This is a genomic window from Ornithinibacillus gellani (assembly GCF_003730295.1).
GTDB lineage: Bacteria > Bacillota > Bacilli > Bacillales > Amphibacillaceae > Ornithinibacillus_A > Ornithinibacillus_A gellani.
In genome coordinates this window covers 115343-173013 of record NZ_QTSZ01000029.1, presented here as the reverse complement: position 1 = coordinate 173013, position 57671 = coordinate 115343, and the positions used below count along the sequence as shown (strand labels likewise).

53 protein-coding genes (2 of these 53 running past the window's edge) are annotated in these 57671 nt (G+C 39.5%); 45 read left to right on the top strand and 8 right to left on the bottom strand.

Annotation, left to right across the window (positions count from 1 at the left end; translation table 11 throughout):
• The 6 genes from DX933_RS09020 to DX933_RS08995 form a co-directional block, all read left to right on the top strand.
• On the top strand, nucleotides 1–966 hold the 3' portion of the coding sequence (locus DX933_RS09020) for a dihydrolipoamide acetyltransferase family protein (protein ID WP_123316108.1). The gene continues 261 nt to the left of window position 1, outside the view; only the last 966 of its 1227 coding nucleotides appear in the window; its start codon lies beyond the left edge, outside the window; its stop codon occupies nucleotides 964–966.
• Nucleotides 967–1013: 47 nt separating this feature from the next.
• Complete coding sequence (locus tag DX933_RS09015) at nucleotides 1014–1805, top strand: fumarylacetoacetate hydrolase family protein (protein ID WP_223805929.1); 792 nt, start codon at nucleotides 1014–1016, stop codon at nucleotides 1803–1805.
• Nucleotides 1802–2557 carry a fumarylacetoacetate hydrolase family protein gene (locus DX933_RS09010; protein ID WP_123316107.1) on the top strand — a complete coding sequence of 252 codons (756 nt, stop codon included), beginning with the start codon at nucleotides 1802–1804 and terminating at the stop codon, nucleotides 2555–2557. The genes DX933_RS09015 and DX933_RS09010 overlap by 4 nt, the downstream gene beginning before the upstream one ends.
• Nucleotides 2558–2569: 12 nt before the next feature.
• Complete coding sequence (locus tag DX933_RS09005) at nucleotides 2570–2959, top strand: 5-carboxymethyl-2-hydroxymuconate Delta-isomerase (RefSeq protein WP_123316106.1); 390 nt, start codon at nucleotides 2570–2572, stop codon at nucleotides 2957–2959.
• 87 nt (nucleotides 2960–3046) lie between these two features.
• A complete protein-coding gene (locus tag DX933_RS09000; protein ID WP_123316105.1) occupies nucleotides 3047–3838 on the top strand; it encodes an SDR family oxidoreductase in 792 nt (263 codons plus the stop codon).
• Nucleotides 3839–4037: 199 nt separating this feature from the next.
• The gene (locus DX933_RS08995) at nucleotides 4038–4853 is read left to right on the top strand and encodes a ZIP family metal transporter (RefSeq protein WP_123316317.1); all 816 of its coding nucleotides are present in this window, start codon (nucleotides 4038–4040) and stop codon (nucleotides 4851–4853) included.
• Nucleotides 4854–4903: 50 nt separating this feature from the next.
• On the opposite strand, the gene ytaF is transcribed toward DX933_RS08995, so the two are convergent.
• Nucleotides 4904–5515 (bottom strand): sporulation membrane protein YtaF, encoded by a 612-nt coding sequence (ytaF, locus tag DX933_RS08990; RefSeq protein WP_223805928.1) that lies wholly within the window; start codon nucleotides 5513–5515, stop codon nucleotides 4904–4906.
• A gap of 504 nt (nucleotides 5516–6019) precedes the next feature.
• On the opposite strand from ytaF, the gene DX933_RS08985 reads away from it, so the two are divergent.
• From DX933_RS08985 to DX933_RS08960, 6 genes are all read left to right on the top strand, one after another.
• On the top strand, nucleotides 6020–8215 hold the full coding sequence (locus DX933_RS08985; protein WP_223805927.1) for a DNA topoisomerase III: 2196 nt from the start codon (nucleotides 6020–6022) through the stop codon (nucleotides 8213–8215).
• A 91-nt stretch (nucleotides 8216–8306) separates the two neighbouring features.
• A complete protein-coding gene (locus DX933_RS08980) occupies nucleotides 8307–10214 on the top strand; it encodes a BglG family transcription antiterminator (protein ID WP_123316103.1) in 1908 nt (635 codons plus the stop codon).
• 225 nt (nucleotides 10215–10439) lie between these two features.
• Nucleotides 10440–12407, top strand: coding sequence for a PTS fructose transporter subunit IIABC (locus DX933_RS08975; protein WP_123316102.1), 1968 nt, complete (start codon nucleotides 10440–10442; stop codon nucleotides 12405–12407).
• 90 nt (nucleotides 12408–12497) lie between these two features.
• Nucleotides 12498–13454: a mannose-6-phosphate isomerase, class I gene (gene manA, locus DX933_RS08970; RefSeq protein ID WP_123316101.1), complete on the top strand. Its 957-nt coding sequence runs from the start codon at nucleotides 12498–12500 to the stop codon at nucleotides 13452–13454.
• A 380-nt stretch (nucleotides 13455–13834) separates the two neighbouring features.
• Nucleotides 13835–14074, top strand: a complete 240-nt coding sequence (locus DX933_RS08965) for a DUF362 domain-containing protein (RefSeq protein ID WP_123316100.1) — start codon at nucleotides 13835–13837, stop codon at nucleotides 14072–14074.
• Nucleotides 14075–14247: 173 nt separating this feature from the next.
• The gene (locus DX933_RS08960) at nucleotides 14248–14619 is read left to right on the top strand and encodes a DUF4870 domain-containing protein (protein ID WP_223805926.1); all 372 of its coding nucleotides are present in this window, start codon (nucleotides 14248–14250) and stop codon (nucleotides 14617–14619) included.
• Nucleotides 14620–14658: 39 nt separating this feature from the next.
• Here the strand turns inward: DX933_RS08960 and DX933_RS08955 are convergent, their stop codons facing one another.
• Complete coding sequence (locus DX933_RS08955) at nucleotides 14659–16686, bottom strand: LuxR family transcriptional regulator (protein WP_190279471.1); 2028 nt, start codon at nucleotides 16684–16686, stop codon at nucleotides 14659–14661.
• 138 nt (nucleotides 16687–16824) lie between these two features.
• Entirely contained in the window at nucleotides 16825–16980 is a 156-nt protein-coding gene (locus DX933_RS18435) for a hypothetical protein (protein WP_190279470.1), read from the bottom strand.
• A gap of 312 nt (nucleotides 16981–17292) precedes the next feature.
• Between DX933_RS18435 and rodA the strand changes: the two genes are divergently transcribed.
• On the top strand, nucleotides 17293–18453 hold the full coding sequence (rodA, locus tag DX933_RS08950; protein WP_123316098.1) for a rod shape-determining protein RodA: 1161 nt from the start codon (nucleotides 17293–17295) through the stop codon (nucleotides 18451–18453).
• A gap of 571 nt (nucleotides 18454–19024) precedes the next feature.
• Here the strand turns inward: rodA and DX933_RS08945 are convergent.
• Complete coding sequence (locus DX933_RS08945; RefSeq protein WP_123316314.1) at nucleotides 19025–20713, bottom strand: glycoside hydrolase family 13 protein; 1689 nt, start codon at nucleotides 20711–20713, stop codon at nucleotides 19025–19027.
• A 341-nt stretch (nucleotides 20714–21054) separates the two neighbouring features.
• Between DX933_RS08945 and DX933_RS08940 the strand changes: the two genes are divergently transcribed.
• The 25 genes from DX933_RS08940 to DX933_RS08815 all read left to right on the top strand — a co-directional run bounded on the left by DX933_RS08940 (nucleotide 21055) and on the right by DX933_RS08815 (nucleotide 47602).
• Nucleotides 21055–22341 carry a sugar ABC transporter substrate-binding protein gene (locus DX933_RS08940; RefSeq protein ID WP_123316097.1) on the top strand — a complete coding sequence of 429 codons (1287 nt, stop codon included), beginning with the start codon at nucleotides 21055–21057 and terminating at the stop codon, nucleotides 22339–22341.
• 107 nt (nucleotides 22342–22448) lie between these two features.
• Nucleotides 22449–23747: a sugar ABC transporter permease gene (locus DX933_RS08935; RefSeq protein ID WP_123316096.1), complete on the top strand. Its 1299-nt coding sequence runs from the start codon at nucleotides 22449–22451 to the stop codon at nucleotides 23745–23747.
• Nucleotides 23747–24589, top strand: coding sequence for a sugar ABC transporter permease (locus tag DX933_RS08930; RefSeq protein WP_123316095.1), 843 nt, complete (start codon nucleotides 23747–23749; stop codon nucleotides 24587–24589). Before DX933_RS08935 ends, DX933_RS08930 begins: the two co-directional genes overlap by 1 nt.
• 37 nt (nucleotides 24590–24626) lie before the next feature.
• On the top strand, nucleotides 24627–26978 hold the full coding sequence (locus DX933_RS08925) for a glycoside hydrolase family 31 protein (RefSeq protein ID WP_123316094.1): 2352 nt from the start codon (nucleotides 24627–24629) through the stop codon (nucleotides 26976–26978).
• Nucleotides 26979–27016: 38 nt separating this feature from the next.
• A complete protein-coding gene (locus tag DX933_RS08920) occupies nucleotides 27017–28075 on the top strand; it encodes a LacI family DNA-binding transcriptional regulator (RefSeq protein ID WP_123316093.1) in 1059 nt (352 codons plus the stop codon).
• 868 nt (nucleotides 28076–28943) lie between these two features.
• Nucleotides 28944–29408, top strand: a complete 465-nt coding sequence (locus DX933_RS08910) for a flavodoxin (RefSeq protein WP_123316091.1) — start codon at nucleotides 28944–28946, stop codon at nucleotides 29406–29408.
• Between the two features lie 327 nt (nucleotides 29409–29735).
• Nucleotides 29736–30176: a c-type cytochrome gene (locus tag DX933_RS08905; protein WP_123316090.1), complete on the top strand. Its 441-nt coding sequence runs from the start codon at nucleotides 29736–29738 to the stop codon at nucleotides 30174–30176.
• Between the two features lie 17 nt (nucleotides 30177–30193).
• The gene (nosZ, locus tag DX933_RS08900; RefSeq protein WP_123316089.1) at nucleotides 30194–32059 is read left to right on the top strand and encodes a Sec-dependent nitrous-oxide reductase; all 1866 of its coding nucleotides are present in this window, start codon (nucleotides 30194–30196) and stop codon (nucleotides 32057–32059) included.
• 78 nt (nucleotides 32060–32137) lie between these two features.
• The gene (locus DX933_RS08895) at nucleotides 32138–32704 is read left to right on the top strand and encodes a hypothetical protein (RefSeq protein WP_190279469.1); all 567 of its coding nucleotides are present in this window, start codon (nucleotides 32138–32140) and stop codon (nucleotides 32702–32704) included.
• Nucleotides 32701–34032, top strand: coding sequence for a nitrous oxide reductase family maturation protein NosD (gene nosD, locus DX933_RS08890; RefSeq protein WP_123316088.1), 1332 nt, complete (start codon nucleotides 32701–32703; stop codon nucleotides 34030–34032). Before DX933_RS08895 ends, nosD begins: the two co-directional genes overlap by 4 nt.
• Nucleotides 34005–34805 carry an ABC transporter permease subunit gene (locus tag DX933_RS08885; RefSeq protein ID WP_123316087.1) on the top strand — a complete coding sequence of 267 codons (801 nt, stop codon included), beginning with the start codon at nucleotides 34005–34007 and terminating at the stop codon, nucleotides 34803–34805. Before nosD ends, DX933_RS08885 begins: the two co-directional genes overlap by 28 nt.
• Nucleotides 34798–35460, top strand: a complete 663-nt coding sequence (locus DX933_RS08880) for an ABC transporter ATP-binding protein (RefSeq protein ID WP_123316086.1) — start codon at nucleotides 34798–34800, stop codon at nucleotides 35458–35460. The genes DX933_RS08885 and DX933_RS08880 overlap by 8 nt, the downstream gene beginning before the upstream one ends.
• A 2-nt stretch (nucleotides 35461–35462) precedes the next feature.
• Nucleotides 35463–35816: a FixH family protein gene (locus DX933_RS08875; protein WP_123316085.1), complete on the top strand. Its 354-nt coding sequence runs from the start codon at nucleotides 35463–35465 to the stop codon at nucleotides 35814–35816.
• 5 nt (nucleotides 35817–35821) lie between these two features.
• A complete protein-coding gene (locus DX933_RS08870) occupies nucleotides 35822–36487 on the top strand; it encodes a hypothetical protein (RefSeq protein ID WP_123316084.1) in 666 nt (221 codons plus the stop codon).
• Between the two features lie 267 nt (nucleotides 36488–36754).
• Nucleotides 36755–37747, top strand: a complete 993-nt coding sequence (locus tag DX933_RS08865; RefSeq protein ID WP_123316083.1) for a TAXI family TRAP transporter solute-binding subunit — start codon at nucleotides 36755–36757, stop codon at nucleotides 37745–37747.
• Between the two features lie 78 nt (nucleotides 37748–37825).
• Nucleotides 37826–39799: a TRAP transporter permease gene (locus DX933_RS08860; RefSeq protein WP_123316082.1), complete on the top strand. Its 1974-nt coding sequence runs from the start codon at nucleotides 37826–37828 to the stop codon at nucleotides 39797–39799.
• A gap of 216 nt (nucleotides 39800–40015) precedes the next feature.
• Entirely contained in the window at nucleotides 40016–40111 is a 96-nt protein-coding gene (locus DX933_RS18620) for a putative holin-like toxin (protein ID WP_123316081.1), read from the top strand.
• 712 nt (nucleotides 40112–40823) lie between these two features.
• Nucleotides 40824–42032 carry a CynX/NimT family MFS transporter gene (locus DX933_RS08850; RefSeq protein ID WP_223805925.1) on the top strand — a complete coding sequence of 403 codons (1209 nt, stop codon included), beginning with the start codon at nucleotides 40824–40826 and terminating at the stop codon, nucleotides 42030–42032.
• Nucleotides 42033–42079: 47 nt separating this feature from the next.
• Nucleotides 42080–42685, top strand: a complete 606-nt coding sequence (gene pcp / locus DX933_RS08845) for a pyroglutamyl-peptidase I (protein WP_123316080.1) — start codon at nucleotides 42080–42082, stop codon at nucleotides 42683–42685.
• 6 nt (nucleotides 42686–42691) lie between these two features.
• Nucleotides 42692–43189, top strand: a complete 498-nt coding sequence (locus tag DX933_RS08840) for a DUF1648 domain-containing protein (protein WP_123316079.1) — start codon at nucleotides 42692–42694, stop codon at nucleotides 43187–43189.
• A gap of 124 nt (nucleotides 43190–43313) precedes the next feature.
• Nucleotides 43314–44498, top strand: coding sequence for an MDR family MFS transporter (locus tag DX933_RS08835; RefSeq protein ID WP_123316078.1), 1185 nt, complete (start codon nucleotides 43314–43316; stop codon nucleotides 44496–44498).
• Nucleotides 44499–44528: 30 nt separating this feature from the next.
• Nucleotides 44529–45263 carry a Cof-type HAD-IIB family hydrolase gene (locus tag DX933_RS08830; protein ID WP_123316077.1) on the top strand — a complete coding sequence of 245 codons (735 nt, stop codon included), beginning with the start codon at nucleotides 44529–44531 and terminating at the stop codon, nucleotides 45261–45263.
• Nucleotides 45264–45375: 112 nt separating this feature from the next.
• The gene (locus DX933_RS08825; protein ID WP_123316076.1) at nucleotides 45376–45558 is read left to right on the top strand and encodes a cold-shock protein; all 183 of its coding nucleotides are present in this window, start codon (nucleotides 45376–45378) and stop codon (nucleotides 45556–45558) included.
• A 453-nt stretch (nucleotides 45559–46011) separates the two neighbouring features.
• Nucleotides 46012–47061 carry a hypothetical protein gene (locus DX933_RS08820; protein ID WP_123316075.1) on the top strand — a complete coding sequence of 350 codons (1050 nt, stop codon included), beginning with the start codon at nucleotides 46012–46014 and terminating at the stop codon, nucleotides 47059–47061.
• Nucleotides 47062–47170: 109 nt separating this feature from the next.
• A complete protein-coding gene (locus DX933_RS08815) occupies nucleotides 47171–47602 on the top strand; it encodes an IDEAL domain-containing protein (RefSeq protein WP_123316074.1) in 432 nt (143 codons plus the stop codon).
• A gap of 591 nt (nucleotides 47603–48193) precedes the next feature.
• On the opposite strand, the gene DX933_RS08810 is transcribed toward DX933_RS08815, so the two are convergent.
• Complete coding sequence (locus DX933_RS08810) at nucleotides 48194–50218, bottom strand: penicillin-binding transpeptidase domain-containing protein (RefSeq protein WP_123316073.1); 2025 nt, start codon at nucleotides 50216–50218, stop codon at nucleotides 48194–48196.
• Nucleotides 50219–50411: 193 nt separating this feature from the next.
• Nucleotides 50412–51353 carry an LCP family glycopolymer transferase gene (locus tag DX933_RS08805; protein WP_123316072.1) on the bottom strand — a complete coding sequence of 314 codons (942 nt, stop codon included), beginning with the start codon at nucleotides 51351–51353 and terminating at the stop codon, nucleotides 50412–50414.
• 658 nt (nucleotides 51354–52011) lie between these two features.
• On the opposite strand from DX933_RS08805, the gene DX933_RS08800 reads away from it, so the two are divergent.
• The 6 genes from DX933_RS08800 (at nucleotide 52012) to nagB (ending at nucleotide 56308) form a co-directional block, all read left to right on the top strand.
• The gene (locus tag DX933_RS08800) at nucleotides 52012–52344 is read left to right on the top strand and encodes a helix-turn-helix domain-containing protein (RefSeq protein ID WP_123316071.1); all 333 of its coding nucleotides are present in this window, start codon (nucleotides 52012–52014) and stop codon (nucleotides 52342–52344) included.
• 132 nt (nucleotides 52345–52476) lie between these two features.
• Nucleotides 52477–52977, top strand: coding sequence for a VanZ family protein (locus DX933_RS08795; RefSeq protein WP_123316070.1), 501 nt, complete (start codon nucleotides 52477–52479; stop codon nucleotides 52975–52977).
• A gap of 126 nt (nucleotides 52978–53103) precedes the next feature.
• Nucleotides 53104–53274, top strand: coding sequence for a hypothetical protein (locus DX933_RS18430; protein ID WP_190279468.1), 171 nt, complete (start codon nucleotides 53104–53106; stop codon nucleotides 53272–53274).
• Nucleotides 53275–53443: 169 nt separating this feature from the next.
• The gene (locus DX933_RS08790) at nucleotides 53444–54361 is read left to right on the top strand and encodes a DUF7916 family protein (RefSeq protein WP_123316069.1); all 918 of its coding nucleotides are present in this window, start codon (nucleotides 53444–53446) and stop codon (nucleotides 54359–54361) included.
• Nucleotides 54362–54400: 39 nt separating this feature from the next.
• The gene (nagA, locus tag DX933_RS08785; RefSeq protein ID WP_123316068.1) at nucleotides 54401–55576 is read left to right on the top strand and encodes an N-acetylglucosamine-6-phosphate deacetylase; all 1176 of its coding nucleotides are present in this window, start codon (nucleotides 54401–54403) and stop codon (nucleotides 55574–55576) included.
• Between the two features lie 3 nt (nucleotides 55577–55579).
• Complete coding sequence (nagB, locus tag DX933_RS08780; protein ID WP_123316067.1) at nucleotides 55580–56308, top strand: glucosamine-6-phosphate deaminase; 729 nt, start codon at nucleotides 55580–55582, stop codon at nucleotides 56306–56308.
• 47 nt (nucleotides 56309–56355) lie between these two features.
• Here nagB and DX933_RS18895 read toward each other — a convergent pair whose 3' ends face one another.
• Together DX933_RS18895 and DX933_RS08770 are read right to left on the bottom strand one after the other, a co-directional pair.
• The gene (locus DX933_RS18895) at nucleotides 56356–56514 is read right to left on the bottom strand and encodes a hypothetical protein (RefSeq protein WP_397316330.1); all 159 of its coding nucleotides are present in this window, start codon (nucleotides 56512–56514) and stop codon (nucleotides 56356–56358) included.
• Nucleotides 56515–56742: 228 nt separating this feature from the next.
• The gene (locus DX933_RS08770; RefSeq protein WP_123316065.1) at nucleotides 56743–57390 is read right to left on the bottom strand and encodes a YigZ family protein; all 648 of its coding nucleotides are present in this window, start codon (nucleotides 57388–57390) and stop codon (nucleotides 56743–56745) included.
• 250 nt (nucleotides 57391–57640) lie between these two features.
• Between DX933_RS08770 and DX933_RS08765 the strand changes: the two genes are divergently transcribed.
• Nucleotides 57641–57671, top strand: the 5' portion of a protein-coding gene (locus DX933_RS08765; RefSeq protein ID WP_123316064.1) for a sensor histidine kinase. Its footprint extends 1112 nt past the window's final position; only the first 31 of its 1143 coding nucleotides appear in the window; its start codon is at nucleotides 57641–57643; its stop codon lies beyond the right edge, outside the window.

Below are 57671 nucleotides of genomic sequence, written 5' to 3'. Positions count from 1 at the left end.
CCTGGACAGGAACAGTTGCAGGCTCGTTTCAACAAGCAAGAAGATCATCAGGAGATGGCAGGTCCATTTCGTATGATTGCGACCCCATCTGTTCGGCGGTATGCGTCACAAAAAGGGGTTTCATTACAGCGTATTCCAGGCTCTGGACCAAACAAACGCATATTACGGAAGGATGTGGACATGTATTTACGAGGACATGTCACACCAGAACGAAAATCGATGGAACAACAAGCGGTAGCAACCGAGGATCATATGCTGCCTTTAACCGCGGAAAATAGATTTGAAACAGAGGAATACATTCCGTATTGCAAGGAACAACAACTAAGGGGCAATACAATCTGCCAGGCTGTTTCAACCATTCCACATGTCACCCATTTTGATGAAATTGATGTAACGAATTTGGTTGGTTTGCAAATCGAGCTGGAAAAAGGTGGCCAACATATAGACTTAATCGCATTTTTCATCCGAGCTGTTGCAATCGCTTTACAGGATTACCGGATTTTTCATGCTAGGCTGGACGAGGAAAATGCTGTCATCCAATTATGGAGAAATTACCATATTGGTTTGGTCAATACGAATCATAAGGAAGAAATCATTTCTGTGATTGCAGATGCTGATCAAAAATCCATTACAACCCTTCATAAGGAACAAACACAATCGCTAGATAAGGCTTACTCAGCCAGAAAACAAACCGGAGCAAGTTTGCATGGATGTTTTATCATTCGGATGGATGCCGGCGGGAGTGCAATAACACCAATTATCCCAAAAGGGCAGGCTGCTTATTTGGTTCTTCATCAAAGGAAGAAAAAACCTGTCGTAATGCCGGGTGATAAGCTGGGAATTCGTTATGTGCAACAGCTATCTTTTTCATTTGATCATCGAATAGCGGATGGTGCGCAAGCAATTGGCTTCACGAATCGACTGGCGGAATTACTGCAGAATCCAGCTGCGTTTATCCTGCCTTGATGAAGTAAGGTCATAGAGATATAAAATTGGAAAGGAGAAATCGTATATTGCTAGAAGCACAGGCGAAGTTTAACAGTTCTGAACTGCTGGAGAAGATCCATGTGGGTACATCCAATACGTTCCAATGGCAGGGGAAGGAAATACCAGTGGCAGCTGTACCATGGCAGGCTCCAGTTACTGGTTCTATATATGGTGTCGTATTTAATTTTAAAGCGCAGCGTGACGGGTTTGAAAAATATTTTACACAGAAGCCTTATCTAGCACCACCAAAGCGACCGGTCATGTATATAAAGCCGCGAAATACGGTTAATGCTCACTTACAGCCCATCCCTGTACCAAAGCATGTGGATGCATTAGAAATGAACGGAACGCTTGGTGTCGTTATCGGGCGTGATGCGACAAATGTAATGTATAGTGAGGCAATGGACTATGTAAAAGGCTATACGATAGTTAATGATGTGACGGTTCCGCATGATAGCATGTACCGACCACAAATATACAACAAAGTGCGTGATGGATTTTGTCCAACTGGTCCATGGATCATCGATAAGAACCAAATTTCATCTATTTCATCATTAAAAATAGCTACCTATATCAATGGCAGCATTGTTCATGAAAGCAGGCTTGATTGCCTTATTCGTCCCATTGAACAGCTCATCCAAGACGTTACCAGCTTTATGACGCTATTTGCCGGTGATATGCTTTTGGTTGGCTTGCCACATGCCGCTCCTACAGCTGCAATTGGTGATCGGGTAACGATTACCATCGATCAAATGGGGAGCTTGGAAAATCAATTGGTTGAGGAAGAAGCCTATCAACCTGGAGGTGAGCGGAAATGAGACAGGCACGTGTAGCTTGCTTTGGTGCATTGCATGATGCTTGGGAATTACCGGACCATACGCTAAAGCTTGCCGATGGAAGAATCGTTCCCCAATCGGAAGTAGTGTGGCTGCCACCAGTACAAGCTGGAACAGTCTTTGCCTTGGGCTTAAATTACGCGGATCATGCCAGTGAAATTAGCTTTCAAGCACCAAAAGAACCACTTGTGTTTTTGAAAGGTCCGAATACTTTCATCGGTCACAAATCCCAGTCCCAAAAACCACTGGATGTTACGTATATGCATTATGAATGTGAATTAGCCGTTATTATTGGTAAACAGGCGAAGCATATCGCACGTGAGGATGCATATCAATATATTTCTGGTTATACGATTGCGAATGACTACGCGCTTCGGGACTATTTGGAAAATTACTACCGACCAAATCTATTCGTAAAAAATAGGGATACGCTAACACCGATTGGTCCCTGGTTTGTTCCGGCAAAAGATGTAATTGATCCAATGAATCTTAGGATTCGTACGTATGTAAATGGTGCATTAAAACAAGATGGTAATACAAGTGATATGGTATTCGATATTCCATATCTTATTTCCTATTTAAGTAGCTTTATGACGCTCCGGGAAAACGATATTATTTTAACGGGTACCCCGAAAGGAACAGTACATGTGCACGATGGCGATGTTGTTGTGACAGAAATTGAGGGCTTAGGTGCACTGGAAAATATAGTCATTGATGATGAATTCAATGGATAACGGAGGGAGAGTATGCCACATATTATCGTGGAATATACGAAGAATATACAAGAACAAGCGAATATTCCGCCTCTGCTCCACAAGATAAATGCCCAGTTGATTGCTGAAGGAGATATATTCCCCACCGGAGGCATTCGTTCTCGTGCTGTGATGCTGCAAGATTATGTAATTGCAGATAGTACAGAAGCAGCGGATGCCTTTGTTCATGTTACGCTAAAAATGGGTAGTGGACGTTCAGTTGAAGTGAAAGAGACCGTTTGTAAGCATCTATTTCATGTACTTGAATCTCATTTTCATTCCCTATTACAGACCGATCATTTTGCCTTATCGTTAGAGCTATATGAATTTACAAATCCAACATTCAAAAAAAACACCATACATGCACGATATCAAAAACGGTAAGAAAAGCTCCCGCAATTGTGCGGGTTTTTTTCTGCTTGCTTTGTTTTGTGGTAGGGTATGGTAATAAGTAGAAGGGAGAGGACAGAAATGGATTTACAGTTATCAGAAAAAACGGCAGTTGTATTGGCCGCAAGTAAAGGACTCGGAAAAGCAATTGCAAAAGGGCTCGCTGCAGAGGGGACAAATGTTGTACTTTGTAGTCGGAATGAAGCGGCATTGGAACAAGCAGTGAAAGAAATCAAATCGGAGACAGGGAATCAGGAGGTTCGGTATGTTCTATGTGATGTGAAAAAACCTGAACAAATTAAACAGGTTATCAAGCATACAGTCGAAACATACGGTGGAGTTGACATATTGATTAATAATGCAGGCGGTCCGCCAGCCGGAGATTTTATGTCGATGCGTGATGAGGATTGGTACCATGCCTTTGAATTGAATTTACTTAGTTTTATTCGAGCAATTCGCGAAGTTGTACCATATATGAAAAAGCAAGGTGGTGGAAGAATTGTGAATTTATCTTCCTCATCTATTAAACAGTCGATTGACCATTTGGTGTTGTCCAATACGATGCGACCAGGTATTAATGGTTTAACAAAATCATTGGCACGAGAACTGGGTGAAGCGAATATTTTAATCAATACAATCGGTCCAGGTACGATTGAAACCGATCGCATCTTAGAATTAAATAAAGATCGGGCAAAGCGGGCCAATATTACGCCAGATGCATTTCAGGAACAAGCGGAGCAAGAGATAGCCATGAAGCGCTATGGCCAACCGGAAGAGTTCGCCAATACAGTCGTTTTCTTCGCAAGTTGGGCAAATACGTATATTACAGGCCAATCATTGCTTGTTGACGGTGGACAGATAAAAGCATTATAGCAAAATAAGTCAAAATCAATTGACAATGGCTGCATGACTGGCTATAATTCGCTTCATATGAAGCCAATTTCAATTATTATAATTGGCAAACGGATTAAATCGAAATGATAGGATAGTTTTGCCTGATGCTTCTATATGATCAGGGGGTGACAAGGATAAAACTACTTATACATGTACGATCAAGATGGGATTGGCAGATATGTTAGCGTATTTTTCAACATTGAACCCAGTGATGCAGGCGCTGATAGCATCGCTTTTCACTTATGGGATGACAGCATTAGGTGCTGCCGTCGTATTTGCTAAACGTGACATGGGGCAGCGATTTCTAGATGGGATGCTCGGCTTTGCGGGTGGCGTTATGATTGCTGCAAGCTTTTGGTCTTTGCTGGCACCTGCACTCGAGATGTCCGAGGGAGGCTCCTTACCTACATGGTTTCCAGCAGCATTAGGTTTTATGCTTGGTGGCTTATTTCTGTGGGGTGTCGATAAAATACTTCCCCACCTGCATCCTGGTCTGAATATCTCAGAAGCAGAGGGGATTAAGCCTCGTAAAAAGAAGCGGAGTACCTTGCTCGTATTAGCGATAACGTTGCATAATATTCCTGAGGGGTTGGCTGTCGGTGTAGCCTTTGGGGCTGTTGCCGCTGGTTTGAATTCGACAACGCTCATCAGTGCCATTGCACTAGCAATTGGTATCGGAATTCAAAACCTGCCTGAAGGAGTTGCAGTATCGCTTCCGCTCCGGAGAGAAGGGATGTCCCGAACCAAAAGTTTTATGTATGGTCAATTCTCCGGTATGGTTGAACCCGTTGCAGCGGTCATTGGCGCCTTTGCAGTGCTGTATATTGAACCGCTTCTACCTTATGCATTAAGCTTTGCAGCGGGTGCAATGATATTTGTTGTCGTAGAAGAAGTGATACCAGGGTCACAGGAAGAAGGCAATAAGGACCTGGCATCTATGGCATTAATGATTGGCTTTGTTGTCATGATGATATTAGATGTTGGTCTAGGATAATGATATATGAAACACCTGCAGATAAGGGTTCTCCCCGCTGCAGGTGTTTTTTAAGCGATGATGTTCATGATTCCTAGCGTGATTAATAGAACGGATGGAAGAAAAGTGAGTCTTTGCATTTTTTTATGCTGAGATAGAAAGAATCCTGTGCACATCCCCATGTGAAGAAATATTCCACTCATACAAGCTACGGAAAATGCTGTAATTAATGGTGGATATCCGATGATTGCTGCACCTATGCCGGCACCAAATGCATCAAGTGCCAACGCTGCACCGAGTAATAATGCTTCACCAGCAGTAATAATACCGGAATGGTCCAAATCTGCCTGATCTGGTGCAGTTAGCACCGTTTTAAAATGCTGCATTCCACTTGAATGGCTCTGCTCTTTGGAATTTGTTTTCCGCTGTGAACGCAGACTGTTGACGAAAGAAAACAAACCAATTGCAATAAGGATGAAACCACCAATCCATTTGGTGAATGAAGCAGATATGAACGTATTCAATACGTGGCCTACTGTCATGGAAAGAAACACAATGACTCCTGAGCAGCACATGATAATTCCCATCGCCAACCAAGGTACATGGATTTTTTGCATACCATAAGCAATTCCTACACCAAAGCTATCCAAGCTAACGGCAATGATTAAAAAAATCAACCCCATATAAAAAAGCATCCAACCATATCCTTTGTCTGTATTTCCACTATGACATGTAACCTCATAGTGGAAATCCGTACTCCCCCCCTCGTTATGTGGGGCATATGTATGGTATTGTATGGTTGTTAAAAGGGAATTGACTGGGTAGATACCCATTGATAAGGGCGTTACAACGATAAAAGAAGAATAGGAATAGGTTACAGGAATGAAGAAATTCTATTACGATTTATCACAGATTAACTGGCTGTAAGCCCCCCATCAAGAATTTTTATGGATAACAAGAATGGTAAGTGTGGGGTCAACAGCCAGTAAAGGCCTGATTGGTTCAACTAACAATCAGTGGGGGAAGTACGAAAACCCCCATTGATTGAAGTTTCACTTTAATGATATGCAGCAAGTTTATCTGCAATCTATGTACTGCGTATGTTGGGACAAGCTGGCTTTTCCGAATCATCGTTCAAAATATGATACACTATATCAGAGAATTTTAATCAGTGAGGAGTTATTCATTTGAATCGTAAAATTGTTGTATTAGCTGAAAAACCTTCTGTTGGCCGAGATATTGCACGGGTATTAAAATGTACCCAAAATCGTAATGGCTATATGGAAGGGAATAAATATATTGTTACCTGGGCTCTAGGACACTTGGTTACGTTAGCAGATCCCGAGGCATATGATCAAAAATTTAAAACCTGGCGATTGGAAGACTTGCCAATGCTGCCCAAACAGATGAGGCTGGTTGTGATGAAGAAGACTGGCAAACAGTTTCAAACGGTTAAAACCCTATTGCACCGCAAGGATGTGGGAGAGATTATTATTGCTACAGATGCTGGGCGGGAAGGCGAACTGGTCGCACGTTGGATTATTGATAAAGCAAAAGTAAATAAGCCAATGAAACGGTTATGGATTTCTTCTGTAACCGATAAAGCAATCCAAGCAGGCTTCAAAAACTTGAAGCCAGGTAAAGCATATGAAAATTTATATCAGGCTGCTGTGGCACGGTCGGAGGCGGATTGGTATATCGGATTAAATGCGACACGTGCACTAACGACACGCTTTAATGCACAATTAAATTGCGGGCGCGTGCAAACACCGACGGTAGCTATTGTTGCTGCAAGAGAAGATGAAATTAAAAACTTCAAGCCGAAGCAATATTATGGTGTAGAAGCTATCACGGATACATTAAAATTAACCTGGCAAGATTCGAATCAGCAGAGTCGTAGTTTTAATAAAGAAAAAATAGATGCCATTGTACATGCATTAGATAATCAAGATGCTAAAATTGTGGCGATTGATCGTAAACCAAAAAAATCCTATGCACCAGGACTATTTGATTTAACAGAGCTCCAACGAGAAGCGAATAAAAGCTTTGGTTTTTCGGCAAAAGAAACTTTAAATATTATGCAGAAGTTGTATGAGCAGCATAAAGTGTTAACCTATCCTCGTACAGACTCCCGGTTTATTTCAAGTGATATTGTACCAACAATACCCGAGAGATTGAAGGCTTGTGGTGTTGGGGAGTATCGAACAGCCGCTAATAAAATTGCGGCAAAGCCAATCAAATCTAAGAAATCATTCGTTAATGATGCAAAAGTAAGTGACCACCATGCGATTATCCCAACGGAAGGGTATGTCGATCTGTCTGCATTCACGAGTAAAGAGAGAAAAATATATGATTTGGTCGTCAAACGGTTTTTAGCTGTTTTATCACCGGCACATGAATACGAACAGGTAACCGTTCAGGCGGAAATTGGGGATGAAAAGTTTATCGCCAAAGGTAAAACAGTTATTCATCCTGGTTGGAAAGAAGTTTATGAAAATCGGTTTGAGGATGAAGAATCACCAGATGAAGTGAAAGAACAATTATTGCCAAGCATTCACAAAGGGGACGTATTAAAGACTAAATTAATCAAACAGACATCTGGTCAAACGAAAGCCCCTGCAAGGTTTACCGAAGCTACACTGCTGTCCGCGATGGAAAATCCCGCCAAGTACATGCATACAAACAATAAGCAACTGGCAGAAACACTAAAATCAACTGGTGGCCTGGGTACAGTTGCAACTCGAGCTGACATTATAGATAAGTTATTTAATTCATTCTTAATTGAAAAACGTGGCGGTAAAGATATTTTTATTACCTCGAAAGGTAGACAGCTACTAGATTTGGTGCCAAAGGAATTACGTTCACCGGCCACAACTGCAAAATGGGAGCAAAAGCTGGAGCTAATTGGACAAGGCAAGCTAAAAAAAGATATGTTTATCGAGGAAATGAAAGAACACACAAAGGAAATTGTTGCAGAAATTAAAGCAAGTGAAAAACAATATAAACATGACAATATTTCTCATAAGCATTGTCCAGACTGTGGCAAGCCAATGCTTGAGGTCAATGGCAAAAAAGGAAAAATGTTGGTATGTCAGGATAGAGCATGTGGCCATCGCAAAAATGTATCACGCATTACCAATGCGCGTTGTCCACAATGTAAAAAGAAAATGGAACTGCGCGGGGATGGAAAGGGACAAATCTTCGCCTGTAAATGTGGCTATCGTGAAAAATTATCAGCCTTTGAAGCGCGTAAGAAAAAAGAGAGAGGCAATAAAATGGATAAACGCGGTGTACAGCGCTATTTAAATCAACAGAAAAAAGAGACGGAACCACTTAATAATCCATTTGCTGAATTACTAAAAGGGACGAAATTTGATAAATAAGTGATTATTTCTTTCTTGATCAGCTAGTGTTGAAATATGGTCTGCGTTTGAACTACTCTAGTACATGGGAATGAATAAAAGAGGTGCAGAAATGAACGAAAGACAAAGAAAACTATTACACACTTTGCTTATAAACGATAACCAAGTCTTTCATGTACAAGACCTTTCTATGAAGCTGGACTGTTCAGAAAAGACCGTGCGGAATGATTTAAACAAGTTGGAAGAATATCTAAAAAGGTTTTCCAATGCACAGCTTGTCCGCAAACCAGGGATTGGAACAATGCTTGAAATTAGCGAAGCAGATAAAGGCGTCTTATTTAATCAGTTATTTTCAAACGAACCGTTAACCGAAGAGGATCGATTGATTGAAATTGTTTACCAGCTTCTAATGAAGAATCAGCCTATTACTTTACAGGCACTGGCGGAAAAGTACTTCGTTTCTAAACAAACCATCAAAAAAGATCTAGATACAATAGCCAAATGGTTGGAGCGCTATGGATTAAAGCTACAAACAAAAGAACGGCTAGGTAGTTATCTTGAGGGCAAGGAACTTCATAAGCGTAATGCGCTTGCTCACTTATCAGATCTCGTTCCAACCATTCGGAAAGGAAAAAAATATGTATTGAATTTATTTCTGCCCTATGAGGTTACAATGGTAAGAAAAACTTTACAGGATTTGGTTAAGGAATTTCCCATTGATTTTACCGATGATGCAATGGAAAGCTTGCTGGTCCATGGGCTCATTATGATTAAGCGAACACGCCAAAAGTCACCTGTATCGATCCAAAAAGAAGAAAAAGCAGTAGATCAATATGTGGAATATCACTATGCAACATGGTTTTTTCATAGGCTGGAACAAGCATTTCAAGTCAAGTTCCCAGCAGATGAGCGTATTTATTATACATGGCATTTCATTAGTGCGAAGCGGAACAGTAAAGTAATGGATGAATGGAAAAATAATGAAACAAATGATGTCGTCCATTCATTAATGGATAAATTAGGAACGCTAACACTGGTAGATTTTCATCAGGATGACGTGTTGAGACAAGGACTTGCTGTACACATGCATGCCGTAATTAATCGCATCAAATATGGTTTTCCAATTATGAATCCATTGCTTGCTGAAATCAAAAAATTGTACCCATATTTATTTAGTATGGTCATGCTAGCTGTGGATGAATTGAATAACAAATATCATCTGGATATTCCTGAAGATGAAGCGGCATATCTCGTTTTACATTTCCAAGCATCTATTGAACGGTTTGAAAGTAACAAGCGAACCAAGAAAAAAGCCGTCATTGTTTGTCATATGGGGATTGGAATGTCCAATTTATTAGCTGCAAAAATGGACCAGCATTTTCAGAATATCGATATTGTAGATGCAATTGGAAAAGCAGACCTGCCTGCCTTTTTGCGAAATCATCAAGTTGATTTTGTCGTTTCAACGATTCCACTCGAAAAGTTAGACTTACCATTTGTTGTTGTTTCGCCACTATTAGAAACTAAAGACAAGAAAAAATTAAATCATTTTATTCAAAAGGTGGAACAAACAGCAGTAAAAGAGCATGCTTCCCAGCTTATGAATGTGTTGCCTCGGGATTTGATTTTTATCAATGTAAATCGGGAACATCGATACGAAGTGATTGAAATGCTTGGGCAGGCACTTTATCAAAAGGGCTTGGTTACGGAAGCTTTCACCCATCATGCAATCAAACGAGAGAGAAAATCCTCTACTGCCATCGGTGGATTAATTGCAATCCCGCATGGCAGCCCATCGATGATTAAAAAATCTGCTGTTGCCTTGGCCATTTTAGCGGAACCATTAGAATGGGGAACGGAGAAAGTGTCTGTCGTTTTTATGCTTGCCCTTGCAAATGAACAGGGTCTAGCGCGTGGTGTCGTTAAGGAAATTGCCGCATTGGGAGAACAACCGCTGATTATCCAGCAATTAATCGAAGCTTCGGAAGTAGGACAAATCACCAATATATTAAATAGATAGTATCGAGGAAACTACTTATTTCTTAATCATTATAGCACTTGATTTAAACGGACCAGTTGTCCTGCCATGTTTGCTTGCGAGTGAAAAAGCTTTTATATTTCGTCCATTTATAAATAAATCATTTTTTACCACAGCTTCTGGTAAAAACAAAAAATATTAATATGTCAATCTGGGTGTATATTAAGGGTAACGATTACACATTTAATTTTTCAAGGAGGAATTAAAATGGCTAAAACAAAAGTATTAGCTGTTACTGCTTGCCCAGTCGGGATTGCTCATACGTATATGGCTGCTGAGAACCTGCAAAAAGCAGGGGAAGCATTGGACGTAGATATAAAAGTGGAAACACAAGGATCAATAGGGATAGAAAACCAATTGACAGACCAGGATATTGCTGAGGCAGATGGCATCATTATTGCAGCAGATAAGGAAGTGTCAAAAGAACGTTTTGCTGGGAAAAAATTAATTATTACAGGTGTACAAGATGGAATACGTAAACCAGAAGAATTAATTAATCGAATTAAAAGTGGTGACGCAAAGGTTTATAAAGAAGGTACACATTCTAGTGCAATGACAAAAAATACTGCATCTAAAAAGGAAAATCCTATTTATAAGCACTTGATGAATGGTGTATCTTATATGATTCCATTTATTGTGGTTGGTGGATTGCTGATTGCGATAGCTTTGACGATTGGTGGCGAAAAAACGCCTGAAGGCATTGTTATACCAGAAGGTTCTATCTGGTCACAAATTGAGAGCCTTGGTAGTACAGCATTTATGTTCATGGTGCCGATCTTGGCTGGATTCATTGCTGTTAGTATCGCCGACCGTCCAGGTTTAGTTCCTGGTATGATTGGTGGTTATATTGCAGCTAATGGTAGTTTTTACGGAAGTGAAGCAGGGGCTGGATTTATAGGTGGAATTATTGCTGGTTTCCTTGCAGGTTATGTCGCACTTGCGATTAAGAAAATGAAGGTACCTAAAGCAATGCAACCAGTAATGCCAATTATTTTTATTCCGATATTCGCTTCCTTGATTGTTGGCTTATTATTTATTTTTATAATTGGTGCTCCTGTCGCACAAGTATTTGAATCTTTAACAGCATGGTTAGAAGGTATGCAAGGAGCTAGTTCGATTGTATTGGCACTTATATTAGGTGCTATGATTGCCGTTGACATGGGCGGACCTTTTAATAAAGTGGCATTTCTATTTGGTTCAGCAATGATTTCAGAGGGTAACTACGAGATTATGGGACCTATTGCAGTGGCAATTTGTATTCCACCGCTTGGGCTTGGTCTCGCAACATTTATGAATAAACGTAAATTCTCGCGTGCAGAAAGAGAAGCAGGAAAAGCTTCTTTTACCATGGGGTTATTTGGTATTACAGAAGGAGCCATTCCGTTCGCTGCCCAAGATCCACTGCGCGTTATTCCAAGTATTGTTGTGGGTTCAATGGTCGGCTCTGTTATTGCCATGCTTGGTAATGTTGGGGATCGTGTTGCACACGGTGGACCAATCGTTGCCGTGTTAGGTGCAGTCGATAATGTGCTAATGTTCTTTATTGCTGCGATCATTGGAGTGATTGTGACAGCGCTCCTTGTTAATTTCTTAAAGAAGGATGTTGAAGTAGCCGGAGTTCCTGCCGGAGCAGATATAGGAGAAGATGAATCACAGGCAGATTCTATCGAGGAAGCGGAAGTTGGTACAACGGATGAACCGACAGAAGAAATAGAAATTAATAAACTAACAGATATTTTGAACAAAGATTTGATGGAGACGCATTTATCAGGTTCTACGCGTGATCAAGTTATCGATGAATTAATTGCAAAATTGGATGCAAATGGTATGTTGGAATCGAAAGAACTATTTAAAACAGCCATCTTAAACCGTGAAGGAGAAAGTACGACCGGCTTGGGAATGAATATTGCAATTCCGCATGGTAAGTCTAATGCAGTTAAAAAACCAGCAGTAGCATTTGGAATTCATCGAGATGGTGTGGATTGGAATAGTTTGGATGGGACCAATGCAAAATTAATATTTATGATTGCTGTACCAGAAGAAGCTGCTGGCAATGCACATCTGAAGATTTTACAAATGCTTTCTCGTAAATTGATGGATGAAACATTCCGAAATGCATTATTGGAGACTTCCTCTAAGGACGAAGCACTTCAATTATTGGAGGAAATTCAGTAGGATAAAAGAGGGCATGCTGCTCTCTTTTTTCTTATAAAGCTGTGCATAGGTGAAAATACTTAAATCATCACGAAAGTTGGAGGTATTTACATGTATAACGAACCAATCTTTTTACAGCCTGTATTTCAAGAACGAATTTGGGGAGGCAAAAAATTAAGAACCGCCTATCACTATGATATCCCAAATGATAAAACGGGTGAGGCATGGGTGATTTCAGCACATCCAAACGGACCAAGCATCATTGAAAATGGTCCGTTAGCTGGAAAAACCTTGGCAACTGCATGGAAGGAACATGGTGAACTATTTCATAAATCACAAGAAAATAAGGGGGATTACCCATTACTTGTAAAAATTTTGGATGCAGATGATAACTTATCTGTTCAAGTCCATCCAGACGATACGTATGCGCAAAAAGTAGAAGGCGTTCCTTATGGTAAAACAGAGTGTTGGTATGTTTTAAGTGCAGAAGATGGTGCTGAGTTAATTTTGGGACATCATGCGAATTCCCAGGAAGAGCTTGAGCAAATGATGAAGCAAGGTGAATGGGACAAGCTGTTAAATCGGAAACAGGTTCAAGCTGGTGACTTTGTTTATGTTCCTAGTGGTACCATTCATGCAATTGGCAAGGGAATTGTCATTTTAGAAACACAACAAAGCTCAGATATTACTTATCGTGTGTATGATTATGATCGTACAGATGCTGCTGGTCATAAGCGTGATCTGCATGTGCAGCAGGCTGTAGATGTGACTACGATTCCACATCAATCCATTGAAACAAAGCAAGAATCGGTTATAATTGATGGACTAACAAATAAAAAACTGGTTGAAGAGGAGTACTTTACCGTGTACCATTGGAATTTAGCGGGTAAAGCTACTCAGCATATGGATGCGGATTTTTTACAAGTAAGTGTCATTGAAGGTCGTGGGGAAATAACTGTTGCCGGTAACACTTTCCCGTTTTCAAAAGGAAAACACTTTATTCTTCCTCATGGGATAACGGATTATGAACTCTCCGGAAATGCAGCGTTTATCGTTTCACATTGCTAAGGAAAAAACGATAAGTACGTATGTGATGAGCTGGTCATGATCATAATCATGGCCAGTTCTGTCTTGTTTTCGTTCTATTGTTTGTTTTATCACAGTTTAACTGGCTGTAAGAGCCCCTTTTCAATAATTTTTGTTGATCACGAGAATGGTAAGTGGGGGATCAACAGCCAGTAAAGGCCTGATTGGTTCAACTAACAATCATTGGAGGAAGGTCGAAAACCCCCACGGATTGAAGTTTCACTTTATCTACTAGAATCGCAAAGAATTGTTGTTAATCGGTTTACTTCTGCTGGCACCATCATGTATCATAAATAGATGAATAGTGTTAAAATTTGCTGGAGCAAAGTATATAACTCCAAGATACAAGGAGGTAAGTATAGATGGCATTTGTTATTCTTGACCCATGCCAGCAGGAAAAAGCTGCTGAATGTGTCAGCGTGTGCCCGGTTGATTGCATAGAGGAAGGAACAGATCAATTTTATATTGATCCAGATGTATGCATTGACTGTGGTGCCTGCAAAGCCGTTTGTCCGGTTGACGCGATAGAAGAAGAATACGATCTAACGCCTGAACAAGAAGTATTTTTAGAGCGTGCAGAGGCTTTCTTTGCAGATCGTTAATATAGTTTATAGTTGGATGAAAAAAGACTGTTCCTAGCTGGGAGCAGTCTTTTTTGTTGTCTGGATTCCATGAAAGGGTTAAAAATGTATACCTTCGTATAGCTTACAATGAAGTTGCCTGTTGATAAACTTAGGATGGGGAAAGAAAGGATTGGTTTTAGGGGGTGGATAAATTGACAAATAATTGGGGAAAGGAAGGAGCAATGATGACGGAGACAGAAGCATCCACAATGGTAGAAGATGATGTACAAAAAAACAAAGGAATGGCGATATTGGCATATATTGGACTATTATTTATTGTGCCTTTATTGGCAGCGAAAGAATCCAAATATGCAATGTATCATGTGAATCAAGGCATTATCTTAAGTTTATTTGGAATTGGACTTTATGTTGTTGGGACGATTCTCCCGGTCATAGGCTGGTTGCTCATTTTGCCAGTGGTCTCAATTGCGTGGCTCGTTATGGCGATATTGGGTATTTTGAACGCAGCTAATGGAAAGGAAAAGCCATTACCAATCATTGGAAAGTATAAGATTATCAGTTGATGTGGTGCGGGGTCATGCATAGACCCCGCGCAATGAGAATTAGATTAATTCCATTAATCGTTTGATAAGCTCAGCTCGATTACGTGTATTCGTCTTCTTTAAAATTCTTCCAACATGCTTTTTGACAGTAATTTCCGCAACAAATAATGCTTCCGCGATTTCCAAATTGGATTGATTCTCTAAAATGAGCTGGACGATTTCGCTTTCACGTGTAGTAAAGGAAAAAGTGTCTGCTAAAAAATCCAATTGATTCTCTATGCTTGTATGTCCAATAAATTGTTGCAAATAGACTGCCAGTTTTTCGCCACTTACATCTAATAGATACGTATGGCAAGGGCTATCTTTACCGTAATCAAAATGAGTAGCAGCTTCTATTTGTTGGAAACCAAAGCTTGTTACAAGTGATTGAAAAAATGGAAGCGGCGTTGATACAATAATGCGTCCACCGGAAAGTAGTAAAGGAAAAAGATTATACAGTGAAAAGGATCTCGCTGCCGAATCAGTCGGATCCCAATAGTCCAGGTAACGGATAAAAAGTCCTGCTTGCTCCTCTGTTTGATAGATGCTTCGTTCAGCAGCTGTTAATTGATTAAAATAGGTACGTGATACAGGCTCTTCCATTAAGAAAGGCAAGGTTCGTTTGTTTATCGGAACGATGATGGACAAGCCAGCAGTCTTGCCGTCTGCATGCTTCATTAAATTGGCCGTATGGAATCCCATTTTTTTAATATAGTTCGCATTGATCATGTCTGTCTCGCGTTTATTATGGTCTAATGAGGCATAAAAGTGATACATTTGATTTGCTTCACGATTATAAAACTGTACATTGCTTTCTTCCATCAGATGCTTTTTATTCTCGAAATATGTCAGTACTTCTTCAAAGTTATGCGGGCCAACTGGCTCCATATACATCGTTTGATCGATATGATCCTGATAGAATACAGATTGAATCACTTCATCACCTAAATGATAAAATAGCTGGGCAATATCCTGTATCCTTCTTGTTGCAATGGTTCGTTCATAATAATAACGCGTCGCTTGTTTATTTAATTGGTCAAAGCGATCCGGCTGTCTTTTTTTGAATTCTATATGAATGGCATCACGTATGAGATCATGCATCGTCCAGCCATAACGACAAGGTCGAATAAATGACAGTGAAACAAGTTCAGAAAATATGTTTCGCTCTACATCGTGCTGGAGGCAATGGGATAAAATCTCTTGATTGAAAAACTGTAACAATGCTGCAGCTTCTATCACTTGATGCAGGACGGGATTTGATACTTCCTGCAGCCATCTATTGGTTAACTGCATGAGTACATGTGGTAAAGGCGCTGTGAAGGAATGTTTAGCATTCTCGTCCCCCGTGTTTATCGTCATAGCTGCAAGAGACAGTGTTAAAGGATGCCCTTTAGAAAAATGCCATGCCGCTTTTACTTCTGCTGATTGCTGCATCCCATAATGTTTTAAATAATCCTTTGTTTGTGTAAAATTGAAATCTCTTAATTCAATTTGGGTAACGAAACGTCGCCATGCTGGTGATTCCACCCAAGCACCGGTAAGTTTTTTTCGCCCAGCTAGAATAAATAAAATAGTCGGATTTGTTTTTCGAATAAAAATTTCACGCAGCCAACGGTCTAAATCATCCATTTTTTCATACGTATCAATGGCGATAATTAATTGTCGTTCCATTGCCAATTGATTGATGATTTTGATACACGCTTGAAGTGAGTAATCTGTGGTGGGTGTAATGGATGGAAAGATAGTTGGTAGGTATTGCAGCAAATAATCGACGAAGCCTTTTGGTGTGTGAAGAAAATCTTGACTGTCTAGATGAAGGAAAGGAACATGCGCGTTATTTGCAATTCTTGCGAGTTCAGATAATAAATAGGTTTTGCCGATGCCACCTGAACCATGAAAATATATGAGCCGTGTTTCAGAGGAAGAGTCATTTAATAAATCCTGAAATCGTTTAATTTCCTCTTTTCTACCAATGAAAAAATCTTGCTCCCATTCATGTATCAGATGCTCGGTATTTTGTTCGTGTGCGGTGGTGAATTTGTCCACCATCATTCTTGTCCTCCTTCAAAAGTGTAGTAAAAAAGTCGGAGTATAATCCAACTGTAGGCATTATATTCAGACTTGTCAATCTTTTGTAAAGATAATCCCCAAAAAAATTGCCGCATGCAATATCGCTGCGGCAGTTTTTTATTCTGAATCCGTTTGATTTTTTTCTTCCGCTTTACTGGCTATTTTACTAGCAATCCATCGTTTAGCGATTACTTCATCAATTTCATATACTTTACCAGCTCGTAACAGATCTCCATGATAGGCTGTTTGTACATGCATTAATACCTTTGTCATATCAAGATCCTCCTTGTAAAAGAGTCAGCGATTATATTTATAACTATAGCATATTTTAATATTTGACTAGAAATCTGATATCTTCCATATAAAAAAATTAACACGAATGCAGTTCAACTAACAATCAGTGGGAAGGTCGAAAATACCCACTGATTGAAGTTTCATTATCTATATATGGAAAATCCTTTCGTAGCAAAAGGCTTATGCTGCTAACTCATATATGTAGAAATTTAGAATAGAATAATGATGTTTATCGTGATACAATTAATAATTAGCCGGCTTAACCGGATTACTGCATAGGAGTTCTTGTTTATGAACATCATTCAAAAAATTATCGACAAATTAGATTACGTTCTTCTTTTTAGCTTATTAATGCTATTTATTATAAGCCTAGTTTCTATATATAGTGCCGCTGGACAATATAGCCAGGACCCATCTTATTATTTAATTCGTCAAGCTATTTGGTATGGAATTGGCTTTTTTGCCATGATGATGGTATTGGTTTTGGAATATGAACATTATCGTACCTTGGCGATCCCGCTTTATTCAGTTGGTATCATATCTCTTTTGGCTGTACACTTTTTTGGTAAAGAGAGTAAAGGTGCGCAGCGCTGGATTGAACTTCCTGGTGGAATAGAATTACAGCCATCCGAGTTCATGAAAATCTTACTTATTATTATGCTGGCAACGGCAATCTATAAAATATCAGAGAAGAATTTAACGACGGGACGCAGGGACTTGTATACGTTAGTCAGTGTTGCATTATTAGGAATCGTTCCTTTCTACTTGATATTTGATCAACCGGACCTAGGAACAGCGCTTGTCACTGCCGCAATCACTGGGACCGTTCTATTTATCTCAGGTATTTCCATGAATATCATTTTATTGATTATTGCGGGTGTGCTAGGGATACTTGGCTTGCTTGTGTGGTTATATATATACCAGCCTTCCATTTTTGATTTGTTTTTTAAAGAACACCAAATGGAGCGAATATATGGATGGCTGCAGCCAGACCAGTATGCAAGTTCATTTGGTTATCAACTAAGCGGAGCGCGAATGGGAATAGGCTCGGGTCAATTATTTGGTAGTGGCTTTGAACAAGGTACGATGTCACAAAGTGGCCGGGTTCCGGAAATACACACTGATTTTATTTTTACCATCATTGGTGAGGAATTCGGTTTCATTGGGGCAGCCGTGTTACTAATCGTATATTTTATCTTGATTTATCGGATGATTATTATTGCAATTAATTGTCGTGATAAATTTGGAACTTGCCTTGTAGCTGGTGTGATTGGATTATTTAGCTTTCAAATCTTCCAAAATATTGGGATGACAATTGGCTTGATGCCGATCACTGGTATCACATTACCATTTGTTAGTTATGGGGGAAGCTCGATACTGACGAACATGATAGCTATTGGAATTGTGCTCAATGTCCATGTTCACACGAAGCGGTATATGTTTGATGATTAAGGATCGGACATAACCCAGTAAAATAAAACAAAAGGAGTTTCAGTAAATTATTTTTTTACTGGAACTCCTGTTTCATTATATCACAGATTAACTGTCTGTAAGCCCCCCACATCAAGCATTTTTATTGATAACAAGAATGGTAAGTGGGGGATCAACAGCCAGTAAAGGCCTGGTTCAACTAACAATCAGTGGAGAAAGTGCGAAAACCTACACTGATTGAAGTTCCACTTTATTTGATGCACTTCGTCGCTCCGTCAATCTACTCTGCATTCCATGGGTCAGCCTAACCAACAAAGAATGAAGTCCACAGATTGATTCCGCTTTAGCTTTAGTAATGTAGACATACAAAAAGTGTACGCCGTCATAAATGATAGTATCTAATCCACAGCTTATGTAGGTGCTTCTTATAAAAATGAACTAGGTTGTGCCTTATTGTCAGTAAACTTGAGGAAATATAATGTTAGTTCCTATCATTTCAACAGGTCAACAATACAAACGGTCATGTTTATCTTTTGTGAAAAACATGACCGTTTTTTCATGATGGAGAGAGTAGTTATATCCCGCCACTTTTTTAGCTGATGAAATGATACACAATTGTTTCGTATGGTCGCATGGGGATTTCAGGTGTTATGTCCTTTGACAGGGAGTCTGGATAATTACCAATCAACACTTGTTTAAGCTTCAAATGCTGGAATGATTCCGGTACCTGGAAACTCGCTTTCATTTTTGTGAAATTACTGATGACTAGTAGTTGTTCCCCCTGATAGGAACGCCTGTAAGCAAATATTTCTTCTGATTTCGGTGCAAGTAAGGTAAAGCTACCATGAACGATAATCGCATATTTTTTTCGCAGTTCAATCAACTTGCGATAGTAATGAAATATAGAATTAGGATCGGCTAATGCTGCATCTGCATTAACTGTCTTATAATTCGGATGAACTGCAATCCATGGTTCACCAGTTGTAAACCCTGCTTGTGGATGACTGTTCCATTGCATCGGTGTACGCGCGTTATCACGCGATTTCACATGAATAGCCTCCATAATGTCTTCTGGTTTTCTGCCAGCCGCCATTTGTTCGTTGTACATATTGATTGTTTCGATATCACGGTATTGATCAATGGAATCAAAGTGAGCATTGGTCATGCCCAACTCTTCTCCTTGATAAATATATGGGGTTCCTTTCATCATATGCAGTGTGGTGGCAAGCATCTTTGCGGAAACCACGCGATATGCACCGTCACAGCCAAATCGTGATACGACACGTGGTTGATCATGGTTATTCCAATATAAGCTATTCCAGCCTTCTGTCTCGAGTGCCAGCTGCCATTTGGATAGAATTTGCTTTAATTCCACAAGCGACCAAGGCTTCACGTCCCATTTCCCATGTGGTCCGGAATCGATATCCATATGCTCGAAATGAAATACCATATTCAACTCTTTTCGCTCGCTTGCCGTGTACAGCTTACCTTCCTCAGGAGTGACACCAGGCATTTCTCCTACGGTTAAAATATCATGTCCGGCCAATGCTTCCGTATGCAATTCTTGTAAAAATTCATGGACGCGTGGACCATTCATGAAATAACGATGTCCGGATACATAGGTTTGATTGGCATCAGCATCCCCGTCGGGAAAACGCTGATCCTTGGATATAAAATTGATAACGTCCATTCGAAACCCATCAATCCCTTTATCCAGCCACCAACGAATCATATCATAGAGTTTGCTTCGCAGGGCAGGATTCTCCCAATTCAAATCTGGCTGTTTTTTTGAAAATAAATGCAGATAATATTCGTCCGTTTGTTCGTCATACTGCCATGCTGAACCACCAAAGTTTGCTGCCCAATTATTTGGAGGTTGACCATTTTTACCTGGACGCCAAATGTAAAAATCACGGTAATCATTATCCTTTGATTGTCGTGATTCGATAAACCATGCATGTTCATCAGAAGTATGATTGATTACCAGGTCCATGATAAGTTTGATGCCACGTGCATGCATTTCCTTCAGCATATTCTCCCAATCTTCCATCGTACCAAATGAATCCATGATCTTTTGGTAATGACGAATATCATAGCCGTTGTCGTCATTCGGAGATTCATAAACAGGGGATAGCCAAACGACATCGACCCCTAATTGAACTAAATAATCCAGCTTTTCTGTAATACCATTTAAATCTCCAATGCCATCACCATTGCTGTCTTTAAAGCTTCGGGGATAAATTTGATAAACTACACTATTCTTCCACCATTGATTTGTCATATCATCCAACCTTTCCTTCATGTTTAATCCAGTATTCAACTACATGTACTTCAAGAAATATACATCCATCTTATTATAGCTTGTCTATCCACAATAGTTCAAACGATTGCACAAAGATACATATATACTACTAAATAACTAGAGGGGGCGGTAGTTTCTTCCATTGTCCATTAAGAATATAACAAAAACCTGTAAGCGCTAAACCTATTGATAAATATATATAAAAAGTGTTGCTATAAAATTAAAACGATGTATAATAGGAATTAGTTAAGTTGTGCAAACGATTTCACAAAATGTGCATACACTTTGCTTTTATCATTTTAAAAAAGGGGAGAATGAAAATGAAGAAATGGCTTACAATGTTATTTGCTCTCATGCTTATGGTTGGTTTGCTGGCAGCTTGTGGTCCTGAGGATACGAAGAAGGAAGGTACAAGCGGTGACGATGGAAAGAGTGAAGCAGCTGGCGAAATGCCGGAAAAACCTGAAAAGTTAAAGCTCTGGGTGAACGCAGAAGAAAAACAGGAAGAAGCAGTGAAACAAATAACAGATAAATATACAGAAGATACGGGGATTAAGGTTGAGCTTGTACCAATTGACATGTTGGAACAAGTAGAAAAGCTGGATGTAGAAGGTCCAGCTGGTAATGGACCAGATATTATTTTCCAACCGCATGATCGAATCGGCGACCTTGTATTACGTGGATTAGTAGATCCGGTCGGTGTTGAGGAAATTGCAGATGAATACACAGATACTTCTTTGGAAGCGGTTCAATTTGATGGGGATTATTGGGGATATCCAGCAGTTATTGAAACGTATGCAATGTACTATAATAAGTCACTCGTTGATACAGAACCGGAAACCATGGCTGATATCATGGAAATTGCCGAACAGGATACAGATGCATCAAAGGATGAATTTGGTTTTCTAATGGAAGCAGCTAACTTCTATTTTGTATACCCTTTCTTTTCTGGAAATGGTGCATATGTATTTGAAAATAATGATGGGAATTACGATATCTCAGATATTGGCTTAGCTAACGATGGATCAATTAAGGGTGGCGAATTAGTGAAGACTTGGTTTGATGAAGGATACATTCCGCAGGACTTAACACCAGATATTATGAATGGCTTGTTTAAAGAAGGAAAAGTATCAACCGTATTAAATGGTCCATGGATGGTGCGTGAATATCAGGATGCACTAGGTGATGATCTTGGTGTCGTAACATTACCGATTTTGGATAATGGGGAGCATCCGAAATCTTTTGTCGGTGTGAAATCTTACATGCTTTCCTACTACTCCGATAATAAAGAGTGGGCTGAAGATTTGATGGCTTATCTCACCAATAGTGAAAATTCTTTAATATATTATGATGTGGCTGGAGAAATACCTCCTCGTCCTGATGCAATTGAAAATGATGTCATTGCAAAGGATCCAATTTACTCTGCTTTTGCAGAACAGACGAATTATGGTGAACCAATGCCAAGTGTGCCAGCGATGCAGCAGGTATGGGATCCAATCAATGACGCATTGAGTTTTATTTCAAAGGGAGAACCTGTTGACGAGGTATTGAAAGAAGCGGTTCAAACTATTCATGATCAAATTGAAGCCTCTGGTGCAAATCAGTAACAAGCACGTACCAAGCAATGAATAAGCAGATAAGTGGGAGATGATATGTATCATTTCCCGTCTATCTGTTTGATACAGGCGAAAGTCTGTAGTTAGGAGGAAGACCAATGACGAAGGAAGAATCTCAAAATATTAAAGGCTGGAAACGCCCGAGAAATATAGCCACATTACTATCTGTCATTGTTCCCGGGGCTGGACAGCTATACAATAAACGTTTTCTAAAAGGCGCTCTCATACTTATCGTTGCCATTTCCTTTTTAATCACGACATGGAATTATATTGACATTGGGCTTTGGGGATTATTTACTTTGGGAACAATTCCTCGTGAGCATCATTCTGTCCAATTGCTTATACAGGGGCTTATATCCTTGATAGTGCTAGCATTTGGCATCGCTATTTATATTTATAATATTCGTGATGCACGAGCGGATGCGATAGATGGTGAAAATGGTCAGCGAAAGCCATCTCTACTACATGGTATCAGCGATTTTTACAACCAAGGATTTCCGTACTTTATGATTTTACCTGGTTTGCTCATGCTGCTGTTTATCGTGGTACTTCCGCTATTATTTATGCTTGGGCTTGCTTTTACAGATTACAATCAATATAACGCTCCACCACGTAATCTATTGAATTGGGTTGGATTCGATAACTTTAAAGCTTTGGTCAATGTTGGTATTTGGAAAAATACATTTATGAGCGTGTTTACGTGGACAATTGTCTGGACCGTTGTGGCAACGACCTTACAAATTGTACTAGGATTATTCCTGGCACTACTTGTGAATGATAAGCGAGTTAAATTCAAACGGACCATTCGTACGGTGTTAATTTTGCCATGGGCTGTACCAGCGTTCGTATCAATCTTAATTTTTTCTGCATTATTTAATCCGACCTTCGGGGCTATTAATCGGGATATATTAAGTCAATTTGAAATCATGATTCCGTGGCTGTCTGATCCATTTTGGGCGAAGGTTGCATTAATAATGATTCAAACATGGCTTGGCTTCCCATTTGTATTTGCGCTATTTACCGGTGTACTACAGAGTGTACCGCAGGATATGTATGAAGCTGCAGATGTAGATGGTGGTACGAGATGGCAGAAACTACGGCATATTACGCTGCCACATCTATTATTCGCAACTGCACCACTATTAATCATGCAATATGCAGGGAATTTTAATAACTTTAATATTATTTATCTATTTAATGAAGGTAATCCAGCTGTTCGGGGACAGAATGCTGGTGGAACAGATATCCTTATTTCCTGGGTCTATAAGCTGACCTTTGAAACAAATAACTATAATATGGCTGCGGCGATTACCATCATTATGGGGTTGATTGTATCGATCTTTGCCTTTTTCCAATTTAGGAAAACAGCAGCATTTAAAGAGGAGGGACGTTACTAATGAATCGAAAAACGAAATCAAAAATAGAACTGACGTTTATCTACCTCTTCTTTATTATCATGTTTATTATCATTGGCTACCCATTATTTTGGGCTGTGATGATGAGTATTAACCCCGGCACAAATATGCTTGTCACGGATTTATTTCCTAAGAACCCGACATTGGAGCATTATAAATGGTTGTTTACCAGCCCACGTAGTGATTATCTCGTTTGGTATAAGAATAGTTTATTTGTTGCCGTATTGAATTCATTTGGCTCCGTTCTGATTACGTCCTTAATTGCTTATGCTTTTTCAAGATATCAGTTCTTTGGTCGGAAATATGGACTCTATATGTTTTTATTGCTGCAAATGTTCCCGGCGCTTATGGGAATGGTAGCTTTGTATATTCTATTAAATACGATTGGTTTGACAGACTCCTTATGGGGACTGTTGCTCATTTATCTTGGTGGGCAAATACCATTTAATGCATGGCTCGTAAAAGGTTATTTTGACACGATTCCTAAGGAGCTGGATGAGGCTGCAAAAATAGATGGTGCCGGACATATGAAAATATTTATTTCTATTATGTTGCCGCTTGCGAAGCCAATTTTAGCTGTTGTTGCGCTATTTAACTTCATGGCACCATTCATGGACTTTTTATTGCCGCGAATTGTCTTATCCAGTCCGGAAAATTTCACACTTGCGCTAGGATTATTTAATTTTATCAATGACCAATTTTCTACCAACTTTACCCGCTTTGCAGCTGGGTCGATATTGATAGCCATTCCAATTGCATTGGTTTTCTTATTGCTGCAACGATTCCTCATTTCGGGCTTAACAGCGGGGGGAACGAAAGGGTAAATAGCGAAGACATCATTTATGTAAAGGAGTTAATAGTATGCTTGAAGATACAAGTTTTGCCATCCATCCGGGTAAAGAAAAACAGAAGGATGTGGTGGTTTACCGGGATATTGGTGATGTGACACAATATGAAAAGAAAGATCATGTATATTTTTTCCACTGTGAAAATGGTATGGTAGCAATCCAATTTTATACAGATTCCATTGTAAGGGTAACGATGAATCAGCATGGACGACCTGCATTGGACCAATCCTATGCCGTCGACCCTAAACCTGAGGCTGTGAAGGTGATGGAAAATGCCGAAGCTGCTGGCTATGAATTAAAGTCAAGCGCATTAACGCTGCATATAACCTCCCGTCCTTTTCGACTGACTGTGTTGGACCAGTCCGGTCACACGCTAGTTGCTGAAGGTGAACGTGGGATGGCTTACCGTGAAAATGGTGAAGTGATTGCCTTTAAACAAATGGAAGCAGCAGATTATTTTTATGGATTTGGGGAAAAGTCTGGCCACCTAAACAAACGCGGCGAGAAGCTGGAAATGTGGAACACAGATGTATATGCACCACATAATCCGGAAACAGATCCACTTTATGAATCTATCCCTTATTTTATGACATTGCGAAATGGTAGGGCGCACGGTATCTTTTTCGATAATACCTACCGTACGTTTTTTGATATGAAATCGGAGACAGATCAGTATTCTTTCCAAGCAGAAGGTGGACAACTTGATTATTACGTACTGGCTGGTCCAAAACCGAAAGATGTATTGAAACAGTATACACATTTAACAGGCCGGATGCCTATTCCTCCAAAATGGGCAATTGGTTATCATCAATCCCGTTATAGCTATGAAACGGCTGAAGAGGTGCGGGAGGTTGTACAGCATTTTATAGACAAAGATATCCCGTTAGACGTGATTCATTTAGATATTCATTACATGGATGGATATCGGGTTTTTACTTTTGATAAAGAGCGCTTCCCTGAGCCAGAGAAATTAATTTCAGAGCTGCGTGAGCAAGGGGTTCGTGTCGTAACAATTGTTGATCCAGGTGTGAAACGTGATGCTGAATATGCTACCTATCAAGAAGGGGTCCAATCCGATTATTTCTGTAAATATGTGGAGGGTGATATTTACTTTGGTGAGGTATGGCCAGGTATGAGTGCATTTCCTGATTTTACCGAGGAAAAAGTAAGAGAATGGTGGGGCAAACAGCATTCTTTTTATACAGATAAGGGAATTGAAGGTATCTGGAATGATATGAATGAGCCTGCTGTATTTAACGAAACCAAGACGATGGATGTCGAGGTCATGCACCGAAATGACGGCCGACCGACCACACATCGGGAGCTGCATAATGTATATGGTCTACTCATGGGGAAGGCAACCTATGAAGGGATGAAAAAGCAGCTTCACGGCAAACGTCCCTTTTTGTTGACACGTGCTGGCTATGCTGGTGTACAAAAATACGGCTCTGTTTGGACTGGGGATAACCGCAGCTTTTGGGAGCACTTGCAAATGTCGCTTCCAATGGTGATGAATCTTGGTTTATCCGGTGTACCTTTCACAGGTCCAGATGTTGGAGGGTTTGCCCATGATACCAATCCGGAGCTATTAACGCGCTGGACACAAGTCGGAGCATTTACACCATATTTTCGCAACCACTCTGCCATTGGATTTTTGTATCAGGAGCCATGGCAGTTTGGGGAGAAGTATGAAGCAATTATGAGAAAGTATATTCAAATGCGCTACGTATGGATGCCGCAATTGTATTCCCTTTTCCATAAGGCAAGTAAAACGGGGTTGCCTGTTATGCGTCCATTATTAATGGAATTTCCAGAAGACGAAAAGACATATAATTTAAATGATCAGTTTATGATTGGCGATAATGTTATTATTGCACCGATTTTAACGCCTTCTACAACAGATCGGGCTGTCTATTTGCCAAAGGGGAATTGGGTGTCCTATTCAACTGGTGAGGTGTTGACGGGAGGAAAAGCACATCTGGTCCATGCGGAATTAGCGGATATGCCGATATTCATTAAGCAAGGAACTGCAATCATGCAAGGGAAATGGCAATCCAACCTGGATAAACTGGCTGCTGAACAAACCTTATATGTATATCCTGGTCAGGCTGGCGACAAGTATCGATTCACCTTTTACGAGGATGATGGAGAAACATTTGCATATGAAACAGGTAGCTATTTGGAATTGGAAATAGAGATTGCGTCAATGGAGGATACAATCGATGTGCGGTTAATTGATCAACGAGGGGATTTCAAACCAGCCTATTCGGAAATTAAGGTAGAGGTTATAGGTCAAAAAGCTGAACAGAAAGTGATGATAAATGGTGTGCTAACGGATTCAGTGCATCGTCTGACTATTGCATAAGCAGAAAAGATTGCTTATAATGACAAGGGTCAAAAATATTGGAGCGGAGGGTGAAAAGAATGGTGACAATTAAGGATGTAGCGAGAGCAAGTGGGGTTTCACCCTCTACCGTATCCAGAGTCATTGCAGATAACCCAAGAATAAGTGAAGAAACGAAAAAAAAAGTACGTAAAGCTATGAAGGAAATGGGGTACTATCCGAATATCAGTGCCCGGAATTTAGTCGTGAAATCAACAAAAGCAATTGGTGTGATTATGCCTTCATCTGCTGATAAAGCATTACAAAACCCGTTTTTTCCGGAAATATTGCGCGGAATCGGTTCAATCATACATGATATGCAGTACTCTCTTTCACTCTCGACAGGACAAACAGAAGAAGAAATATTTAATGAAGTGCAGCGGATGGTAAATGGCAGTTATGTGGACGGGGTAATTCTACTGTATTCACGAAAGGATGATCGTGTAGTATCCTTTTTACGTGAGCGGGATTTTCCGTTTGTACTTGTGGGTCGGCCATTTGGTCATCAGCATACCATTACTTACGTTGATACGGATAACTTTCAGGCAGGAAAAGAAATTACCAATCACTTGATTGCACATGGGCATCAAAAAATTGCCTTTGTTGGTGGGTCGCAGGATTTGCATGTAACAATTGCTCGTAAAGCGGGGTATATTGCTGCTTTGGAAGCAGCTGGATTAGATACCCCCGCGGATTACCAGGTGCATGCTGATTTTCTTCGTTCTGGTGGACGGATGGCTGTTGAACATCTTATCTCGCTTGAAACACCACCAACCGGGCTCGTAGTAAGTGATGATCTGATGAGTTTAGGGGTATTGGGAACACTCGAAGATAAAGGATTCCGTGTACCAAAAGATATGTCACTCGTTAGTTTTAACAATGTATATTTATCTGAAATTACAAGTCCTGCTTTAACGACTGTAGACGTACAAATCTATGAGCTTGGTGCCCAATCAGCAAAAGCTTTGATTGAAAAAACACAAAATGAAAACGAACCAACAAAACGTATTATTATTCCCCATCGAATCATCCATCGAGATTCCGTGGAAGAGCAACCAGTTGATGAGGCTGGATCATAACTAGTCCTCATTATGAAAAAAAACGGACCTGTTTATCACGAAAAGATAAATAGGTCCGTTTTTTATGCCAAAAATCTTAGGAAGATGAGTCAGTATAAAATGAGGGAATCGGCAAGTCGATTCCAACTGCATTTTATTTTTAAAAAATCTGTTCAGCTAATTTGGCTGCAAAGTCGCATGGTTTTGGGGTGAAGTCGCATGACTTGGCCCCTAACTCGCATGTCTTTAGAGAAAGGTCGCATACCTTTAATCGAAAGTCGCATGCATCGAGAGGGATGAAATCGGCAGTTGCCGATTCCAACATCTTTAGAAGTCCAAATTTAGAGCCTCTGTACACGCGCGCCCTGATTAGGCAAAGTCGCGTATGCCCAATGAAAGTCGCGCACCAACCGGATAAATTCGAGCACCGACCACCCAACCCGCGCACCGACCGGTGAATGTCGCGCGCCTGATGCCAAAAGTCGAGCACCAATCACCTCAACTCGCACACCAACCGAATAAAGTCTCGCACCACTCACCCAAACTCACACAACAACCACCCCAACTCGCGCATCATCGATAGAGAATATAAATTTATCCTATGTTGGCTGAGGCCGGATCGTGGAATACAGAGTAGATTGATGGGGCACCAAAATAGATCAAATAAAATGAAAAGGCGTTTCACGGAGTTTTGTCTCAGGTGATTTTTTTCACAGATTAATTGGCTGTAAGACCCCACGGATTGAAGTTTCACTTTATTTGCTAGTCCTTAAAGAATGCCGCCAGTTCCTGACACAGTTTATTCAAACTATCCGTTATTATGTCATTGATACTGATAATCATTATCAGTTATAATGAAGATAGAATTTCTGTGATGGAGGGAATTGCTATGGGATCCATATTAATGCTTTATGCAAGCATGACAGGCAATACCGAATTAATGGCAGAGGCAATGGTCGATTATTTGGAAACACTGGGTTATGAGGTAACGACAAAAACATTTGATTTTGATCCAATCACGCCTGAAGAATTACTTGGATACGATGGGATCTTAATTGGTACACATACATGGGATGACGGAGAATTGCCATACGAGGTGGAGGATTTTTACGAGGAATTGGATGACGTAGATTTAACTGGTAAAAAATTTGGCATCTTTGGGTCAGCTGATTCATTTTATGATTCATATGGAGGAGCGGTTGATCTATTATGGGATCGCCTCCATCAGCTTGGCGCTATGCTTGTTCCAAATAAATTAAAAGTTGATTTGGAACCGAATGCCGAAGATATTCAAGATTGTCGACATTTCGCTGAGCAATTAAGCGAGCTTATTGCAGGAGTGATACAGGAATAACAGAACTTAACGGGTCATGCTGTGATGCAGGCCTGTTTTTTTATTACAGATTAACTGGCTGTAAGACCTTCACGGATTGAAGTTTCACTTTATGATTCGATTTACCTCATGGTTTAATAAGCCTATGTTTTTACCTCTTTATCACCTCAACACCCTATTAACAACATGCCAATTGAATTAATGCTCATACCTTCACAAAATGTGTATAAACTCGACATGGAACAGTAACACCTCTCCCTTATAGGTGTGATTTAGATCACACGTGGGTCAAGTTAGAACCCATAAAATTTAGGTGTACGTAACATATTCCAGGGGAGGTAAGTAGAGATGAAAATGAATAGCCTTATTTTTGCAATCGCTTTTATTCTTTCTTTTGCTGGTGGCTATTTTCTATTTTCGGGTGGAGATTCTGCGGGAACGGTTGCTGATTCGCCTGAACAACAGGAAACGTCAGATGCTGAAAAAACGGAAGATGGTAACAAAGAGGAAACAAGTCAGGAAACTGTGTCTAGTGAGGCAGAGGCATTGGAAAGAAATAATTGCTTATCCTGTCATGCAGTTGAATCCATTGGTGTAGAAGGGGGAACCACAGGACCTGATTTGTCAAAAGCCTTTCAAGATGTGGAAGGAAAGCATGGGAAAAGCTTGGATGAATTTTTGCAGGAGCCTACCTCAGCTGTGATGTCTACGGTAATTGGCGATAACCCATTATCAGATGAGGAACGTACAGAAATTATTAAAGTGTTGCAAAAAGCAGCTGAACAATAAAACGGGGGTGAATTGGCATGAATCTAAAACGGATATTGTCTGCAGTATTTGGAATCATAGCTGGTTTATTAGTCGCATTTGTATTTTTTGCTGATTTGAATAAAGATGATAACGCTGCATCTGAGAATAAGAGTAAAGCGGAGAAAGTCTATGTACCGTACGGAGAACTGGACGAGTATTATATGCTCGCTTCTGGTGGCCATTCTGGTCAATTGTTCGTATATGGAATCCCATCGATGAGGAAGATTCGTACGGTACCTGTATTTACACCGGATCCCGCAACCGGCTATGGCTATGATAAAGCCTCAAAAGAAATGCTCGGAGACTATACATGGGGGGACTTCCACCACCCAGCTGTATCAGAGACAGAGGGAGATTATGATGGGGAATTTCTGTTTGCGAATGACGTAGGGAATAATCGGGTAGCAGCAGTTGATTTATCAACCTTCCACACGGTAGATATGATGTCACTTCCGAATATGGGCGGACCACACGCAGGGGTGTTTGTCACAGAAAACACGGAATATATTGCCTTGCCAACTCGATTTGCGCGCCCATTAGCAGGGGAATACGCGTCACTTGATGATTATGAAAAGGAATATAAAGGTGTCGTTTCTATGGCAACATTTGATCGAGAAAATAAGGAATTCGATCTCGCCTATCAAATTATGCTGCCACCATGGTCCTATGACCTTTCTGATGCTGGTAAAAAAATGTCTAGTGACTGGATTGTGATGACAACCTATAATACAGAATTTGCGACAACCAATTTGGAAATTAATGCCTCCCAAAATGACCGTGACTATATTGTGCTTGTCAATTGGAAGGTATTGGAGAAGGAGGTTGCTGAAGGGAATTATAATGAAGTGAATGGCGCAAAGATGATTGATCCTCGTGATCATAAAGGTGCTATCTTCGCTGTACCAGTTGCAAAATCTCCACATGGAGTGGACGTTACGCCAGATGGTACCCGATTTATTGCTTCCGGTAAATTGGCACCTTTAATGACCGTATTTTCATTTGAAAAAGCATTTGCAGCTATAGAAAATGAGAATTTCTCAGATGAAAAATTTGGTATACCAATTTTGCCGTATGAAGAGGTCATGGAGCGTGAGGTGGATCCACCAGGAGCACTTGGACCGCTGCATACCCAATTTGATGATAAGGGTCATGCATATAATACGATGTTTATCTCCTCTGAAATTGTGAAGTGGAAGATAGACACAGGAGAAGTAATTGACCGGATTCCAACCTATTATTCTCCTGGGCATGCTGCAGCAGCAGAAGGCGATACAGTAGATCCTGATGGCAAATGGATTGTGGCATTGAATAAAATTGCCAAGGATAACTTCCTGTCTGTTGGTCCGTCACATCCTGAGTCCATGGATTTGATTGATATTTCAGGAGAAAAGATGGAGCATATTATGGCAGTTCCTGTTGACCCGGAACCACATTATGCACAAATTATTCATCGCGATAAAATCAATCCAGTCAAAATATATGAGAAAGATGAAAAAAGAGAAAACGCTGTTTGGAAACAAGAGGACGCGCATATAGAAAGAAAAGGCGATGAAGTACATGTGTACGGTATTGCGATGCGATCACGTTTTGTTTTTGATGCAAAAGCTGATCGACCGGATGCTGTAACAGTAAAAGAAGGGGATCGTGTATTTTTCCATATAACCAATATTGATTTAGATCAGGATATTACCCATGGATTTGGGATTAACGATTATGATCTAAACTTTGAAGTTCAGCCAGGGCAAACGAGCACACTTGAATTTGTTGCGGATAAAGCGGGCACATATCCAATCTATTGTACAAACTTCTGCTCCGCATTACATCAGGAAATGAGCGGATATTTACTAGTTGAACCGAAATAAGCAGGATTTAATTTGAAAAAGTAAAGGGCCTTTGCGTCCTTTACTTTTTCAAAAGCGTTTATCCAGGAGGCGTACAGATTGAAAAACAAAACACTATCTAAAACTTCTATGATCGTTCTTATTGCTGCAGCCATGATGATTGTTTTGACAATATTTATGCCATGGTGGGGGATGAAATTCTATGCTCCGCAATATCCGGAAGGACTCGATATTATCGTTTATCCGACAACATTAGCTGGTGATATTGATATCGTGAATGGTCTAAATCATTATATTGGCATGTCATTGTTCAGCAATGAATCCTTTCCGGAACTTGCCTATATGCCATATATAATTATCGGGATCGCTATTCTTACATTGGCTGTAGCGTGGTTACGAAGAAAATCTTTTCTCTATGGACTTATTTCTGTTTATGTATTTGCCGGTGCTATCGGAATCTATGATATGTATCGCTGGTTAAGGAAATTTGGTACGGAGTTGGATCCAAAAGCACCTATTGAATTGGAACCCTTTATTCCACCGATTATTGGTGAAAATGTTATTGCCAATTTTGTAACCCATAGTTATTTCACTTATGGCGGTTATATGCTGGGAATTATATTTATTCTTCTTATTTTTCCATTATGGAAGGATCGAGCAAAATGAAAAGATTAAGCGGATTCCTCTTCATTAGCATGTGGATTGTTTGTCTACCTTCTTTTGTATTTGCACAGGAATCGAATACGCTCCAACAATTAATCGATGAAACACCAGAAGCGGGAATACTTCGGCTGGATAACATCACATACGATGGAAATGTCCTGATTGATAAACCAATGACGATTATTGGTAAGGAAAATACAATCATTCGCGGAGATGGTACAGGCAATGTGATTCAAATTGAAAGTGATCAAGTCGTACTTGACGGTTTACAGGTGAAACATAGTGGAATGAGCCGTAGCTCGAAGGAAGAGTATTCTGGTGTACGCGTCATGGCAAATCAGGTTACCTTAAAAAATCTCATCATTTCTGATAGTTTTCATGGCATTTATTTAAATAAAACGAAGGATATCACGATTGAAAATAACCATATTACTGGGCACGGAGCTGCTAGCTTGGGCAATCAGGGAAATGGTATTCACATTGTACGCTCTGGTGATAATATCATTGAAAAAAATACGATTGAGCAAACACGGGACGGTATTTTTGTAGAGTACTCCAATAATAATGAAATAAAAAATAATATGATTAGTGGTACCCGTTATGGCCTTCATTATATGTATTCTAATAATAATTATTTTGAAGCGAATCAATTTACACGTAATGTGGGCGGTGCAGCAATCATGCATTCTGACCACATTTTGTTGGAGGGCAATAGCTTTTCATATAATCAGGGTTCACGTTCATTTGGATTGATTATTCAAGCTAGTCGTGATATTGAGGTAAAACATAATGACTTTCATTTGAACCAGCGTGGCCTTTATCTGGAACAATCAACGAATAATCGCATTGAAGGCAATGATTTTTTTCGCAATCAAATTGGCATTGAATTATGGACCTCCTCTACTGCACATGTTTTTGTGAAAAATAAATTTCACAGGAATAATAGTGATGTGCTGACAGTTGGTGGTGAATCGATTAACGAATGGTATGAAAATGGAGTCGGCAACTATTGGAATAAGCCGATGCTAGATTTGAATCAGGATGGTATTGGGGATGCACCGTTGGAATATACGTCCTCTTTAAATGAATTGATTGAAGAAAATGAACTAGCCTACTTATTTTTAAATAGTCCGGCTATCCAAATATATGAAAAAGCAAATGAATTATTTAGCAACCAAAAAGTGATGGCTATTGATAAATATCCAATGGTAACTGGAAAGAGTCGAATCCCGATTGGATGGCTCATCTCCATCTTCATAGGGGTCTTAGCTGTACTATATTTCTATAAAAGGGGAAGATGCTCATGTCGTATATTTGGAAGGAAGGCTTAGAACAAGCAAGAGGAAAAGGATTATGGCTTGGAATCGGAGTAATCATGCTAACCTCCATTTTTTTAATCGCAGAGGCACGGGCATTTCCAGCAGACTTTGGATTTGAGGCACTTCTCCTATCTTTATTTGATACCAATATGTATATTCTTCCTATATTTGCTATGTTTTTATCATCCTTTTCCATATATCAGGAAAAGGAATTAAAGACAGTGATGATTTTATTAACCAAAAAAGAATCACAGGGAACATTTGTCTTAAAAAAATCATTGGCAATTCAATTTACTATTATTACTGCATTTATTGCCGCTTATTTTATTCTAGCCTTATTCATGAAAGCATTTTTAAGCTTTCATATCGTTAGTTTTTTGCATTTTTTACTGGTGATTTCCCTGTTTTTATGGATATTTAATCAAATTGGTATATTTCTTGGAACGATTTGTAAAACAAAAATGCAACTTGTCGGGGCCAATATTTTAACATGGTTTTTTGTTGTGTTTTTACTGGATCTGATGTTTCTCTATTTTTTACCTGCAGTAACCTTTGATAATTTACGATTGTTTTCCTGGGTATATTTTCTCGATCCGATCCATACGTTGCGACTATATTTGGAATCGAGTCTTGGATTATTTACAACGACCAATATGTCGCGAATGATGGATAAATTTATGTTCATGGACATGTGGATATTCTTGCTGATGAATACGATTCTGTGGCCAAGCTTGTTTTTTATCCTATCTATATCGTTTAGAAATGGGGGGCAAAGCAATGATTGAGATTAAAAATGTATCCCAGTCCTATCAAAAACAACAAGTATTGCATAACGTGAACTTGGTTATTGAACGGAATGAACGCTGTGCACTTGTTGGACGTAATGGGGCTGGAAAGTCAACACTCATTCATACGATGCTGGGTTTACTTCCACTTAAGCAAGGGAGTGTCATGCTCGGAGGACATTGTAATAAAAAGCAGACCTGGAAAAAGCATGTCTCTTATTTACCTGAAAAGTTTCATCTATATCAGCATTTGACAGGTGAAGAGAATATGCGGTTTTTTGCATCATTGGAATCAAAGCAAGTCAATCAAAAAAGAATGGAAGAAAAGCTTCAAGTTGTGTCCTTATGGAATGCAAGACACATGCAGATTCACCAGTATTCAAAAGGCATGCTCCAAAGACTGGGCTTAGCTATCATGCTTTATTATGATTCGGAAATCATTATATTAGATGAACCTACAAGTGGACTCGATCCAATCGGACGTGAGGAGATTTTACAAATCATCCAGTCGTTAACAGATAAGACCATTTTAATGGCATCCCATCATGTGGATGAGATTAAAAAGGTATGTACACATGTGGCTTATCTAGAGGATGGTGCGATTACCAAACATACGATTGAGGATTTCGCTAAAAAATATTTGCAGGAGGCATAGCAATGAAAAAAGTGGTCGCGATTTTATTAATGTTACTGTTATTCGGATGTTCATCTGAAGCAATTGATTTTACCGTTGAACGTGTATCACCATATCAAGCAGCAGAAGCGATTACCATTGTCATCCAAGCAGAAAAAAATGGAACAGCGATAGCTGATCTTGAACTTTCAGGACAATTGGAAATGGCAAAAATGGATCATGGAACAATCGAAGTCGTCTTTACGAATCAAGGCGATGGAATGTATGAAGGTGAGGTAGAACTACCAATGGGTGGGGAATGGATCATTGATTTAACAGCTGAGATGGATGGTAAAACATATGAGGAATTATTAACATTCGACGTAAATGAAGGGTGATTTGTATGCATAAAAAATCTATGTTAATAATGCTAATCATCGTTATCCTATTCATGGCCGGCTGTACAGCAAAGCCTGAAGCGAAAGAATCTACAAATCAGGAGAGCCCAGTGCCAAATGCAGTAGATAAAGTGGTTACCATTAATAAGAAAGACTTTTATCAAACGGATCTTACATTGTATGGTTTAATGGAAAAAATAAAAATAGAATGGAATCGAGCTGCAGATCAAGCCAAACTAACTGGCACTGCTTTAGCTGACAAGGAAAAATATTGGGATGAACAGATCGCATACTATGATAATGAAAATGTACTGCTGCAACAATTAATTGAAATCAATGCCATGGCGTTATTAGGGGAAGAGAAGAACTATTTTATCCCCGATGAAAAGCTGGAACAGGCGATGAAAAAACTGGAGCAAGATATAGCAAACAATCAAGCAGCTATGAAATTGGTCGAGGAATATCGGGAAAGAGATGTGAAAAAAGGCATGCAAGCGTATGTTCAACGATCGTTGCTCCGTGACAGGGTCGCAAAAGACTTGGAAAAGCAGCTCATCGCGGATCAATCAGAAGCATCTGAAGCAGAAATAAACTATGAACTAAACCAAAGCTATGAAGCATTATACCAGGATCAATTGGGTAGCTTAGACATAACCATTTATAGAAAATAAACATGATAACGGTCTAGTATAGTGATTCCTGCTATGTTGGACTGTTTTTTTGATACATAAAGAAGGCTGCGAAAAGTACCATCCATAAACAAAGAATATCTTTCTGCAGCTTTGATTACAGAAATCTGAATATACCAAATTAACAGTTGATAATCAGGCAAATTAACGTATAATTGAACATAAGCTTCTCGAAATTCATTCAGTCAACCATAAATGTAAGCGTTCGCAAAAAGATGAAGCTGAAAAAATATGATAAGGGGGACAAAAATGAAAAAGACATGGATGTTTATGATGGTGTTAATTGGAACGGTATTATTGTTAACTGCATGTGGCGGTGGAAAGAAAAACATTGCAATTGGGCCACCAGCAAGTGCAACAAATACAGTTTCCAAACAGCTTTTCAAAGCATATGACATGGACGAAAGCGATTACAAGGAATATCAAGAAGGCTTTGGAGATGCAGCAGATATGCTGCAAGATGGAAACATTGATGTGTCCGTTGGGATTTTAGGATTACCAGCCTCCAGTATCGAAAATATCCAAGCATCAACTGGAGACGTGGTCATGCTCGAGCTTTCTGATGAAGCAATTGATTATATGGAAGAAAATACAGGATATAAGCGTTATACCATTCCAAAGGAGTCTTATGATTTCTTGGACAAGGATATTGAAACCATAACTGCTTACGCCATTCTTATGGGAAATACTGACACAATCGATGAAGAACTTGGTTATCAACTGGCAAAGGTAATGATTGAAAATGCCAGCGAGAATACCCACGCACAAGCAGTCCAGATGACGATTGAAAATGCTTTGAATGGTGCGGAAGGCTTGCCCATTCACCCAGGTGCAAAACGCTATTATGAAGAACAAGGAGTTCAAGTGGATAATCCTGTAGCTGAGCTTTCTGCAGATGGTAGTAAAGGAGAACTTATTTTAGGTACTGGTAGCTCAGGTGGTACGTACTATCCATTAGGCGGAGAAATGGCAAACGTTTGGAATAACAATATCGATGGAATAAATGTGACGAACACAGAAACGGGTGCGTCGATTGAAAATATGGCTAGTATTCGTGACGGAAATATGGATTTAGGTATGTCTGTGCACGTTCCTGCTCTAGAGGCTATTAACGGCGAGGGAGACTTTGAAGGAAATGAAGTGCCAAACGCTGCCTTTATTGGACATATTTATCCTGAAATCGTACAAATTATTACCCGTGAAAAGGTTGGAATTGAAGCATTTGAAGATCTAAAGAAATAAATGAATTAAGATATCAAGCTGTGGGAGAGATAATGAAGTTTATTATCTCTTCCCAATGATGGAAAGGGCGGTGGTCAGATGAAAGATGTACAACAAGTAGACGCTCAAGAAATACTTGAAAAATTTGATAAGGAAAATCAATTTCGAACAAAAATTGGTAGATGGAAATGGGTTGTTACTTTTCTAGGAGTTTATTTAACGATATTCCATCTCTACACAGGATTTTTCGGGACATTGCAAACCCAAAAGCAGGGAGCCATTCATCTTGGAACCGCCTTGGGTATTATTTTTCTTTTATTCCCGGCAAAATCTGGTCAGCATAAAACCCAAAAAACAGTGCCTTGGTATGATGTGGTACTTGCGTTTACGGCAATGTATGTCACCTATCATAAAGTGTTTTTCTTTGATTCTATTTTACAAAGCCGTATTTCTGGTTATAGTACTGTCGACATGATTATTTCGATATTGGGAATTTTGCTCGTTCTGGAGGCAACCCGCAGAACGGTAGGTATACCAATTGTTATTGTGGCGTCGATTACGATTTTGTATGCGGTATTCGGTAAATACATTCCGACCACCATACTCTCTCACCCAGGTTGGGCATTTGATCGTGTAACAACGAATCTATGGTTCCAAGAGAGCGGGGTATTCGGCACACCGATACAAATATCAGCGAAGTTTATTTTCCTTTTCTTATTTTTCGGCGTCATTTTGGTCCATACCAAAATAGGACAATTTTTTAATGACTTAGCATTCGCATTAACAGGCAGGTATACAGGAGGAACAGCAAAAGCAGCTGTTGCAGCAAGTGCCTTACAAGGAATGGTTTCTGGTAGTTCGGTTGGTAATACCGTTGCATCGGGATCATTTACAATTCCGATGATGAAGAAATCAGGATTTAAACCAGAATTTGCTGCAGCAACAGAGGCATCAGCTTCCACAGGTGGGCAGATTATGCCACCGTTAATGGGAGCGGCAGCATTTATTATGATGGAATATTTAGGGGTACCTTTTTCCACGATTATGCTAACAGCTGCTATTCCTGCTGTATTGTATTTTACAGGTATTTTTATCGGCACACATTTTGAGGCGAAACGACTTGGTATTGTTGGATTACCAAAGTCAGAGCTGCCGAGTTTTCGAAAATTAATTATTAAGAATGGGTATATGCTCATTCCGCTTGTCGTGATAATCGCTACGATATTAGTAGGTTTTACACCACAGCGTGCAGCCCTATTGGGGATATTCTCTGCTTATGGGGTAAGTCTCATCCGTAAAGACACACGATTAAATGTACGCCAAACATTGGAAGTATTGGAGCAAGGCGCACGTGTTGCTTTACCTGTGATTGCGGCAGTTGCAACAGCAGGAATTATTGCTGGAGTCGTTAGTATTACTGGATTAGGGGCTAAATTTGCATCAGGAATTATTGCCTTATCTGGCGGTATTTTACCACTTGCATTAGGGTTTACTATGATTGCTTGTTTGGTGCTCGGAATGGGGCTGCCAACAACCGCAAACTATGTGGTAACAGCGACCGTTGCTGCACCTGCTCTAATCAATACGTTTGGCTTGGAAGCGATTGCGGTTCATATGTTTGTATTTTATTTTGGAATCGTTGCAGATATTACACCTCCAGTCTGTCTGGCAGCATATGCCGGAGCCGGTATTGCGAGGGCCAATCCGTTTAAAACCGGGGTTATTGCCGTCAAGCTAGCAATTGCAGCATTTGTTATACCATATATATTTGTAACCAATCCTATTTTGCTGCTTGTCGATGTCACACCATTACCATTTATTTCAGCAGTAGCAACTGCTCTTCTTGGCATGACTGCGGTAAGTAGTGCCATGATTGGGTTCTTTTTGAAGAATTCAAAGATATGGGAACGCGTTTTATTATTTGCTGGCGGCATTATGATGCTGGATCCGGGCTGGATCACGAATATTATTGGGTTCGTCATAATGGGCGCCATTTGGTTCATCCAAAAACAGCGCAAGGATGATGATGATTCTTTAGGTAAAACACCATCAATGCAAGTACAAGGCTCTTAAATAAAGAACTAATAATTTAAAAAACGCTGAGGCACATGCAATATTCGCTTCAGCGTTTTTTATACGTGGAAAAAAAGTCCAATACAAAAAGTTGTACAAGATATAAAAATAGGAACAATTGTTCTTATATTAATTCAGAAATATGTTAAACTAGTTAATAGATAATGTTCTTTTAGGGAATGGTCGGCTAGCCTGCTTCTTAGGAGGTGATGCCAGTTGAACATTTATGAATCATTTGTTGTCCTCTTCGCTTTCGGAACATTTTTGATTGCGTTGCTCACATTGATTTTGAAAATGAACAATAAAAAATAGACCTCCCTATTAACCTGAATGTCGATTGGGAGAGGTCCAGTTAGATTGTTAGCCGATCCCTAGGGGAACCGATTATCTTAAGGTCACAGTGGCAGCTGTGACCTTATTTATTTGGAATAACAGTAATATGCATCATTCTACCTAAAGTATACCATATTTGGAACAGATGGAAAGGATAACATGTTGGAAAATAAATGAAGTTGGCACATCAAGGATTTTTGTTGACAACAGGAATTGTAAGTGGTGGATCAACAGCCAGTAAAGGCCTGATTGGTTCAACTAACAACCAGTGGAAAAAGCCCCACTGATTGAAGTTTCACTTTATCACAGATTAACTGGCTGTAAGATCCGCACATCAAGAGTTTTCGTTGACAACAGGAATTGTAAGTGGTGGATCAACAGCCAGTAAAAGCCTGATTGGTTCAACTAACAATCAGTGGGTGAAGTGCGAAAATCCCCACTGATTGAAGTTTCACTTTATCACAGATTAACTGGCTGTAAGATCCGCACATCAAGGATTTTCGTTGACAACAAGAATTGTAAGTGGTGGATCAACAGCCAGTAAAGGCCTGATTGGTTCAACTAACAACCAGTGGAAAAAGCCCCACTGATTGAAGTTTCACTTTATGTTATATTAGGGAAGTAGTGATGATATTCACTAAAATACATAATTGTAATATAAAATAACCGAAAATAAGTAAGAGGTGTTTAGGTGAAAGAAAAAGAATTGCAAACAGATGTTAATCGTTTATATCAAGCCATGCTTATTATTGGTATCATTGTGGCTGCATTCAATTTACGCCCTGCAATTACTTCTGTAGGTCCTGTGATGGGAATTATTCGTGATGATATTGGGCTATCAAATTGGAGTGTTGCATTTTTAACCAGTCTACCACTTATTGCCTTTGCAATCATGTCACCTTTAGTTCCGCGTCTCGGTAATTATATTTCCAACGAGCGTAATTTGATTTTGGGCTTATCCCTACTCATTGCTGGAATTTTAGTTCGTTCCATCATTCCTGAAGTTAGCTTTCTATTTATCGGCACTTTATTTGCCGGTTTTGGGATAGCTATTTGTAATGTACTGCTTCCGGGGATCATTAAGGAAAAATTCCCGTTAAAGGTCGGCTTAATGACAAGTATTTACTCTACCGCAATGGGGATTTTCGCTTCACTGGCATCTGGTTTAAGTATACCGATTGCAAGGGGGATGAACCTTGGTTGGCAGGTTGCGTTGCAAATCTGGGTAATCCCAGCGATAGCAGGGATTTTCATATGGATTTATCTCGCTGGTAAGAATAAAAAGTCAGCAAGTACAAATTCCAATGCAGCTTCTACGAGTGGCCGTATTTGGCGATCACCGCTTGCGTGGCAGATAGCTTCCTTCCTTGGACTGCAATCATTCTTATTTTATGTAACCGTATCGTGGTTACCAGAAATTTTACTTGCGAATGGTGTAGATCGGGCTACCGCTGGCTGGATGCTCTCCTTTTTATTACTTGTTGGACTTCCTGCTAGCTTCGTGGTTCCCATGATCGCTGCAAAATATAGCTCCCAACGTCATCTTGTATTTATTCTAGGGTCTTTTTCCATTATAGGTTATGTTGGGTTATTAATAGGTGCAAGTCATACATTGCTCGTATTATGTGTAACATTGGTTGGTCTTGGATTAAATGGAAATTTTTCTTTGGCATTGGTGTTTTTAGCTATTCGTGCCCGCAATGCGCATGAAGCTGCATCATTATCAGGGATGGCACAGTCACCTGGCTATGTATTGGCGGCGATTGGCCCAATTTTCATTGGATATTTATCTGATTTAACAGGTAATTGGAATGTTCCTGTTGTCGTACTTATCATCGTTTCCGCACTTGTCATGATGTTTGGAGTTGCAATAGGAAAAGAACGATATGTATTCGGATAATAGGAAACCTTTTTGGATACACGACGTAGGAAGAAGGAGAGATAATGATGAAAAAATTATTATTGACAGGATTTGAACCATTTTTGGATAACCCAATTAATCCGACAGCAAAGATCATTGAAGCATTAGATGGAAAAACCATAGCTAGCTGGACAGTTGAAGGAAAATTATTGCCTGTTGATTTTCACCAGGCCGGAAAACACGTACTTGAAGCAATCCAAACACATCAACCTGATGCTGTTATATCATTGGGTTTGGCTGCGGGAAGACAAATGATTACACCAGAAAGAATTGCGATTAATTGTCAGGATGGTGCAAAGGATAATGCCGGTTATATACCTTTAGGAGAAAAGATTCAAGAAACAGGTGCTGATGGCTATTTTTCCACTTTACCTATTCAAGCGATGGTAAACAAGTTGCACGCGAATACTTTTCCTGCACAGATTTCCAATACTGCAGGTACGTATGTTTGCAATCATGTCATGTACCAGGTCTTACATGCTTGTAAACAACAGGAAAAGGAGATACCGGCAGGATTCATTCATATTCCAGCATCACATGAATTGGCTTTGAAAAAAACAATGCCAAGCTGGTCTCAGTCGGATTTGACAAAGGCGGTTGAGTTAATCATATCCTGTCTGGAAGAAGGGTGATACATATTGCAAAACAATCCAAAAATAGTATTGCAACCATCACGCGTTTTGACGTGTTTGCATCTATTAGGGGCCGCTTTGCTTGTCGGGACGTTCGTTTATATCATCATCATGTATCAAGATTTACCCAAGCGGGTACCGATTCACTTTAACATGAAAGGGGAAGTGGACGGCTGGGGAAATAAGGCAACATTATTTGCCATTCCATTAACAATTATTCCAGCATTTGCTGTCTTATTTTTTCTTAGTAGAGTACCACATACTTTTAATTATAGTGTTAAGGTCACAGAGGAAAATGCGCCAAGATTATATCATGAAATGCGCTTGTTTGTTGCTTGGTTTAATGTAGAAATTGCAGCTTTAATGGCATTTATTAGCATCGAGTCCATACAGCTTGCAAAGGGAAATCATGTACCTTATAGTGGTTGGGTAATTGGTGGATTTATATTTCTCATGTTGCTGCAAGTGGTGATGCTTATCATTCGAATGAGGCGTTTAAAATAAATATTTTAGACGCTGTCACAGATTGTCGATTTATTTTTTTATTTCGGTTTCTTTCCATTGCCCCCGCTCGACACTTCATATAAAATAGAGAGATGAAAAAACTGGATTGAGAGATGATGAAAAAATGCCGAAATATATTTGGCTGTTGGCCATTGCTACGACGATCAGTGTTACTGGTGGTTCTTTTTTATGGCCAATGAACACAATTTACATGCACAATGAGTTAGGAAAGAGCCTGGCTTTTGCGGGTATGATCCTGATGTTTAATCAAGGGGCAACGATTGCTGGAAATTTAATTGGCGGGGTGTTGTTTGATAAATACAGTGCTTATAAAACAATTCTTTATGGTACGATGCTGTCAATGGGAGCGGCTATTATATTATCTTTTTACCATGGCATCCTACCATATTCAATTTTACTCGTGCTCATTGGGTTTGGTTCCGGGGTCACATGGCCGGTTATGTTTGCCATGGCTGGATCAGTTTGGCCAGAAGGGGGACGTCGAGCCTTTAATGCGATATATGTTGCACAGAATCTAGGTGTGGCAATCGGTGCGACGGCATCTGGCTATGTAGCGAGCATTTCGTTTAACTATATTTTTATTGCAAACGCATCGTTGTTTGTTGTCTTTTTTATCATTGTAATATTTGCTTTCCGTTGGATGGACAAAGAACGGGATCGGCAAATGCATACATCTATTATTGAACAAACAGGAAAAATTAAAGATCGGTCCGCTTTCTATGCACTGCTCATTTTATGTAGTGGATTTTTTGTTGTCTGGCTCGCTTATAGTCAGTGGCAGTCCACGATTGCCTCACATACACAGGATATCGGAATTCCGTTGGAGCAATACAGTACATTATGGGCAATAAATGGTTTTCTTATCGTTTTAGGACAACCTCTGGTAAAATGGATTACGGAGAAGGTTCCGTCCCAAAAAGGGCATATATATATTGGTAATATCATATTAATCGGCTCCTTTGCTGTAGCGATGATGGCAGAACAATTTACGATGTTTGCCATTGCGATGGTAATCTTGACAGTAGGCGAGATGTTAATTTGGCCAGCTATACCTTCGTTGGCAAATGAATTGGCGCCGCCTGGAAGGTCGGGCTTCTATCAGGGCTTTGTGAACAGCGTTGGAGCAGCTGGAAGAATGATAGGTCCAGTCGCTGGTGGACTCATTGTTGACCTATTTCAAATACAGCTATTGTTCTTTATTCTACTATTCCTATTGCTAGTTCCATTTGTTTCCACAAAACTATTTGATCGGAATGTGCAGCTAGGATCGGCAGTAGAGAAAAAATAGACCAAAAGGAAATTGAGGAGTGGAAATGGTATGGAAAATAAAATTCAATTAATTGCTTTAGATATGGATGGTACATTACTTACTGGAAATCATGAGGTGACAGAGCGTACGAAGCAGGCAATTGCACAAGCAAGAGAAAAAGGTGTACAGGTGATGCTGAGTACAGGACGTTGGTTGAATACCTGTTATTCCTATTATGAAGAATTGCAATTGGATTCCTATATTATAACGGTAAACGGTGGTGAAATTTGGTCTCCGGAAAAGGAATTGGTGGAACAGCATTTATTTAGTGCCGAGAAAATGGAGAAGATGTGGCATATTGGTCATGAAGCAGGAGCTCGTATGTGGCTTGTGTCGTCCGGGGATATTTTTATTGATCAAGTGCCAGCTGGATTTTCTGATTATCAATGGTTAAAGATTGGCTATGATATGGAAGATAAGCATAAGCTGGATCATATTGTAAAAGAACTATCTTTTATAGAGGATCTGGAGCTATCGAATTCCTTGCCTACGAACGTAGAAGTGAATCCAATAGGTGTGAATAAAGCAAATGCTTTAAAATCGGTAACAAAGAAAATGGGTATCACGATGGAAAATGTTCTTACTATCGGTGACAGCCTAAATGACATTAAAATGATTCAGGAAGCTGGAATTGGTGTTGCCATGGGTAATGCTCAAGAAGCAATTAAAAAAGTAGCAAATCACGTGACTGATACGAATGAAAATGATGGTGTAGCTAAAGCAATAGAAAAGTTCATACTATAAGATCATTGCCTCTGCTAGGAGATCCGAGCAGAGGCTTTGTCATGGCGCCCCTTCCATTGTCTTTTGAAAAGGAGTATAATATAAATAGAATGATGAAAGGGGATGTACGCTCATGTCTTTTTCACGCGGACCGAAAGAGCCGGTACCAGAGGTAGAAACGAAGATTTGGGTTTGCTCGAGCGAAGACTGTAACGGTTGGATGCGCGAATCTTATAGCTTTGAAACGGAACCAGCTTGTCCGTTTTGTAAGTCCTCCATGCACCAGGAAGTCCGAATGCTTCCGGAGCTGGATTAATTACAATTTCTCCTATCAAAAAATAAAAAACGAATACTTCAGAACGAAAATGTCAGACACGACATTTTTTTTATCGTTTTAGGTACCATGGTGCAGCATAGCAGTCGTTTTATCACAGATTAACTGGCTGTAAGCTCCCCACATCAAGATTTTTTGTTGATAAAAAGAATTTGTAAGTGGGGGATCAACAGCCAGTAAAGGCCTGATTCGTTCAACTAACAATCATTGGGGGAAGAGCGAAAATCCCCACTGATTGAAGTTTCACTTTATTTTTTGCAAAAGGGAAACGCTGTGGTTTTTAAATTGTCTTGCACCATTTGTAAAAAAACAATCCTTGCACAGTATTGCAGTGAGGATTGTTTTTTTTATTTCAAGCTTTGGAATAAGATATGCCCACACAGACATATAAATAGGATGAAATGGGAAGAATGACGTAAGAAGGGATGTGATCACTTGCCAAAAATAACGCCATATTATGTGGCTGGCTATACTGCAGAGGGTGTTGTTAATCATCTCCCATCTAATATTTCGGATGTTAAAAAAATTTATGTTCTCCAGCACGCATCAGAGGTGCTGCTTACATCCGTCTTGCGGCAAATCCGTTTACATTTTATAAAAAAACACAACCTAGAAGTACTGTACAGTGCACTGGGGCGGGATTATTTGGACGGATTGATTATTCGTTCTATAGATGTTGCGATTGTTGTGGAACGAGTTGTGGAGAATATGGATCAGACAGGGATGGAAGTAATCCGTTTGGCTAATGTAGCGCCTTCGACAAATATCACTGCAGATGAGAAAACGCAACAACATATACAGCAGCATGTGACAGATGCGTTCCGATTTTTCAAAAAAGGTTTATCCATTCATGATGATTTAGAACAGCTTTATATTCAACAGATGGATTTTAAAAAAGCCAATGATATAGGGAAGGAATTAATCCAGCAGATTTTTGTGCAGTCCAAACATTATCAAAAACAGTCCCTTATTCGGCAGCGATTATTTGGCACAAACACGCCAGATGGAGCGGTTAATGTTGTGGAGCAATTAATTCAGCCCATCTCTACTGTTTATTATATTAAAGGCAGGGCTGGAACCGGAAAGTCGACATTGATGAGACAGATTATTTCAGCGGCAGAAGCTCGCGGTATTGATTTGGAATTGTATCATTGCAGTTTCGATCCGGGCAGTATTGATATGGTCATTATCCGGGAATTGGATGTTTGCTTATTTGATAGTACTGCACCACATGCGTTTTTTCCCTCTCGTTCAGGTGAAATGATTATTGACATGTATGAAAAAACGGTAAAGCCAGGTACGGATGAACGCTATGCGACGGAAATTGCTGATATATCTACTGCGTATAAGCAGGAAATGAAAAATGGTATTACCGCACTTCAACGTGCCAATCAATATCGCAGTAAATGGGAAGGTCAATTTACTTGGCTGGAAGAAACAGTTGTGGAAATTTGTACTCATATTGTTCAACGGTTTACACCATGATTCCAAAGATAGATGTAAATAATTAATAAGTTTTCCTTGTTTTTTTCTACATTCTAGTGTAAAATTAATTAACTGAAAATTAAGAGTATAAAAACTGGGGGTGGAAATAATGATTACCGTGAAAACACTGAAGCCGTATTATATTATCGCTAATCAAAATCAAATTCAGGTTGTGCTAGCTTACCAATATTTTTCTGTATTTGTGAATAAGCAGGTATATCAATTCATCCCTGTAAAGTCAAATGAGATACGAATTAATCGGACCACAAAACAGATTGAAAATCGGAAAGCGACCTTCGCCTTTCAAAAGGGGAAAGAAATTATTTATATGACAATGACAGAGTTAATTTCTTTACCTGATTTTTTATTCCAGCTCCATGCGATTGCAGCACCCTATTTCCAAACAACGAAGGAATCGGAGTCTGTTGATTCGGTTATAGCAGAATTGGAGCAGCGAAATTTAAAAAGCTTAATTGATCAAGCATTGGATAATCGGGATAAAGAGGCCTTTATGGAATTATCCAAGCAATTTAAAACATAATAGGGCTGGGAAAGAAGCCAGTGAAACACGATAAGAGGAGTTTTAGTAAATCAAATTTACTGGAACTTCTTTTCATTTTAGCTACTCCATAACTTATGGAGGTAGTAGTCCTTATGAAAATAAACAAGGATTTGCTTTATCACAGATTAACTGGCTGTAAGACGCCCAATTCAAGAATATATCCGGATCTCCTAATTTCTTCATTACCGTTTTTATCGCTGCCGATAAATTTGGAATCATTCCGTAATATCCTGGTTATTCTCTACGCTCATCAGCAACTGCAACTTTTTCCTTAGACACGTATAAAACTACGTATTTTGTGTTATCCTTCATATTAATGGCTCCTTTCGTATTGTAGCTCTGATTTGTATTCTTTTTGTAATCTGTATTGCCAAGTCAACCTACGATATTACGATTAAGGAGCCATTTTCGTTCATGATAACTTTATTGGCGGAAAATTTGAGAAGATATAATGCCAGTTCCCATCATTCCAATAAATTCACAGTAAAAACGGTCATGTTTATTAATGCGTGATAAACATGACCGTTTTTTCGTGATGAGAGACGCGCTATGTCCCAGCATCGTTATTTTCTATTTCAGAGCTTTTAGGATATCGGTAACTTTTTTAACCGTATAAGAACTACCGCCACGATCTTCCGTTCCTTCAACCATCATCGCAATGAGAATATCGCGATCCTTTGTTGGATAGCCAACAAACCAGCCATTTTCTTTACCAGATGTATCGGCAGATAGCTTCAATTCAGCAGTTCCGGTTTTTCCTGAGATGGGGAAATCTGCATCCTGTGCTTTTTTGCCTGTTCCCTTTGTTACTACTTCACGTAGTGTGGTTTCGATAAGATCAGCATGCTCCTTGGATACAATGGATTTCTGCCACACTTGACCTTTTTCTTCAGACGCTAGTAATGTCGGCTTTAATAGATTTCCTTCATTTAGAAAGGGGGTGTAGGCGATGGCCATATGCAAGGAGCTAAATTGAATTTGCCCCTGCCCGTAACTGGTATTAGCCAGCATCACTTCTCCATTTAGTTCTCCATTAGCGGAGATTGTTGAGCCTGTAATGGGATAGGAAAATGGAAACTTATCTCCAAGACCAAACGACTCCAACCCCGAAATGTATTTTTTACTACCCATTTCTACCGCTTTCATCGCAAAATAAATATTATCTGATCGGATCAGCGCATCCTTTACATCCACTGGGCCAGATGATTCGGAAACACGCCTTACCTTGTAGTCACCCCAACCTTTTCCGTTGCTCCATGTTAATCCATTGATAGTGACGCCTTCACCGGGTTTAATGGTTCCGTTCTCTAAACCAATTGCTGCAGTAATGGGCTTAATGACCGAACCAGGAGCATAGGTTGCTGCAAAACGATTAATAAGCGGCTGTCGTTCATCCTTTTCATACGCCTCTAATGTCGCTTGGCTAATGCCAAACTGAAACGCGTTTGGATCAAAGGCAGGACTACTGACTAAAGCGAGCGTTTCACCAGTTGTTGGATCAATTGCGGCTGCTGTTCCAGAATCCTTTTCATATGCGTCAAACGTGATTTCTTGGATAGCAGAGTCAATCGTTAGCATGATGTTTTCGCCATCTTTGACTGGTTTTTCTGCAAGGATGACATCATCTTTTTCTTCCTCTTGATATTTGATAATAATTTGAACGCCGCGTTCTCCTTTTAACTGTTCTTCATATAGTTGCTCTATGCCACGTTTTCCAATGACGTCATTGGCTGCGTACTGATCGCGATCTACCTTTTCCAAATCTTCTGCTGTGACAGGAGCAACATATCCAATCAGATGTGCTGCTGCTTTTCCAAGTGGATAAACCCGTCCATTGACTTCTCTTCCCATGATTCCTGGTGTTTCCCATAGCTGGTTTAGCAATTCTTCGTTTGTTTTTGCTACTTTCTTTAGTGGTACAAATAAGTGAGGCTCTACCCAACCTGCACTGAGCTCTTTATCAATTTTATCCACAGATATGTTCAGTAATTGGGCAATCCGTTTTTTTTGCTGTTCAGGCTGATCACCTAGCTTCTCGGGAACGATGCCAATTTCCCATACCAAGTCATTGATAGCCAGTGGCATTTGAAAACGATCTAATATCTCTCCTCTTGTCGGAGAGATGGATTTAATGCTAATTTCTCCACCATCTTTTATTTCCGGAAAAATATAGCCTGGGTTCCAATCAATAAACCAATTTTTTTCTTCTTCATCACCTTGCTGGACAAGTTTTGCTTTATAATCAAATGTAATCTCACCAGCAGTACTAGTCATCTTCGCTTGGAATGGAATCGTTGCTTTTCCATTTTCGAAAGCTTTCTTCACTTCTTCATCCTTTAATGGTTCAAATGTAACTTTTAAATCATCAATTTCCAAGTCTTGATAGATCTTTTCATAGCGATCAATAAATTGTTCTGGTGGATACGTGGATGTAGATGCTGTTGCAAGCATGTCGTACATTTCCTCAAACTCCAGCTTATTCCAATGGGCAGTATAGTTTTTAAATACCTCGTTAGGAGTTGTTTCGTCCTTTTTAGAACAGCCAGCTGCAAGTAATAATGCAAATAACGCAATAAAAATGAAACGCTTTTTCATAAGAACCCCCTCAATGCCTTTTATCTTTTTATTATTATATCATGTGCTAACAAGTTTAACGGTTAGAATAAACTAATAAGCATAACTTTTCATCGGAATGGTTATGCATCCAGTTTTCATCTTTTTGTATTTCACATGTGTGCTTCATGAAAAAAGTCACCTCTACACGTATTCAGAGGTGACTTGTTGTATGTTAGAATCCTTCTTGCATATGATCTTTAATCGTAGATGTTATCCGGTTAAACTCATCCTGAGATACGGCATAGTACCAAATACCATTGATTGTTTGTCCGCTACCTTTAACCTCTAGTGACTTAATGGACTTTCTTGTGTCACGGTAACCTGTAAATAGTTTTTGGATACGTTTCTGGTCTAAGTCCGTTTTAACATTATTGCCAAGTATGCCTAGAATGTCTCCCACTTTTGTAATACTGGAGAAACTTGCTGCTTCGTTCATAGCGGCCCGAATCACGTTTCGTTGTCTTTCGTTACGACCAAGATCCCCTCGAGGGTCACCTTTACGCATTCGGATATAATTCAGTGCCTCATTACCGTTTAAATGGATTTGACCTGGACTAAAGGTAGAGCCGCCTTGTGAGAAGGATTGCTCGTTTTGGATTGTAACACCGCCGATAGCGTCGATACCTTGTTTAAATCCTTCCATATTGACCCGTGCATAGAAGTGAACAGGCACATTAAATGCATTTTCGACTGTTTGCACGGATAGAGCGACATCACCAAATGCATACGCATGATTTATTTTGTCCATGCCGCGACCTGGTATATTGACATACGTATCACGAGGGATGCTTAGCATAATCATAGAATCTGTTTTTGGATTTAATGACATTAGAATCATCGTGTCAGACCGACCCTTATCACCAGGGCGTTCATCGACACCAAGCAACAATACATTAACTGATTTATTATCTTTAAAAATCTTTTTTAATTCTTTTTGACGATCTGGATCATCATCACGAGCCAAGGGATTATGCATTGTTTCCAATGTATCACTCAACTTATCCCACATATAATAGGCATAACCACCTACAGCTAAAATCAAAACGATGATAATTCCAGCAAGCCATTTCGGCCATTTCCGTTTTTTACGTCTTTGCTCTATTCTAGAACTCACTTGTATTCTCCTCTACAAAAAAGAAACCAATTTTATCTATATGGTTAGGCCTCTTATTTAAAATATTCATGTTCTTTAGGAAGCTCTGCTAAATTATATCGAAAATATGACATGAAGTCCATGTTTTTTTCATAAGGTTCAAACTGTATCCGTGGAGATGATGCCTGAAATAAGCATGCTTGGCTTGCTGTGAGGTATAGAAATATTCGTAATGTATTCCATTGTTCTTTATAAAGTAAAAGTCCCATTTTTATGTTTACAGATTAGGGAATATAACCTATAATATATTTAATTCGTTCTTAAAAGTGAACGAATGAATGTTAAAAAGAACAATTGCAGAACAGAAACCTTGGGCCTTTGTTTTTTGTATCGCTGGTATAAATAATGAATGTTAAATAAAGCGAAACTTCAATCCGTGGGAGTTTTCGCATTTCCCCCACTGATTGTTTGTTGAACGAATCAGGCCTTTACTGGCTGTTGATCCCCCCACTTACAATACTTGTTATCTACAAAAACTCTTGATGTGGGGGTCTAACAGCCAGTTAATTTTATTGGTCAAAGGGATGACAATGATTAAAATTTGATTAAATATTGTACTTTATATCGTTCACTTTACCTTTCTTATGGTATAATTCGTTTTGAAAGTAGGTGAGTGGACTTGATCGGTGAAAAAATCAAACGGTTACGAAAAGAAAAGAAGCTTTCCATCTCAGAATTAGCCGAACGGGCAAATGTTGCAAAATCCTATTTGAGTTCGATTGAACGAAATTTACAAGTAAATCCATCGATCCAGTTCATCGAGAAGATCAGTACAGTTCTCGGTGTTTCTGTAAATGAATTAATCCAGGATGACCATAAGAAGCAAATGGAAGAACAGCTTGATGGGGAATGGATGGAAATTGTAAGAGAAGCAATGGAATCTGGTGTATCAAAGGAACAATTTAAAGAATATCTGGAATTTAATAAATGGCGTAATCAACAAGAACATTAGTGTATTAGACCGATGGATGAAGCCATACGGTCTTTTTTCTTGTGGACAAAATATACCATATGGTTTTAAATTACCGAATTTGACAACAAGAAAAAGCAATAATAAAAAGGAAACAACAAAGGAATGGAATGAATGAAAAAGAAACGAAATATTGTATATTGGCTGTTGCCATTAGGGTGGATGGGGATCATTTTTGCTTTTTCCGCACAGCCATATGAAAAGCAGGATATTCGTCCAATCTTGGGAAATACATTGGATTTAACGATGTTGGAACCATATCTAAATTGGATTCATTTTACCTATGCTCAGTCGGAAGTGAGCGTGGAAGCACTTGGGATTGCGGGCTTGCTGGAGTTTTTTATTCGAAAAGGTGCCCATTTTGGAGTCTTTTTTATATTAATGTGCTTTTTCATCGTGGCATGGATAAAGTCATCCAGCTTCAAGCAGCATAGTATAGTATTAATTGCTTTGCTCCTTTCCGTAATATATGCCTTTTTGGATGAATATCATCAAGGTTTTACCGAAAACAGAACACCATATATTGGTGATGTCGTAATAGATAGCGCTGGAGCAATTACAGCAGGTTTCATTTTTCTATGTTTCTCGCATTGGAAAACACGTCGTAAAAGCTAGAATAATTCATAGTTTTGCGAGAAAAACTAGATTAACCTAACATTTTGTAAAATTATGTGTTATGATACGTTTACCCTATGATTTTAGTAGGAACTGGAAAATAGGCTTGTAAAGGCGGTTAATTAAATGAGTGAACAAGAAAAATACAAACGCGTCTTAAAGAAAGTAATTGATGCAACTGAAAATGACAAAATAAAAACCTCAGATGAATTAATTAAGACTTTAATTATGGAGCTATCAAGTTCAACTATCATGAAACAGCAATCAAATAGTGTATCCGAACCCCTGGTGAATTAATATTTCGCTAGGGTTTTTTATTTTACTAGATAGTAGGATGAAAAGTATGGAAATGATGTCATGTACACAGAAATGACATCATTTCTTATGATGAACTTGCAAGCTGTTGGATTCTCCATTTCACTTAAGCTAAAATATAAGCAGTAGTAATCGTTGAAGGAGGATTTTGATGAAGCGCTTATTAAATTGTACGGCATCCGATTTTGCTCAAATGAATAAAGAAGCATTACTGCAGGCGATGAAAGCCTCAGAAGGTAGGACCATGATGTCAGAGGTAGTGTGTGCAAGTGCACCGATGTATCCTGAATTGACTAATGCGGAATTTGTAGCAGCATTTGGTGCGGATCTTATTTTGTTAAATGTATTTGATGTGAATCATCCAAATATAATGGGGATGCCCCCAGTAGAGCCAGAGGAAACGATTCGGAAATTAAAGGAATTACTTGGACGTCCAGTTGGCATTAACTTAGAACCAGTGGATGAATCAGCGCATGCACTGGAACAACTTGACGAACTGCCTTCAGGGAGAAGGGCAAATGATGCTTCGTTTTTACGTGCGAAAGAATTGGGATTTGATTTTATTTGCCTGACTGGTAATCCTAAAACAGGGGTATCCAATAAAGAAATCGAACGAGCTATTGTCCGCGCAAAAAAAACGGTTGGAGACGATTTAATTATTATTGCTGGGAAGATGCATGCTGCTGGTATAACAGTAGATACTCAAGAAGGGTTAGCAGATACTGCAACGGTGGCCAGCTTTGCAAAAGCAGGTGCAGATGTCATATTATTACCAGGAGTTGGTAGTGTCCCCGGCTCCACCTTGGATAAAACCAGTGCGTTAATCCGTACGGCAGAAGAAAACGGTGCGCTTGCATTAACAACAATTGGAACAAGTCAAGAGGGTGCAGAAAAGGAAACCATTCAACAAATGGCACTTTATAATAAGATGGCGGGAGCAACGATTCATCATATTGGGGATGCTGGTTTACATGGAATCGCTGTACCGGAAAACATTCTTACTTATTCTATAGCCATACGTGGAAGAAGACATACGTATATACGGATGGCAGCTTCCATTAACCGATAACATATAAGATCGAATCATACGAAGAAAGGACGATGGATGATGGATAAGCGTAATTTATACATCCGCAACGCGACGATATATACAGAAAAAGAAACACTGACGAATGGGAATGTACTAATCGAAAAAGGCAAAATAAAAGCTATTTTTCGAGATGGGGAAAAGCCTGCTGCTTATCCCCCTTCCTTCCGAGTGATAGATGGGGAAGGTTTAAACCTCATTCCTGGATTTATTGATGGCCATATCCATGGTGCGAATGGAGCGGACGTCATGGATGCAACAGAGGAAGCCATTGACAAGATAGCTTCGGTATTGCCGAAGGAAGGTACAACAAGCTTTCTTGCTACGACAATTACGCAATCGAAGGATAATATTGAACATGCTTTAAAAAACATTTCTCACTATCCAAATAAGCCCGGATATGCGGAAGTAATTGGCATTCATTTAGAAGGACCGTTTTTAGAAGTGGAAAAAAAAGGTGCACAGCCGGCGAAGTATATTCTGGAACCAGATATGGAATTATTCGATAGCTGGCAGGCTTTGTCTGGAAATAAAATAAAAACCATTACCATGGCTCCTGAGCATGATCCAAATGGAGATTTTATTCGTCATTTATCTGCTGCAGGCATAAATGTTTCTGCAGGACATACCAATGCAAACTTTGACCAGATGAAACAAGCCGTAGCGCATGGTGTTCGTCAGGTTACGCATATATGTAATGCAATGAACGGCATTCACCACCGGGACATTGGTGCAGTAGGAGCGGCATTACAATTAAAAGAGCTTCGGGCAGAGTTAATTGCCGATGGTATTCATGTCGCACCGGAAATGATTGACTTAATTTATCGTAATATGGGCAGTGAAAGATTAATACTCATTACAGATGCCATGCGTGCCAAATGTCTGCAGCCCGGTGACTACGAGTTAGGTGGTCAGCCTGTTGAAGTAACCGAGGACCGTGCTATATTGGAAGATGGAACGCTAGCAGGTAGCATTTTAAAATTAGTTAATGGTGCAAAACAGGTTTATCGTTTACAAGATGTATCTATTCGGAATATAATCGAAATGGCTTCAGAAAATCCGGCAAAGCAGATCCATGTATTTGATCGAAAAGGAAGTATTACGGTCGGAAAAGATGCGGATATACTATTGGTAGATGATGAATTAAATATTCATCATACCATTTGCCAAGGAATTATTTCATATGAGGAGGAATAATCAATGCAAGTTATAAAAGTGAAAGACTACGCTGAAATGAGTGAAAAAGCTTGTGAATGGTTTGTTGGTAAGCTGAAAGAAATGGAAACCCCTGTGCTAGGTTTAGCAACAGGTTCTACACCAGAAGGTTTGTATGACCATTTAATTCAGAAATATAAAGATGGTGAAATATCTTTTCAGGATGTAAAAACGTTCAACTTGGACGAATATATTGGTCTTGCTGGTGACAACCCAAATAGCTATCGTTACTTTATGAATGAAAAGCTATTTAACAACATCGATATTAAACAAGAAAATACATTCGTTCCAAATGGTGTTGCAACAGATTTGGAAAAGGAATGCACAGATTATGAGCAACTCATTAAAGATGCTGGTGGCATTGATATTCAACTGCTTGGAATTGGTTCCAATGGACATATTGGCTTTAATGAACCAGGTGCAAAATTTGATGGCAGAACACATATTGAGAATTTAGCACAAGCAACCATAGATGCTAATGCAAGATTTTTTGATTCAATGGATGATGTTCCGAAGCAAGCAGTAACGATGGGAATTGGCTCGATTATTGAAAGTAAGGAAATCTTATTATTAGCTTCTGGGGAAAACAAAGCGGATGCAATCGCTGGCGTAATTGATGGTGAATTAACAGAGGCGCTACCGGCTTCTATTTTAAAACAACATCCACGCGTAACGATTATTGCAGACGAAGCAGCACTAGCTAAAGTAAAATAATCCAATATAAATCATTAAAAAATCGACGTATGAAATGAACTGCCCTACTAAAATGGGACACGCATAACCCCCCTATACGAGGCTGCTAAACGTCCAAACTTTTTGGGCGTTTGGTAGCCTAATTTTTCTTGTATCCTGTCTGAATGATAATACAACATATATTGATCGACACGGTCTGTGACTTCCTTCGTGCTAAGTGAGTGTATTTTTACAAACTGAAATTCCTCCGCTTTTAAATGTGAAAAGATTCAATAACCGCATTATCCCAGCAGTTCCCACGTCTGGACATGCTGGCCACCAGATGCCTTTCCTTTACAATATTTTGAATTGCATGGGATGTGTACACACTTCCCTGATCCGAAAAAAGGCCTGATTGGTTCAACTAACAATCAGTGGGAAAGTGCGAAAACCCCACTGATTGAAGTTTCACTATATCATTCAGAAGTGGATTTTACCTCTATTTCCATGTAAGCAGTATCTTTCTTTATGATCTCAAGTTGGTCATTTGTTAAATCGACGAGCCAATCAGTAAATGTCTGTTCTGTGCCTGCTTCCACATACACATCAAATGACACCTTATCCACATAATGAATATCCTTCAATACATAGGACGAGTTTCGCAAACTATTTTCCAGTTTGCCTAGAAGTGTATAATCGACAACGACAGTAAAACCTTGCATCAGCTGTCTTTTAACAATACCCGTCGTTTGAATTGCTTGGGAAGTTGTACTACCATAGGCGCGAATTAATCCACCAGCGCCAAGCTTGATTCCGCCAAAATATCTTGTCACAACGACCGCTGTATCCTTGAGTCCTTGTTTCTTTAAAACCTCCAAAATAGGTACACCAGCTGTTCCGCTAGGCTCCCCGTCATCATTTGCTTTTTGAATCTGGTCATTTTCTCCTATGAGATAGGCAGAACAATTATGTGTGGCATCATGGTACTTCTTTTTCATCTCTTGAATGAAGGCTTGTGCTGCTTCTTCTGTCTCAACCCGTCGAACGGTGCCGATAAAACGGGACTTTTGAATGATTATTTCATCTGTTCCATGAGACTTTACCGTGAAATATTTTTTTAACATTTAATTACTCCCTTAATCTATGAAAATAGTATATAATATAAGGATTGAAAGCTGTTTTATTTAATGGAACAGCTACCATATTCCTGGTTCAAAAGCAGGAATGCCGCCATACTTAGCGTAAGCGAATCCAACCATTGGGACTATGGATATGGCTCTTCGTCAAATAGGTCAATTGTAAGTGCGCAAAAAGACCCTATAAAAATGTTACATAACTGCGTATAATTATATCATAGGTTGGTGTCATAAAAAGATGTCTACGTTAAAACCCAAGGAGAAAGCAT

Bases quoted from the DNA above. Each gene is read 5' to 3' on its own strand.
- DX933_RS08790 (WP_123316069.1), top strand. From the start codon at position 53,444: ATGAAGCGCTTATTAAATTGTACGGCATCCGATTTTGCTCAAATGAAT.
- DX933_RS08880 (WP_123316086.1), top strand. From the start codon at position 34,798: ATGATTGAGATTAAAAATGTATCCCAGTCCTATCAAAAACAACAAGTA.
- DX933_RS08870 (WP_123316084.1), top strand. From the start codon at position 35,822: ATGCATAAAAAATCTATGTTAATAATGCTAATCATCGTTATCCTATTC.
- DX933_RS08980 (WP_123316103.1), top strand. From the start codon at position 8,307: ATGAACGAAAGACAAAGAAAACTATTACACACTTTGCTTATAAACGAT.
- DX933_RS08910 (WP_123316091.1), top strand. From the start codon at position 28,944: ATGGGATCCATATTAATGCTTTATGCAAGCATGACAGGCAATACCGAA.
- DX933_RS08825 (WP_123316076.1), top strand. From the start codon at position 45,376: ATGTCTTTTTCACGCGGACCGAAAGAGCCGGTACCAGAGGTAGAAACG.
- DX933_RS08885 (WP_123316087.1), top strand. From the start codon at position 34,005: ATGTCGTATATTTGGAAGGAAGGCTTAGAACAAGCAAGAGGAAAAGGA.
- DX933_RS18430 (WP_190279468.1), top strand. From the start codon at position 53,104: ATGAGTGAACAAGAAAAATACAAACGCGTCTTAAAGAAAGTAATTGAT.
- ytaF (WP_223805928.1), bottom strand. From the start codon at position 5,515: ATGGGGTTGATTTTTTTAATCATTGCCGTTAGCTTGGATAGCTTTGGT.
- DX933_RS08965 (WP_123316100.1), top strand. From the start codon at position 13,835: ATGGCATTTGTTATTCTTGACCCATGCCAGCAGGAAAAAGCTGCTGAA.
- DX933_RS09010 (WP_123316107.1), top strand. From the start codon at position 1,802: ATGAGACAGGCACGTGTAGCTTGCTTTGGTGCATTGCATGATGCTTGG.
- DX933_RS18435 (WP_190279470.1), bottom strand. From the start codon at position 16,980: ATGACAAAGGTATTAATGCATGTACAAACAGCCTATCATGGAGATCTG.
- DX933_RS08795 (WP_123316070.1), top strand. From the start codon at position 52,477: ATGAAAAAGAAACGAAATATTGTATATTGGCTGTTGCCATTAGGGTGG.
- nagA (WP_123316068.1), top strand. From the start codon at position 54,401: ATGGATAAGCGTAATTTATACATCCGCAACGCGACGATATATACAGAA.
- DX933_RS08925 (WP_123316094.1), top strand. From the start codon at position 24,627: ATGCTTGAAGATACAAGTTTTGCCATCCATCCGGGTAAAGAAAAACAG.
- DX933_RS08810 (WP_123316073.1), bottom strand. From the start codon at position 50,218: ATGAAAAAGCGTTTCATTTTTATTGCGTTATTTGCATTATTACTTGCA.
- DX933_RS08935 (WP_123316096.1), top strand. From the start codon at position 22,449: ATGACGAAGGAAGAATCTCAAAATATTAAAGGCTGGAAACGCCCGAGA.
- DX933_RS08875 (WP_123316085.1), top strand. From the start codon at position 35,463: ATGAAAAAAGTGGTCGCGATTTTATTAATGTTACTGTTATTCGGATGT.
- DX933_RS08955 (WP_190279471.1), bottom strand. From the start codon at position 16,686: ATGGTGGACAAATTCACCACCGCACACGAACAAAATACCGAGCATCTG.
- DX933_RS08860 (WP_123316082.1), top strand. From the start codon at position 37,826: ATGAAAGATGTACAACAAGTAGACGCTCAAGAAATACTTGAAAAATTT.
- DX933_RS08975 (WP_123316102.1), top strand. From the start codon at position 10,440: ATGGCTAAAACAAAAGTATTAGCTGTTACTGCTTGCCCAGTCGGGATT.
- nosD (WP_123316088.1), top strand. From the start codon at position 32,701: ATGAAAAGATTAAGCGGATTCCTCTTCATTAGCATGTGGATTGTTTGT.
- DX933_RS08835 (WP_123316078.1), top strand. From the start codon at position 43,314: ATGCCGAAATATATTTGGCTGTTGGCCATTGCTACGACGATCAGTGTT.
- DX933_RS08940 (WP_123316097.1), top strand. From the start codon at position 21,055: ATGAAGAAATGGCTTACAATGTTATTTGCTCTCATGCTTATGGTTGGT.
- DX933_RS09005 (WP_123316106.1), top strand. From the start codon at position 2,570: ATGCCACATATTATCGTGGAATATACGAAGAATATACAAGAACAAGCG.
- DX933_RS08945 (WP_123316314.1), bottom strand. From the start codon at position 20,713: ATGACAAATCAATGGTGGAAGAATAGTGTAGTTTATCAAATTTATCCC.
- nagB (WP_123316067.1), top strand. From the start codon at position 55,580: ATGCAAGTTATAAAAGTGAAAGACTACGCTGAAATGAGTGAAAAAGCT.
- pcp (WP_123316080.1), top strand. From the start codon at position 42,080: ATGAAAAAATTATTATTGACAGGATTTGAACCATTTTTGGATAACCCA.
- nosZ (WP_123316089.1), top strand. From the start codon at position 30,194: ATGAATCTAAAACGGATATTGTCTGCAGTATTTGGAATCATAGCTGGT.
- DX933_RS08865 (WP_123316083.1), top strand. From the start codon at position 36,755: ATGAAAAAGACATGGATGTTTATGATGGTGTTAATTGGAACGGTATTA.
- manA (WP_123316101.1), top strand. From the start codon at position 12,498: ATGTATAACGAACCAATCTTTTTACAGCCTGTATTTCAAGAACGAATT.
- DX933_RS08815 (WP_123316074.1), top strand. From the start codon at position 47,171: ATGATTACCGTGAAAACACTGAAGCCGTATTATATTATCGCTAATCAA.
- DX933_RS08830 (WP_123316077.1), top strand. From the start codon at position 44,529: ATGGAAAATAAAATTCAATTAATTGCTTTAGATATGGATGGTACATTA.
- DX933_RS08905 (WP_123316090.1), top strand. From the start codon at position 29,736: ATGAAAATGAATAGCCTTATTTTTGCAATCGCTTTTATTCTTTCTTTT.
- DX933_RS08995 (WP_123316317.1), top strand. From the start codon at position 4,038: ATGTTAGCGTATTTTTCAACATTGAACCCAGTGATGCAGGCGCTGATA.
- DX933_RS09000 (WP_123316105.1), top strand. From the start codon at position 3,047: ATGGATTTACAGTTATCAGAAAAAACGGCAGTTGTATTGGCCGCAAGT.
- rodA (WP_123316098.1), top strand. From the start codon at position 17,293: ATGAACATCATTCAAAAAATTATCGACAAATTAGATTACGTTCTTCTT.
- DX933_RS08770 (WP_123316065.1), bottom strand. From the start codon at position 57,390: ATGTTAAAAAAATATTTCACGGTAAAGTCTCATGGAACAGATGAAATA.
- DX933_RS08930 (WP_123316095.1), top strand. From the start codon at position 23,747: ATGAATCGAAAAACGAAATCAAAAATAGAACTGACGTTTATCTACCTC.